Origin of the sequence: Streptomyces sp. NPDC026092 (assembly GCF_040638605.1) — a bacterium.
Taxonomy (GTDB): domain Bacteria; phylum Actinomycetota; class Actinomycetes; order Streptomycetales; family Streptomycetaceae; genus Streptomyces.
This window is the reverse complement of the sequence record NZ_JBEZYN010000009.1, coordinates 269,035-325,365: the sequence shown is the minus strand read 5'-3', so window position 1 is coordinate 325,365 and position 56,331 is coordinate 269,035. Positions and strand designations below refer to the sequence as shown.

The 56,331-nt window shown below is 71.7% G+C and carries 52 protein-coding genes and 1 pseudogene (2 of these 53 cut by a window edge); 27 read left to right on the top strand and 26 right to left on the bottom strand.

The features are described from left to right. From AB0F56_RS17995 to AB0F56_RS17980, 4 genes are all read right to left on the bottom strand, one after another. Positions 1-391: the beginning of a low specificity L-threonine aldolase gene (locus AB0F56_RS17995; protein ID WP_362010257.1), read on the bottom strand. It extends 719 nt beyond the left edge of the window; the window shows 391 of its 1,110 coding nt (coding positions 1-391); it begins with the start codon at positions 389-391; the stop codon falls past the left edge of the window. Continuing rightward, positions 370-1,128 carry an SDR family oxidoreductase gene (locus tag AB0F56_RS17990; protein WP_362010255.1) on the bottom strand — a complete coding sequence of 253 codons (759 nt, stop codon included), beginning with the start codon at positions 1,126-1,128 and terminating at the stop codon, positions 370-372. The genes AB0F56_RS17995 and AB0F56_RS17990 overlap by 22 nt, the downstream gene beginning before the upstream one ends. A 29-nt stretch (positions 1,129-1,157) precedes the next feature. Then, complete coding sequence (locus AB0F56_RS17985) at positions 1,158-2,564, bottom strand: DUF6421 family protein (protein ID WP_362010252.1); 1,407 nt, start codon at positions 2,562-2,564, stop codon at positions 1,158-1,160. Between the two features lie 80 nt (positions 2,565-2,644). Next, positions 2,645-3,847 carry an LLM class flavin-dependent oxidoreductase gene (locus AB0F56_RS17980; RefSeq protein ID WP_362010249.1) on the bottom strand — a complete coding sequence of 401 codons (1,203 nt, stop codon included), beginning with the start codon at positions 3,845-3,847 and terminating at the stop codon, positions 2,645-2,647. Between the two features lie 52 nt (positions 3,848-3,899). On the opposite strand from AB0F56_RS17980, the gene AB0F56_RS17975 reads away from it, so the two are divergent. Both AB0F56_RS17975 and AB0F56_RS17970 read left to right on the top strand, forming a co-directional pair. After that, positions 3,900-4,505 (top strand): PadR family transcriptional regulator, encoded by a 606-nt coding sequence (locus tag AB0F56_RS17975; RefSeq protein ID WP_362010246.1) that lies wholly within the window; start codon positions 3,900-3,902, stop codon positions 4,503-4,505. Between the two features lie 148 nt (positions 4,506-4,653). Continuing rightward, positions 4,654-5,337, top strand: a complete 684-nt coding sequence (locus tag AB0F56_RS17970; RefSeq protein ID WP_362010243.1) for a glycerophosphodiester phosphodiesterase family protein — start codon at positions 4,654-4,656, stop codon at positions 5,335-5,337. Between the two features lie 22 nt (positions 5,338-5,359). Here AB0F56_RS17970 and AB0F56_RS17965 read toward each other — a convergent pair whose 3' ends face one another. After that, positions 5,360-5,911 carry a GNAT family N-acetyltransferase gene (locus AB0F56_RS17965; protein WP_362010240.1) on the bottom strand — a complete coding sequence of 184 codons (552 nt, stop codon included), beginning with the start codon at positions 5,909-5,911 and terminating at the stop codon, positions 5,360-5,362. A gap of 146 nt (positions 5,912-6,057) precedes the next feature. On the opposite strand from AB0F56_RS17965, the gene AB0F56_RS17960 reads away from it, so the two are divergent. The 4 genes from AB0F56_RS17960 (at position 6,058) to AB0F56_RS17945 (ending at position 9,245) form a co-directional block, all read left to right on the top strand. Next, positions 6,058-6,648 (top strand): DUF5134 domain-containing protein, encoded by a 591-nt coding sequence (locus AB0F56_RS17960; RefSeq protein ID WP_362010237.1) that lies wholly within the window; start codon positions 6,058-6,060, stop codon positions 6,646-6,648. A gap of 92 nt (positions 6,649-6,740) precedes the next feature. Continuing rightward, entirely contained in the window at positions 6,741-7,676 is a 936-nt protein-coding gene (locus AB0F56_RS17955; RefSeq protein ID WP_362010234.1) for a M56 family metallopeptidase, read from the top strand. Positions 7,677-7,730: 54 nt separating this feature from the next. Further along, entirely contained in the window at positions 7,731-8,417 is a 687-nt protein-coding gene (locus tag AB0F56_RS17950) for a phosphatase PAP2 family protein (protein ID WP_362010232.1), read from the top strand. 129 nt (positions 8,418-8,546) lie between these two features. Further along, positions 8,547-9,245, top strand: a complete 699-nt coding sequence (locus tag AB0F56_RS17945; protein WP_362010230.1) for a helix-turn-helix domain-containing protein — start codon at positions 8,547-8,549, stop codon at positions 9,243-9,245. On the opposite strand, the gene AB0F56_RS17940 is transcribed toward AB0F56_RS17945, so the two are convergent. Then, positions 9,197-10,750, bottom strand: a complete 1,554-nt coding sequence (locus AB0F56_RS17940) for a hypothetical protein (RefSeq protein ID WP_362010227.1) — start codon at positions 10,748-10,750, stop codon at positions 9,197-9,199. The genes AB0F56_RS17945 and AB0F56_RS17940 overlap by 49 nt on opposite strands. A gap of 185 nt (positions 10,751-10,935) precedes the next feature. Between AB0F56_RS17940 and AB0F56_RS17935 the strand changes: the two genes are divergently transcribed. Beyond that, positions 10,936-11,589 (top strand): DUF305 domain-containing protein, encoded by a 654-nt coding sequence (locus AB0F56_RS17935; protein ID WP_362010225.1) that lies wholly within the window; start codon positions 10,936-10,938, stop codon positions 11,587-11,589. A gap of 197 nt (positions 11,590-11,786) precedes the next feature. Next, positions 11,787-13,154 (top strand): FAD-dependent oxidoreductase, encoded by a 1,368-nt coding sequence (locus AB0F56_RS17930; protein WP_362010222.1) that lies wholly within the window; start codon positions 11,787-11,789, stop codon positions 13,152-13,154. 219 nt (positions 13,155-13,373) lie between these two features. On the opposite strand, the gene AB0F56_RS17925 is transcribed toward AB0F56_RS17930, so the two are convergent. After that, positions 13,374-13,727 (bottom strand): helix-turn-helix transcriptional regulator, encoded by a 354-nt coding sequence (locus AB0F56_RS17925; protein WP_362010219.1) that lies wholly within the window; start codon positions 13,725-13,727, stop codon positions 13,374-13,376. Positions 13,728-13,859: 132 nt separating this feature from the next. Between AB0F56_RS17925 and AB0F56_RS17920 the strand changes: the two genes are divergently transcribed. The 7 genes from AB0F56_RS17920 to AB0F56_RS17890 all read left to right on the top strand — a co-directional run bounded on the left by AB0F56_RS17920 (position 13,860) and on the right by AB0F56_RS17890 (position 19,140). After that, the gene (locus AB0F56_RS17920) at positions 13,860-14,942 is read left to right on the top strand and encodes an NADH:flavin oxidoreductase/NADH oxidase (protein WP_362010216.1); all 1,083 of its coding nucleotides are present in this window, start codon (positions 13,860-13,862) and stop codon (positions 14,940-14,942) included. 169 nt (positions 14,943-15,111) lie between these two features. Further along, a complete protein-coding gene (locus AB0F56_RS17915; protein WP_362010214.1) occupies positions 15,112-16,197 on the top strand; it encodes an exo-alpha-sialidase in 1,086 nt (361 codons plus the stop codon). Positions 16,198-16,291: 94 nt separating this feature from the next. Continuing rightward, positions 16,292-16,618, top strand: coding sequence for a PadR family transcriptional regulator (locus AB0F56_RS17910; RefSeq protein WP_362010211.1), 327 nt, complete (start codon positions 16,292-16,294; stop codon positions 16,616-16,618). Then, on the top strand, positions 16,615-16,971 hold the full coding sequence (locus AB0F56_RS17905) for a DUF1048 domain-containing protein (protein WP_362010208.1): 357 nt from the start codon (positions 16,615-16,617) through the stop codon (positions 16,969-16,971). The genes AB0F56_RS17910 and AB0F56_RS17905 overlap by 4 nt, the downstream gene beginning before the upstream one ends. Position 16,972: 1 nt before the next feature. After that, a complete protein-coding gene (locus AB0F56_RS17900; RefSeq protein WP_362010205.1) occupies positions 16,973-17,299 on the top strand; it encodes a DUF1048 domain-containing protein in 327 nt (108 codons plus the stop codon). Between the two features lie 48 nt (positions 17,300-17,347). Continuing rightward, positions 17,348-18,352 (top strand): ATP-binding cassette domain-containing protein, encoded by a 1,005-nt coding sequence (locus AB0F56_RS17895; RefSeq protein ID WP_362010203.1) that lies wholly within the window; start codon positions 17,348-17,350, stop codon positions 18,350-18,352. Then, positions 18,349-19,140, top strand: coding sequence for an ABC transporter permease (locus AB0F56_RS17890; protein ID WP_362010201.1), 792 nt, complete (start codon positions 18,349-18,351; stop codon positions 19,138-19,140). Before AB0F56_RS17895 ends, AB0F56_RS17890 begins: the two co-directional genes overlap by 4 nt. Positions 19,141-19,167: 27 nt before the next feature. Here the strand turns inward: AB0F56_RS17890 and AB0F56_RS17885 are convergent, their stop codons facing one another. Next, positions 19,168-19,731 (bottom strand): dihydrofolate reductase family protein, encoded by a 564-nt coding sequence (locus tag AB0F56_RS17885; RefSeq protein WP_362010199.1) that lies wholly within the window; start codon positions 19,729-19,731, stop codon positions 19,168-19,170. Between the two features lie 276 nt (positions 19,732-20,007). Next, complete coding sequence (locus AB0F56_RS17880) at positions 20,008-20,685, bottom strand: uracil-DNA glycosylase (protein ID WP_362010196.1); 678 nt, start codon at positions 20,683-20,685, stop codon at positions 20,008-20,010. Between the two features lie 192 nt (positions 20,686-20,877). Between AB0F56_RS17880 and AB0F56_RS17875 the strand changes: the two genes are divergently transcribed. Both AB0F56_RS17875 and AB0F56_RS17870 read left to right on the top strand, forming a co-directional pair. Then, positions 20,878-21,855, top strand: a complete 978-nt coding sequence (locus AB0F56_RS17875) for a BadF/BadG/BcrA/BcrD ATPase family protein (protein ID WP_362010193.1) — start codon at positions 20,878-20,880, stop codon at positions 21,853-21,855. An 87-nt stretch (positions 21,856-21,942) separates the two neighbouring features. Beyond that, complete coding sequence (locus AB0F56_RS17870; RefSeq protein ID WP_362010190.1) at positions 21,943-22,866, top strand: hypothetical protein; 924 nt, start codon at positions 21,943-21,945, stop codon at positions 22,864-22,866. Positions 22,867-22,970: 104 nt separating this feature from the next. Here the strand turns inward: AB0F56_RS17870 and AB0F56_RS17865 are convergent, their stop codons facing one another. Further along, positions 22,971-24,047, bottom strand: a complete 1,077-nt coding sequence (locus tag AB0F56_RS17865; RefSeq protein WP_362010187.1) for a lactonase family protein — start codon at positions 24,045-24,047, stop codon at positions 22,971-22,973. Between the two features lie 126 nt (positions 24,048-24,173). Then, a complete protein-coding gene (locus AB0F56_RS17860; protein ID WP_362010317.1) occupies positions 24,174-25,682 on the bottom strand; it encodes an FUSC family protein in 1,509 nt (502 codons plus the stop codon). 308 nt (positions 25,683-25,990) lie between these two features. Between AB0F56_RS17860 and AB0F56_RS17855 the strand changes: the two genes are divergently transcribed. Together AB0F56_RS17855 and AB0F56_RS17850 are read left to right on the top strand one after the other, a co-directional pair. Next, complete coding sequence (locus AB0F56_RS17855) at positions 25,991-26,473, top strand: Lrp/AsnC family transcriptional regulator (protein WP_362010184.1); 483 nt, start codon at positions 25,991-25,993, stop codon at positions 26,471-26,473. Positions 26,474-26,547: 74 nt separating this feature from the next. Then, the gene (locus tag AB0F56_RS17850; protein WP_362010181.1) at positions 26,548-27,246 is read left to right on the top strand and encodes an HAD family phosphatase; all 699 of its coding nucleotides are present in this window, start codon (positions 26,548-26,550) and stop codon (positions 27,244-27,246) included. Positions 27,247-27,265: 19 nt separating this feature from the next. Here AB0F56_RS17850 and AB0F56_RS17845 read toward each other — a convergent pair whose 3' ends face one another. From AB0F56_RS17845 to AB0F56_RS17835, 3 genes are all read right to left on the bottom strand, one after another. After that, positions 27,266-28,045 (bottom strand): hypothetical protein, encoded by a 780-nt coding sequence (locus AB0F56_RS17845; protein WP_362010178.1) that lies wholly within the window; start codon positions 28,043-28,045, stop codon positions 27,266-27,268. A 158-nt stretch (positions 28,046-28,203) separates the two neighbouring features. Beyond that, a complete protein-coding gene (locus AB0F56_RS17840) occupies positions 28,204-30,669 on the bottom strand; it encodes a discoidin domain-containing protein (protein ID WP_362010175.1) in 2,466 nt (821 codons plus the stop codon). A 110-nt stretch (positions 30,670-30,779) separates the two neighbouring features. Next, positions 30,780-31,799, bottom strand: a complete 1,020-nt coding sequence (locus AB0F56_RS17835; protein ID WP_362010172.1) for a LacI family DNA-binding transcriptional regulator — start codon at positions 31,797-31,799, stop codon at positions 30,780-30,782. A 169-nt stretch (positions 31,800-31,968) separates the two neighbouring features. Here AB0F56_RS17835 and AB0F56_RS17830 point away from each other — a divergent pair, with 169 nt between their 5' ends. The 5 genes from AB0F56_RS17830 to AB0F56_RS17810 all read left to right on the top strand — a co-directional run bounded on the left by AB0F56_RS17830 (position 31,969) and on the right by AB0F56_RS17810 (position 39,434). After that, the gene (locus AB0F56_RS17830) at positions 31,969-33,255 is read left to right on the top strand and encodes a sugar ABC transporter substrate-binding protein (RefSeq protein ID WP_362010170.1); all 1,287 of its coding nucleotides are present in this window, start codon (positions 31,969-31,971) and stop codon (positions 33,253-33,255) included. 85 nt (positions 33,256-33,340) lie between these two features. Beyond that, positions 33,341-34,213 (top strand): sugar ABC transporter permease, encoded by an 873-nt coding sequence (locus tag AB0F56_RS17825; RefSeq protein ID WP_362010168.1) that lies wholly within the window; start codon positions 33,341-33,343, stop codon positions 34,211-34,213. Between the two features lie 2 nt (positions 34,214-34,215). Then, positions 34,216-35,070 (top strand): carbohydrate ABC transporter permease, encoded by an 855-nt coding sequence (locus AB0F56_RS17820; protein WP_362010165.1) that lies wholly within the window; start codon positions 34,216-34,218, stop codon positions 35,068-35,070. A 17-nt stretch (positions 35,071-35,087) separates the two neighbouring features. Continuing rightward, the gene (locus tag AB0F56_RS17815) at positions 35,088-36,359 is read left to right on the top strand and encodes a glycosyl hydrolase (protein WP_362010162.1); all 1,272 of its coding nucleotides are present in this window, start codon (positions 35,088-35,090) and stop codon (positions 36,357-36,359) included. A 39-nt stretch (positions 36,360-36,398) separates the two neighbouring features. Beyond that, a complete protein-coding gene (locus AB0F56_RS17810) occupies positions 36,399-39,434 on the top strand; it encodes a glycoside hydrolase family 38 C-terminal domain-containing protein (protein WP_362010159.1) in 3,036 nt (1,011 codons plus the stop codon). 41 nt (positions 39,435-39,475) lie between these two features. On the opposite strand, the pseudogene AB0F56_RS17805 reads toward AB0F56_RS17810, so the two are convergent. The 11 genes and pseudogenes from AB0F56_RS17805 to AB0F56_RS17755 all read right to left on the bottom strand — a co-directional run. Further along, positions 39,476-40,750, bottom strand: a pseudogene (locus AB0F56_RS17805) (MFS transporter); the annotation flags it as partial. An 87-nt stretch (positions 40,751-40,837) separates the two neighbouring features. After that, positions 40,838-41,197: a metalloregulator ArsR/SmtB family transcription factor gene (locus tag AB0F56_RS17800; protein ID WP_362010157.1), complete on the bottom strand. Its 360-nt coding sequence runs from the start codon at positions 41,195-41,197 to the stop codon at positions 40,838-40,840. 94 nt (positions 41,198-41,291) lie between these two features. Continuing rightward, entirely contained in the window at positions 41,292-41,513 is a 222-nt protein-coding gene (locus AB0F56_RS17795) for a hypothetical protein (protein ID WP_362010155.1), read from the bottom strand. A gap of 129 nt (positions 41,514-41,642) precedes the next feature. Continuing rightward, positions 41,643-44,183, bottom strand: coding sequence for a sensor histidine kinase KdpD (locus AB0F56_RS17790; protein ID WP_362010154.1), 2,541 nt, complete (start codon positions 44,181-44,183; stop codon positions 41,643-41,645). Between the two features lie 40 nt (positions 44,184-44,223). Further along, complete coding sequence (locus AB0F56_RS17785; protein WP_362010151.1) at positions 44,224-44,910, bottom strand: response regulator; 687 nt, start codon at positions 44,908-44,910, stop codon at positions 44,224-44,226. Between the two features lie 101 nt (positions 44,911-45,011). Further along, positions 45,012-45,752 (bottom strand): potassium-transporting ATPase subunit C, encoded by a 741-nt coding sequence (locus tag AB0F56_RS17780; RefSeq protein ID WP_362010149.1) that lies wholly within the window; start codon positions 45,750-45,752, stop codon positions 45,012-45,014. A 2-nt stretch (positions 45,753-45,754) separates the two neighbouring features. Continuing rightward, on the bottom strand, positions 45,755-47,890 hold the full coding sequence (gene kdpB, locus AB0F56_RS17775) for a potassium-transporting ATPase subunit KdpB (RefSeq protein ID WP_362010147.1): 2,136 nt from the start codon (positions 47,888-47,890) through the stop codon (positions 45,755-45,757). Continuing rightward, the gene (kdpA, locus tag AB0F56_RS17770; RefSeq protein WP_362010144.1) at positions 47,887-49,551 is read right to left on the bottom strand and encodes a potassium-transporting ATPase subunit KdpA; all 1,665 of its coding nucleotides are present in this window, start codon (positions 49,549-49,551) and stop codon (positions 47,887-47,889) included. Before kdpA ends, kdpB (AB0F56_RS17775) begins: the two co-directional genes overlap by 4 nt. Before the next feature lie 8 nt (positions 49,552-49,559). Beyond that, positions 49,560-49,649, bottom strand: coding sequence for a K(+)-transporting ATPase subunit F (gene kdpF, locus AB0F56_RS17765; RefSeq protein WP_329853613.1), 90 nt, complete (start codon positions 49,647-49,649; stop codon positions 49,560-49,562). Beyond that, complete coding sequence (locus tag AB0F56_RS17760; protein ID WP_362010141.1) at positions 49,646-49,828, bottom strand: hypothetical protein; 183 nt, start codon at positions 49,826-49,828, stop codon at positions 49,646-49,648. The genes kdpF and AB0F56_RS17760 overlap by 4 nt, the downstream gene beginning before the upstream one ends. 101 nt (positions 49,829-49,929) lie before the next feature. Further along, entirely contained in the window at positions 49,930-51,546 is a 1,617-nt protein-coding gene (locus AB0F56_RS17755) for a hypothetical protein (protein ID WP_362010138.1), read from the bottom strand. Between the two features lie 466 nt (positions 51,547-52,012). Here AB0F56_RS17755 and kdpB (AB0F56_RS17750) point away from each other — a divergent pair, with 466 nt between their 5' ends. The 3 genes from kdpB (AB0F56_RS17750) (at position 52,013) to AB0F56_RS17740 (ending at position 56,252) form a co-directional block, all read left to right on the top strand. After that, the gene (gene kdpB / locus AB0F56_RS17750) at positions 52,013-54,172 is read left to right on the top strand and encodes a potassium-transporting ATPase subunit KdpB (protein WP_362010135.1); all 2,160 of its coding nucleotides are present in this window, start codon (positions 52,013-52,015) and stop codon (positions 54,170-54,172) included. 285 nt (positions 54,173-54,457) lie between these two features. Next, on the top strand, positions 54,458-55,267 hold the full coding sequence (locus AB0F56_RS17745) for an SDR family NAD(P)-dependent oxidoreductase (protein ID WP_362010132.1): 810 nt from the start codon (positions 54,458-54,460) through the stop codon (positions 55,265-55,267). 205 nt (positions 55,268-55,472) lie between these two features. Further along, positions 55,473-56,252, top strand: coding sequence for a GNAT family N-acetyltransferase (locus AB0F56_RS17740; RefSeq protein WP_362010129.1), 780 nt, complete (start codon positions 55,473-55,475; stop codon positions 56,250-56,252). Positions 56,253-56,267: 15 nt separating this feature from the next. Here AB0F56_RS17740 and AB0F56_RS17735 read toward each other — a convergent pair whose 3' ends face one another. Continuing rightward, positions 56,268-56,331, bottom strand: the 3' end of a protein-coding gene (locus tag AB0F56_RS17735; protein ID WP_362010126.1) for a DUF4118 domain-containing protein. Its footprint extends 689 nt past the window's final position; only the last 64 of its 753 coding nucleotides appear in the window; its start codon lies off the right edge, out of view — the gene reads right to left on this strand; its stop codon occupies positions 56,268-56,270.

The window sequence follows — 56,331 nt, the reverse complement described above, 5'->3', positions numbered from 1 at the left end:
GCAGCTTGAGGCCGCCCATCCGCTCCGGCGCACCGCCCTCGTCCACGTTGATGTGCGCGGACTCGGCGCAGATCACCGCGCCCCAGCGGTCGGTCAGCGCCTGGAGGGCGGTGACGTTCGCGCCGGTGCCGTTGAAGACCGGGAAGGCCTCGGCGCTCGGCCCGAAGTGGCTGTGCATGATCCGCTGGAGGTGATCGGTGTACTCGTCCTCGCCGTACGCGATCTGGTGCCCGCCGTTGGCCAGCGCGACGGCCGCGAGCACCTCCGGGTGGACACCCGCGTAGTTGTCGCTGGCGAAGCCCCGGACCGACGGGTCGTGGTGACGACGGGCATCGGTCTTCGCGGGCAGGCCGGCGGCGGTGGCCGGGTTCACGGCTTGGGGGTCAGCCACAGACGCTGTCCATTCACTTCCTGTGCGGGCCGCTCCCAGACGGAGGCGATCTCGTCGGCCAGATCCTTGACGTCGGTGAAGCCCGCGAACTTCGCATTCGGGCGCTCGGCGCGCATGGCGTCGTGCACCAGTGCCTTGACCACCAGGATCGCAGCCGCCGCCTTGGGCCCTTCGTCGCCCCCCGCCTTGCGGAAGTCGTCGCCCATGGCGAGCGTCCAGGCCTCGGCCGCGGCCTTGGCCGAGGCGTAGGCCGCGTTGCCCGCGGTCGGCTTCGAGGCGCCGGCGGCGCTGATCAGCACATAGCGGCCGCGGTCGCTGCGGAGCAGCGGCTCGTGGAAGGCGAGCGAGGTGGACTGGACGGTACGGATGAGGAGCTTCTCCAGGAAGTTCCAGTCCGCCAGGTCGGTCTCGCCGAAGGAGGCGCCGCCGCGCCAGCCGCCGACGAGGTGGACCAGACCGTCGATCCGGCCGAACTCCTTCTCGGTCTTGTCGGCCCACTCCCGGGCGGCGCCCAGGTCGAAGAGGTCGACCGTGTCGCCGATGACCGTGGCACCGCCGTGGGCGTACCGCGCGGCGTCGACCGCCTCGGCGAGGCGGGCCGGGTCGGCGTCCGCACCGACGACGATGGCGCCGGCTTCGGCGAGGCGCATCAGCGTCGCCCGGCCGGCCGGACCGGCCGCGCCCGCGACCGCGATGACGGCACCTTCCAGCGACCCGCCGTTCCCGTTGCCGTTCATGGTCGTCCCCTCCTCCTCCGTGACTGGGTTCACGCGGCAGCCTGCTCGGCCCGCGAAGCGTTGGCGGCGGTGATGCCCTTGGTGGAGGCGATCACGCCCTTCAGCTTCTTGGAGAGGGCCTCATAGAACATGCTGAGCGGAAACTCGTCCGGAAGCACGTCGTCGACGAGCTTGCGGGGCGGGAGCGTCAGGTCCAGGGCGTCGGGACCCTTGGCCCAGCGCGATCCGGGGTGCGGGGCGAGGTAGGTGGAGACGAGGTCGTACGCCTTGAACCAGTGGACCAGCTTCGGGCGGTCGATGCCGTCGCGGTACAGCTTCTCGATCTCGGCGCAGAGCTGGTTGGTGACCTCGGGGGCACGCTGCCAGTCGATCTTGAGCTTGTTGTCCGTCCAGCGCACCACGTCGTGCTTGTGGAGGTACGCGAAGAGGAGCTGGCCGCCCAGACCGTCGTAGTTGCGGGTGCGGTCACCGGTGACCGGGAAGCGGAACATCCGGTCGAAGAGCACCGCGTACTGCACGTCGCGGCCGTGCGTGTTGCCCTCCGACTCCAGCTTCACGGCCTCCTTGAAGGCGGTGAGGTCGCAGCGCAGCTCCTCCAGGCCGTACATCCAGAACGGCTGGCGCTGCTTGATCATGAAGGGGTCGAACGGTAGGTCGCCGTGGCTGTGGGTGCGGTCGTGAACCATGTCCCAGAGCACGAAGGCGGCCTCGCAGCGCTTCTGGTCCTCGATCATGGCCGCGATGTCCTCGGGCAGCTCGATGCCCAGGGTGTCGACGGCGGCCTCGGTGACCTTGCGGAAGCGGGCGGCCTCGCGGTCGCAGAAGATGCCGCCCCAGCTGAAGCGCTCGGGGGCCTCGCGCACGGCGATGGTCTCGGGGAAGAGGACGGCCGAGTTGGTGTCGTAACCGGCGGTGAAGTCCTCGAAGGTGATGCCGCAGAACAGCGGGTTGTCGTAGCGGGTGCGCTCCAGCTCGGAGAGCCACTCCGGCCAGACCATGCGCAGCACGACCGCTTCGAGGTTGCGGTCCGGGTTGCCGTTCTGGGTGTACATCGGGAAGAGCACCAGGTGCTGGAGCCCGTCCTGACGGTCGGCGGCCGGCTGGAAGGCCAGCAGGGAGTCCAGGAAGTCCGGGACCTCGAAGCCGCCCTCGGCCCACTTGCGCAGGTCGGCGATGAGCGCGCGGTGGTACGCGGCGTCGTGCGGGAGCAGCGGGGAGAGCTGCTCGACCGCGGCCGCGATGCGCTCGACGGTGGCCTCGACGAGGGCGCGGGACGGCGCGCCCTCGCCCTCGAGGTCGATGGAGCCGTCCTTGCTCTGCCACGGACGGATCTCCTCCACGGCATTCTTGAGCTCGGGCCAGCCAGGGTGCTCGACCACCGGAGCAGCGGTTGCTATCCCCCCACTGGTCACGTCAGCCACAAGAATTTCCGTCATTTCACTTCCTCCACAGGAGAACCTCGCGTCAAGACACCGTATCCGTCCGCGGTTCCCCCGGACAAGGGGGGTAAGAGAAATTATCCTGCGGCACCCCCATGGTCACCGTGAATTTTCCTGCCGGACGGCGCCGAGGCGCTCGCATCCGCACCTGCGGGGCGGGCCCGGCTCGTGAAGTGCGGGATGACCTTGTCGCCCCATTGACGCAAGGTCTCCAGACAGGCCTCCTGCGGCACGGTCCCCATCTGCATCAGACACATGACCTCGTCGGCGCCCGCGTCCCGGAGCCGCTCCACGTACGCGATCGCGTCCTCGGCGGTGCCGTAGGCGTGGTCGGCGTTGAAGGTGGCCGTGGCGGTGGGGCGGACCGGGATGCTCTGCTCGTGCAGCCGCGCCTCGACCTGCTCGGCGGCGCGGCGCATCTCCGCCGCCTCGTCGGCGCCGTCCACCACCGCCTCGTCGGGGACGCCCGCGCCCCCGTACCAGTGGCCGATCGACTGCGCGAAGAACCGCTGGCCCCGGATGCCGATCCGGCGCGCCTCGGCCCGGTCGTCGAGGACGATCGTGGGGCAGAGCACGGAGAAGTGGTCGTTGACGACGGTGGAGACGAACCGCTCCCCGGTGCGCTCGGCGCGCGCGGTGTCGTAGACACGGCGCATCCCGGCGATCGACTCGGGCCCGGCGAAGCCCATGACCAGCGCGCCGATGCCGAGCTCGGCGGCCTGGACGAGGGTCTCGGTACGGCTGCAGGCGAGGAAGAGGGGCGGGTGCGGGGTCTGCCGCGGGCGGGGCAGGATCGGATGCGGATCGATCCTGATCAGCTCGGAGCGGTACTCCAGCTCGTCCTTCTGCCAGGCCCGGCCGATGATGCGCAGGGCGTCCTCGACCTCCTGGGTCGTACGGTCCCGGTCGACCCCGCACAGCGAGGTCTCCTGCGCGGTACCGCCGCGCCCGGCCCCCAGGTCGAGCCGGCCGCCGGAGAGGAGGTCGAGCATGGCGGCGCGTTCGGCGACGCGGGCGGGGTGGTTGAAGTTGAACGGCATGCAGACGACACCGTGGCCGACCCGGATCCGGCTCGTGCGCGCGGCGACGTAGCTGAGGAAGACCTCCGGGGCGGACATGTGGGCGTACCACTTCAGGGAGTGGTGCTCGACGGCCCAGATCCGGTCGAAGCCCATCTCCTCGGCCAGGACGGCCTGCTCGACGCAGTCGTGGATGACCTGATGCTCGTGTTCTACGGTGGGGTCGGCCAGCTGTGCCTCGAAGATCACGGAGAACTGCACGTGCCCTCCAGGGGGTTGTCTCGGGGTGCTGCCCTCTCTTTCAATTCGTCATATGACTAGTCGTCAGTCCAAGAAGAGGCAAGAGCCGGAGCGGGGATTGCCGCAGACGGCGTGGGCGGTGCTCGGACTGCTCTCGTTCCCCGGCGAGCGCACCGGCTACGAGCTGAAGAAGTGGGCGGACGCGTCGCTGCGCTTCTTCTACTGGTCGCCGGCGATCAGCCAGATCTACGCGGAGCTGCGCCGGCTCGAGACGTGCGGGTACGTGACGTCCGCGCGCTCGGGCCCCGAGGAGCTCCGGGCCAAGCGGCGGTACGCGATCACCGAGGCGGGCCGGGCCGCGCTCGCGGAGTGGGCCGGCGGCGACGGCGGTGCGGTCGTGCTGAAGCACCCGCTGGTGCTGCGGGTCTGGCTGGGGCACCTCGCCGAGCCGGACCGGCTGCGGGCGCTGGTGGAGGAGCACATCGACCGGACGCGCGCCGAACTGAAGGAGGCCCGGGACGCCCTGGCCCACGCCGAGGCCGTACCGGAGTGGCGCCATCCGGCGGTCGCGCTGCGCTGGAGCGTACGGCAGCACCTGGCGGAGCTGGAGCTCGCGGAGGCGATGCTGGCGGACCTGGCGGACCTGCGGGCTCCCGGGAGTCCCCCGCCCGGCCCCTAGGACGCTGGGCGGGTACGTCGGAGGGGTGGGTTCCGACGCCCCGCGCGCATGCGCTTCCTTCTTCCGGTGAAGTCATTAGGCTGCGCCCCGAGCCGCACCGGGAGCCCGGAGGGACCTGGGCCCGGACATCGACGGAAGCGAGAAGATCTTGAGTTTCCTCACCATCGGTCACCGCGGAGTCATGGGCGTCGAGCCCGAGAACACCCTGCGTTCCTTCGTCCGCGCCGAACAGTCCGGCATGGACGTCATCGAACTGGACCTGCATCTGAGCAAGGACGGCGCCCTCGTCGTCATGCACGACGCGGACGTCGGCCGGACGACCGACGGCAGCGGCCCGATCGCCGAGAAGACCCTCGCGGAGCTGCGCGAGCTCGACGCGGGGGCCGGGGAGCGCGTCCCCGTCTTCGAGGAGGTCCTGGACGCGGTGCGGTCCCCGCTCCAGGCGGAGATCAAGGACGCGGCCGCGGCCCGGGCGCTCGCCGAGGTGATGCTCCGGCGCGACCTGGTCGGCCGGGTGGAGGTGCTCTCCTTCCACGACGAGGCCCTCGCCGAGGTCGCGCGCCTGGTCCCCGGTGTCCGTACGGCCCTTGTCGCCGAGGAGTGGGGCCCGGACCTCGTGGACCGGGCGAAGGCCGTCGGCGCCGGGGCGCTCGTCCTGAGCATCCGCAACCTCACCCTGGAGACGGTCGAGCACGCCCACGCGGAGGGGCTGCGGGTGATCGGCTGGGTGGTCAACACCCAGGACCACCTGCGGCTGGTCCGCGCCCTGGAGCTGGACGGCGCGACGACCGACTACCCGGAGATCCGCCGCACCGGCCGCTTCACGGCCTGAGCCGGGAGCGGCTCGGACCGACTCAGATCAGCGGCTTGACCAGGAGCTCGAACTGCAGGTCGTCCCGCTGCGGGAAGCCGTGGCGCTCGTCGCCGTACGGGAACGGGGTCATCCGGCCCGTACGGCGGTAGCCGCGCCGCTCGTACCAGGCGATGAGCTCCTCGCGCACCGAGATCACGGTCATGTGCATCTCGGTCACGTCCCACATCTCGCGGACCCGGCGCTCCGCCTCCTCGATGATCCGGCGGCCGAGGCCCGCGCCCTGGAGCTCGGGGCGCACGGCGAACATGCCGAAGTAGGCGGCCTCGTCCCGGTGTTCGAGCTGGCAGCAGGCGACGATCTCGCCGCCGCGCTCGACCACCATCAGCCGGCTGCCGGGCGTGGTGATGACGGCCCGGACGCCCTCCTCGTCGGTCCGCCGCCCCTGGATGATGTCCGCCTCCGTGGTCCAGCCGCCGAGGCTGGAATCGCCGCGGTAGGCCGACTCGACGAGGGGGACGAGGACCGGGATGTCGGCCTCCACCGCGTCGCGGTAGGCGATCCGGTCGGTGTCCTGGGGCGTGACGGTGTCCATGCTGTTCGGGTCTCCCCTCGGGGGCGCTGACGATCCCCCCGAGGGTAACGCGCTCGGGGTGTGCTCCCCCACGTACTCCTGTGCGCTCGCGTACGCCGGTCCCGCCGCGGGCATCGACTCGGAGGGGAGACCACGGGAGGTGTGTCGTGCACGGACCGGCCACGACGGCCTGGCTGTTGCTGACGCTGTGCGGGGCGAGCGCGGTCTACTGCCTGCTGCGGGCGCGCCGCTGCGTGGGAGAGGAGCGCAGGACGGCCGCGGGCGAGGCGGTGATGGGGTTCGGGATGGCGGCGATGGCGCTGCCCGCGACGGTCGTGACGCCGCCGACGTGGGCGTGGGCGGTGTACGCGGCGGTGTTCGGGGCGGCGGCGCTGCACGCGCTCGCCTCGGTCCGGCGCGGCGGTCACCATCTGCACCACCTGGTGGGTTCGCTGGCGATGGTCCACATGGCGTGGCCCGGCGCGGCGCAGGGCGTGGCGCACGGCGGTCACGGGGGCGGCGGTGGCCTGCCGCTGGTGACGGGCGCGCTGCTCGTCTACTTCGTGGCGTACGTGCTCCGCTCGGGCGCGCGGCTCGTCCCGGTGGCGGGTCCCGCGGTGGCGGGGTCCGCGGCGGCCGTCGTGGTGGCGGGGCCCGGGGGCGGTCCGGCGCCGATGTGGGTCGTACGGCCGGAGTTCACGCTCGTGTGCCGGCTGTCGATGGCCCTCGCGATGCTGGCGATGCTCGTCACGCTGTGAGCCGCCTGCCATCGGAACGCGAGACCGTGGCGTACGTCACTTGGCGCGCCAGGCCGTTACCTCCGCGTTGCACGGCCTCATAGGCTGACGCCATGTTGGTCTCCCTCGCGTTGCTCGCGCTCGGCGTCCTGACCGCCGTCGCGGCCCCTCGACTGCTCTCGCGGTCCGACTGGGCGGAACGCGAGCCCGTGGTGGCGCTCTGGATGTGGCAGTGCGTGGTGGCGGCCGTACTCCTGTGCTTCGCGCTCTCGATGACGTTCAGCGCGGCCGCCGCCTGGCACGTCGTGCGCGGCCAGGTCTTCGCCCCCGCCCCGCGCCAGGTGATCGAGGCGTACGAATTCGGCGCCCACCAGCCCTGGTCGGCGGCGCTCGCCGTGGTCCTCGCCTGCGGCGGCCTGTGGACCGGCGCGATGCTGACGCGGGAGATCCGCGGGGCGCGGGCCCGCCGCCGCCGGCGGCGCTGCGAACTCCTCGTCCGCTCCCCGCTGTTGCCGGGCGAGGAGCCGGGCAGTGAGCCGCTCGTGGTCCTGGAGGGCGAGCGGCCGGACGCCTGGTGGCTGCCGGGCACCACGCCCCAGTTGGTCATCACGACGGCGGCGCTGCGCCGGCTGAAGGGCCGCCAGCTCGACGCCGTCCTCGCCCACGAGCAGGGACACGCGCGGGCACGCCACGACTGGCTGCTGCACTGCTCGGGCGCGCTGGCGAGCGGCTTCCCCGGCATCCCGGTCTTCGCGGCCTTCCGCGACCAGATGCACCGGCTGGTGGAGCTGGCGGCCGACGACGTGGCCTCGCGGCGGTTCGGGCGGCTGACGATCGCGCTCGCCCTGGTCGAACTCAACGAGGAGCGTGGGGTGTTCGGCCCCGGCACGACCTCCGGCGCGGACCTCCCCCGGCGGGTCAACCGGCTCCTGACGGCCGCGCCCCGGCTCACTCCGGTGCGGCGGCTGCGGCTGACGGCCGCCGCCGCCCTCGTGCCGGTGGTGCCCGTCCTCGTGGCGTTCGTCCCCGCGCTGCGGGCGCTCGGATAGCCCGGACAGGGGGCACGGCGCGGCTTCGGCGCGCGGGTCGGGGAAGATCGACCCATGCGCTCCTCCGCCGTGGTCTCCGGTGCTCTGCTCGTGGTGCTGCTCGTGCTGGTGGGGATCGGGTGGTCGCCGCTGCTCTCCCTGGACCGGTCGGTCGCGGAGTCGCTGCACCGCAGCGCCGTCGCCGAGCCCGGGCTCACCCGGCTCAACCGGATCCTGAGCGACTGGGCCTGGGATCCCTGGACGATGCGCCTTCTGGTCGTCGTCGCGGCGCTGGTCCTGTGGTGGCGGCGCGAACGGTGGCTCGCCCTCTGGCTGGCCGGCTCGCTCCTGGTGGCGGCGGGCGTGCAGCAGGGGCTGAAGGCGGCGGTCGGCCGGGAGCGGCCCGTGTGGCCGGATCCGGTCGACTCGGCGCAGTACGCGGCCTTCCCCTCCGGGCACGCGACGACGGCCACGGTGGGCTGCGGGCTGCTGCTCTGGGTGCTCGCCCTGCACTGGCGCGATTCCTGGCGCGGCTGGAGCGTGCTCGCGGTGACGGCCCTGGTCTCCGTGGCCGGCGCGGGGTGGACCCGGCTCTATCTGGGCGTGCACTGGCCGTCGGACGTCGTCGCGGGCTGGCTGCTGGGCTGGTGTGTGGTGGTTGTGGCGATCGTCACGTACCGCCGCTACGGCCCGGACGGCCGAAAAAGAGGGCGGCCGGAATCATCGGGCCCGAACCGGAGCAGAATGGGAGAAACGACGTGAAGCCGCCTGTTCTGGACGATCCCCCGCGTCGCCCAGAACAGACGGCCAACCCGCTGACCAGCCACGAAGGCGCGACAGCAGGCTGCGCTGAGTATATTGGCTGCGAGCCAGTCAACGCAGGAGTCAAGCATGTCCCCGCGTAGCCCATCGGTCAATGAAGAGCTTCGGCGACGTTCTCGGGAGCGACTGCTCCAGGCCACCGTCGAGGTCGTGTCGGAGCGCGGCTACGAGGCGACGACGCTGGGTGACATCGCCGAGCGCGCGGGTTCGGCCCGGGGGCTGATCTCGTACTACTTCCCTGGCAAGCGCCAGCTGCTGCAGTCGGCGGTGCACCGGCTGATGCACCTCACGCTGGAGGAGGCGCTGGAGCGGGAGCCGCGCACGGAGGACGGGCGGGAGCGGATGGCGCGGGCCATCGACGCGATCCTGGGGCTCGCCGTGGACCGCCCGGTGCTGATGCGGACGCACATGGCGGGGATCCTGCAGGCCGAGGGGTTCGTGCAGTGTCCGGAGCAGCAGCGGCTCGCGTTCCTGCTGCGCGACACGGTGACCCGGTACGGCTCGGCGAACGTGGACGCGGACTATCCGCTGCTGCGGGCGCTGCTGATGGGCGCGGTGGTGGCGGTACTGCTGCCGGGGGCGCCGATGCCGGTGGCGCGGCTGCGGGCGGAGCTGTTCCAGCGGTACGGGCTCGACTGGGAGCAGGGCATGCCGCCGGACGGGGGTCCGCCCGACGGCATGCCGTTCGCCGCCCCGGTGTCACCGGAGCGGGTGCCGCGTCAGTCCCTGTCCCCGTGCCCCCAGCCGCCGTCGAAGTCGTCGAAGTAGTCCGGCTGCGTCTGGACGTTGAGCTCGTCCATCCGGATCCGCTTCGCCTCGTCCGTGCGACGGTCGTCGAGCTTCAGCACGTCGAAGCCCTTGACCAGGTCGTTCGAGTAGATGTAGCCGTTGTAGTAGTACGCCGACCAGGAGCCGCCGCCGACCAGCGTGTCCGCGGAGATCGGGCCGCGCTCGAAGTACGCGATCTCCTTGGGCTTGCGGGAGTCGGTGAAGTCCCAGACGGAGACGCCGCCCTGGTACCAGGCCTGGACCATGATGTCCTTGCCCTTGACCGGGATCAGCGAGCCGTTGTGGGCGACGCAGTTCTCGGTGTCGGCCTGGTGGCGGGGGATCTTGAAGTAGCTGCGGAAGACGAGCTTGCTCTTCTTGCCCTTGCCGACGATGTCGTAGATGCCGTCGGCACCCCGGTTCGGGCCCACGGCCTCGTTGCAGGTGGCCGCGCCGCCGCCGCCGAGCTCGTCGGTGAAGACGACCTTGTTGGCCTTCTGGTTGAAGGTCGCGGAGTGCCAGAACGCGAAGTTGACGTTGTCCTGGACCTGGTCGATGACCTTCGGCCGCTCGGGGTCCTTGATGTCGAAGATGATGCCGTCGCCCATGCAGGCGCCGGCCGCGATGTCCTTGCCGGGCAGCACGGTGATGTCGTGGCAGCCGGTGGTCTTGGAGACGCCCGGGTTGGTCGGACCACCCGGGTTGCCGCCGCCGTCCGGACCCTCACCGGGGAACAGGACGGGGAAGGAGACGATCGCCGACTTCTCCGGCGCCTTGCGGGGCACCTTGATGACCGTGATGCCGTCGTGCGGCGGCTGGCAGTCGGGGAAGGCGGAGTTGGGCGAGTACGAGGAGACGTAGACGTACACGTCCCTCTTCTTGGGCACGAGCGTGTGGGTGTGCGAGCCGCACGCGGTCTCGACGGCCGCGACGTACTTCGGGTTGCGGATGTCGCTGATGTCGAAGATCTTCATGCCCTCCCAGGAGGACTTCTCCGTGGCCGGCTGGCTGACGCTGGCACAGGAGTTGTCGCTGCGGGAGGAGTCGGTGGACAGGAAGACGAGGTTGCCGGAGACGGAGATGTCGTTCTGCGATCCGGGACACAGGACCTGGGCGACCGTCTTCGGGGCGCGCGGGTTGCTGATGTCGAAGATCCGGAAGCCGTCGTAGTTGCCCGCGAAGGCGTACTTGCCCTGGAACGCGAGGTCGGAGCCGGTGCCCTTGAGCGCGTCCTTGGGGATGTTCACGAGGTGCTGGATGTTGGCGCTGTGGACGATCTCGTCCACGCCGGGTATCTCGCCGCTCTGGATGGCCGACCGCGCCTCGGCCGCGGTCTCCGAGGAGACCGTGGACCGCGCGGTGGCGTCACCCGGGTCGGGCGTGGCGGCCGCGGGGCCGGCCGCGAGCAGGCTGACCAGCAGTCCGGCCGCGGCGGTCGCCACACCCAGACCTCTGATCCGAGCGCGCGGGGTACGCGTGATGCGCGTCGTACGCAACGAAGTCACTCCGTCCTCCCTTGTGTCCGTTCGCAGTTGAACGGTTGATGGACCCCGGCAGTATCGTCCTTAGCGTGCACATCTCAACAGATGGCAACACACATGTAATGAAGGTTTTTGATCAACGACCCGTGGAAGCGTGCTAGGAACGGTCCCCCCGGCCCTCTCCCCCGGAACCACCTCTGGAGGTCGTCTTGTTGAACCGCCGCCGCATCCGCGGAGCCGTCGCCGTGGCGCTGAGCGCCGTCGCCGTGCTCGCCCTGGCCGCCTGCGACTCGGAGCCCGGCGGGGACACGCCGCAGAGCAAGGGCTCCTCGGAGCCGGCGGTCGTGGCACCGGGGAAGCCCGGTGAGCCGGCGCGACGGATATCCCCCGCCGAGGCCTCCAAGCTGCTGCCCGACGACAAGCCCAACGCGGCGGACTTCAGTTACGCGCAGATGATGATCGTCCACCACCGGCAGGCGCTGACGATGACCGCGCTCGTCCCGGAGCGGGCGGCGTCGGACCAGGTCAAGAAGTTGGCAGAGCGGATCACGGCGGCGCAGCAGCCGGAGATCGGCGCGATGGAAGGCTGGCTGAAGAACAACGGCGGCCCGCGCGACCAGGGCGGTCACGACCACCACACGATGCCGGGGATGGCGACCGAGGCTCAGCTGGCGCAGTTGAAGAAGGCGAAGGGCGCGGCCTTCGACGAGCTGTTCCTGAAGCTGATGATGACCCACCACGAGGGCGCGGTGACGATGGCCGCGGAGGTGCTCGGCAACGGGAACAACGTGCTCGTGGAGGAGATGGCGAACGACGTGATCGCGCAGCAGTCGGCCGAGATCAACCGGATGCGGAAGATGTAGCTCGGCGCGGCGCGGGTCCACAGAGGCCCGGGTTGGGTCCGCAGAGGGGCGGCTCAAGTCCGCCGAGGCCCGCCTTGGGCCGACCCGAGGCCCCGTTCCGGGCCTCGGGTCCCGTCGCGCACCTCCCCTCCGGGGGCTTCCGGTGGGATGCTGGAAGCCTCTCGGCGGGCATCCCCGCGGCGGGAAGGAGTACGGACGTGCTTCGAGTCGCTGTCGTCGGTTCCGGGCCCAGCGGGGTCTACACGGCCCAGTCGCTGGTCCAGCAGTCGGTGGTGCCCGGGGTACGGGTCGACGTCCTGGACCGGCTGCCCTGCCCGTACGGCCTGGTCCGCTACGGGGTCGCGCCCGACCACGAGAAGATCAAGTCGCTCCAGCAGAACCTGCGCGCGGTCCTGGAGGACGAGCGGATCGCCTTCGTCGGGGACGTCGAGGTCGGCGCGCGGGGGCTGACCCCGGCCCGGCTCCTGGAGCTGTACCACGCGGTCGTGTACTGCGTGGGCGCGGCGCGGGACCGCCGGCTCGGCGTGCCGGGCGAGGACCTGGCGGGCAGCTGGTCGGCGACGGACTTCGTCTCCTGGTACAGCGCGCATCCCGACGCGGTGACCGACGGCTTCGCCGGGGCCGGAAGCGGTCTGGACGGCCGCTCGGCGGTCGTGATCGGGGTCGGCAACGTGGCCGTGGACGTCACCCGGATCCTGGCGCGCGGAGCGGACGAGCTGCGGCTCACGGACGTGCCCGAGGGCGCGCTGCGGGCGCTGGAGGCGAGCCGGGTGCGCGAGGTGCACATGGTGGGCCGACGCGGCCCCGGGCAGGCCAAGTTCACGACGAAAGAGTTGCGGGAGCTGGGCGGGCTGCCGGGCGCGCGGGTGCGGGTGGATCCGGCGGACCTGGCCCTGGACCCCGCGTACGCCGACCCGGCGGGGCTGCCCGCCGTGAACCGGCGGAACGTGGAGGTCGTCCGCGGCTGGGCGGCCGACGGCGCGGGGCCCGACGCGCCGCGAGGCATCCATCTGAGGTTCTTCCTGCGGCCGGTGGAACTGCTCGGCGAGAACGGGCGGGTGGCCGCGGTCCGCTTCGAGCGGACCGAACCGGACGGCGCCGGGGGCGTGCGGGGCACGGGCGCGTACGAGGAGATCGAGGCGCAGTTGGTGCTGCGGGCCGTCGGGTACAAGGGGGTCCCGTTGTCCGGGCTGCCCTTCGACGAGTCCCGGGGCACGGTCCCGAACGAGGCGGGCCGGGTGCTGCGCGACGGCGTCCCGTCGCTCGGGGAGTACGTGGCCGGCTGGATCAAGCGGGGGCCGACGGGCGTCATCGGTACGAACCGCCCCTGCGCGAAGGGGACGGTGGCCTCGCTGCTCGCCGACGCGGCGGCCCTGACCGACCGGCGGCTCGCGGGCGACCCGCTCGACGCGCTGCGGGCGCTGGGCCACGAGCCGGTGGCCTGGCGGGGCTGGCTCTCCATCGAACGCGCGGAATCCGCCCTGGGCCGGTCGCTCGGCCGCGGCCGGGTCAAGATCCCCGACTGGGCGGGGCTGCGGGAGGCGGCGGGCGGGGACGGCTCCTAGGGCCTTTCGTTTGGATCAGGCCGGATCAGGGAGCGGGGTCTGGTGCCGTGCATCGCAAGGCGGAGGAGGGCGTCAACGCGGTGGGGGCACCTCCCGTGCCCGAAGGGCTACGGGGGAGTTGGCGACCGACGACAACGCGGCTGGGGGTACCCCCTGCTCGAAGAGCTTGGGGGAGCGGTGCCAGGGCCCGCGAGCCCGGCATGATCCAAACGAAAGGCCCTAGGTCCTGGGCTCCCGGGCGGTCTGGGCGTCCGCTGCGCGCAGGACGCTGTCGAGGAGGCCGGGGAAGAGCGTGTCGAGGTCGTCCCGGCGCAGGGCGTTCAGCTTGGCGGTGCCCCGGTAGACCTGCTCGATGACGCCGGCCTCGCGCAGCACCCGGAAGTGGTGCGTACGCGTCGACTTGGTGACCGGGAGTTCGAAGAACGAGCAGCTCACCTCGGCGCCGTCCGCCTGCGCCATGTCGCTGACGATCCGCAGCCGTACCGCGTCCGAGAGCGCGTGCAGCACACCCTCCAGGCGTATCTCGTCCCGCGTGGGGTGGTCCAGGACCCGGGGCTTGGTCGCGGTCGTCACGGCGGCTCCACTTCATCCGGAAGCCGCCATTGTACGATAATCCTCGTAGTTTGACAGTCGCCGTACTACGACGGCTATCGTACGAAGACCCCCGGGAGGCCATCCGCAAGGCCCCCGCCAGAGGAGTCCGTCATGAGCGTCGCCCTGTTCGAGCCCTACACCCTGCGGTCGCTGACCATCCCGAACCGGGTGTGGATGGCCCCCATGGACCAGTACTCGGCGGAGGCGTCGGGCCCGAACGCAGGCGTGCCGAACGACTGGCACTTCGCCCACTACGCCTCCCGCGCCACCGGCGGAACGGGCCTGATCCTCGTCGAGGCGACGGCCGTCTCCCCCGAGGGCCGGATCAGCCCCGCCGACCTCGGCATCTGGAACGACACCCAGGCGGAGGCGCTGGGCCGGATCGCCCGCTTCCTCAAGGAGCACGGCACGGTGCCCGGCATCCAGCTCGGGCACGGCGGCCGCAAGGCGTCCACCAAGCGCCCCTGGGAGGGCCGCGGACCGGTCGGCCCCGGCGAGCACGGCTGGCAGCCGGTCGGCCCGAGCCCGCTCCCGTTCGCCGAGGACCACCCCGTACCGACCGAGCTGACGGCGGAGCGGATCGCGGAGATCCCGGGGCAGTTCGCGGAGGCGGCGCGCCGCGCACGCGGCGCAGGCTTCGAGGTCGTCGAGGTGCACGGCGCCCACGGCTACCTGATCAGCAGCTTCCTCTCCCCGTACGCCAACCGCCGCACCGACGCCTACGGCGGCTCCTTCGAGAACCGCACCCGCCTCGCCCTCGAGGTCGTGGACGCCATCCGGGGCGCGTGGCCCGAGGAGCTGCCGGTCTTCTTCAAGATCTCGGCCACCGACTGGCTGGAGGAGCAGGGCTGGACCGGAGACGACACCGTCCGCTTCGCGCGCCTGCTGCACGAGCACGGGGTCGACCTCCTGGACGTCTCCAGCGGCGGCAACGGAGGCCCGGCGAGCATCCCCGTCGGCCCCGGCTACCAGGTGCCCTTCGCCGCCCGGGTGAAGGCCGAGACGGGTCTTCCGGTCGCCGCCGTGGGGCTCATCACGGAGAGCGGGCAGGCGGAGAAGATCGTCGCCAACGGCGAGGCGGACGCCGTCCTGCTCGGGCGGGAGCTGCTGCGCGACGCGTCCTGGGCCCGCAGGGCGGCGCGCGAGCTGGGCGCGAGCACGCACGCGCCGACGCAGTACGCCTGGGCGATCTGAGACCGGGCCTCAGCAGGGACCGAAGCAGGGGCAGGGACACCGAAGCAGGGTCCCGCCGGTTCCCGGAACACGCCTCCCACCTGGGGAGACGCCGCCGCGGGCGCCACTGTCGGTGGTCGGGTGCAGACTGGCCCGTATCCGCGACAACGGCGTCCTGGAGGTGTCGGCCATGCCCGACGTAGTCCTGACCGTAGGTACCCGCAAAGGCCTGTTCATCGGCCGACGACGCGCCGGCCGGTGGGAGTTCGACGATCCCCACTTCAACGCGCAGGCGATCTACTCGGTCGCCATCGACACCCGCCGCTCCACGCCCCGGCTGCTCGTGGGCGGCGACAGCGCGCACTGGGGTCCGTCCGTCTTCCACTCCGACGACCTCGGCTCCACCTGGACCGAGCCGGCGAAACCGGCGGTCAAGTTCCCCCAGGACACGGGCGCTTCCCTGGAGCGCGTCTGGCAGTTGCACCCCGCGCCCGCGCACTCCCCTGACGTCGTCTACGCCGGGACGGAGCCCGCCGCCCTGTTCAGGTCCGAGGACGGCGGGGAGTCGTTCGAGCTGGTCCGCCCGCTCTGGGAGCACCCCACCCGGCCCCACTGGGTCCCCGGCGGAGGCGGCGAGGCCGTGCACACCGTCGTGACCGACCGGCGCGATCCGGCGGCCGTGACGGTCGCGGTGTCGACGGCCGGGGTGTTCCGGTCCCGGGACGGCGGCGCGAGCTGGGACCCTGCCAACCACGGGGTGTCCGCGGTCTTCCTGCCCGACCCCGACCCGGAGTTCGGGCAGTGCGTGCACAAGATCGCGCAGGACGCGGGCGACCTGGACCGGCTCTATCTGCAGAACCACTGGGGGGTGTTCCGCAGCGACGACGCGGGTGGCAAGTGGACCGACATCGGCTCCGGACTGCCCTCCGACTTCGGCTTCACCGTCGCCGCGCACCCCCATCGGGCCGATGTGGCCTATGTGTTCCCCATCAACGCCGACTCCGACCGCGTGCCCGCCGACCACCGCTGCCGCGTCTACCGTACGAGCGACGCCGGCGCGACCTGGGAGCCGCTCAGCACCGGCCTTCCCGAGGGCGACCACTACGGCACGGTCCTGCGCGACGCGATGTGCACGGACGACGGAGACCCCGCGGGCGTCTACTTCGGCAACCGCAACGGCGAGCTGTACGCGAGCGCGGACGACGGAGACACCTGGCAGCTCCTCGCCGAGCACCTGCCGGACGTCCTCTGCGTACGGGCGGCGGTCATCGACTGAGGGGCCGCTGAGCCCTGGCAGCCTCCACTACTCGGTGATACCGTATAGTGGTACTCGGTGGTACGCAGTACTGATGCGACCGAGGAGGTTCGCCATGGACGACCTGACGGAGATGCTCAAGGGCACGCTCGAAGGGTGCGTGCTCGAAATCGTCAACACCGAAGAAACCTACGGGTACGCCATCACCCGCCGCCTGAACGAGCTCGGCTTCACCGATGTCGTCGAGGGGACGGTCTACACCATCCTGCTGCGACTGGAGCGGAACGGGCTCGTCCAGGTGACGAAGCGACCGTCCGGGGTCGGTCCGCCGCGCAAGTTCTACGCGCTCAACGACGCCGGACGCGAGGAACTCGCGAAGTTCTGGACGAAGTGGAGTTACGTCTCATCACGCATCGACAGGCTCAAGGAGGGCGACCGATGAACTTCTGGGAGACCATCACAGGCAGCGACCTCACCCGGGAATGGAAGGCGTTCGAGGCCCGGGCCGAGGCCCTGCCGGACGACTACCGGGCGGCATGGGGAGAGATCAAGGGCCATCTCCTCCCCCACGGGAGCTTCACCGGCCGCAACCTGATGCCGATCCTCGACGCGGCCCTGGGGCTGCTCGAAGAGACCGCGGCGGAGGGGCAGAACGTCCACGAGGTCCTCGGCGACGACATCCGAGGCTTCTCCGCGGCGCTGGCCGGCGGAGAAGGGGCGCGCACCTACCGCGACCGGTGGCGCGAGCAGTTGAACAGGAACGTCGCAAGGAAACTGAGCCGGCTGGGAGGCTGACATGGGCATCCAGGACATCATCGAAGGCAAGAAGCAGTGGCGGGCGCACATGGCTCGGGTCAAGGCGCTGCCGCCGGACTACCAGATCGTCTACAAGGAGATGCAGAAGTACTTCTTCAAGGTCGGACCGGTCGACCTGCCCGACGGGCCCCTGCTCCCCGGGATCGTCGACTTCTTCGAGGAGGGCGCCGCCTCGGGCAAGGGCGTCCTGGAACTCATCGGCACGGACGTCGCCGCCTTCTGTGACGGCCTGGTCGCGGACTCGCGCACCAACGCGGACGTCTACCAGGAGTCCCTCGGCGAGGAATCCGGCACGGCCGGCAAGTAGCACCCGCCACCTCCCCCCTTGTTCTTCAGCTTCTGAAAGGAAGTCACCATGCCTTCATTTGGCATGCCCATGTCCAGGCTGGGGGACGACGGTCGCCCGTCGTCGACCGCCGTCTCCGCCGTCGGGCTCCGTAAGTCGTACGGCGACAAGCTCGTCCTCGACGGAATCGATCTGCGCATCCCCACAGGGTCCGTGTTCGCGCTGCTCGGCCCGAACGGCGCCGGCAAGACGACCGTCGTGAAGATCCTCTCCACACTCATCACCGCCGACGCCGGCGAGCTGCACGTCGGCGGGTACGACCTGGCCGCAGAGCCGCAGGCCGTGCGCGCCGCGATCGGTGTCACCGGGCAGTTCTCCGCCGTCGACGGTCTGATCACCGGCGAGGAGAACATGCTCCTCATGGCGGACCTGAACCACCTCTCCAAGCGCGAGGGACGGCGCGTGGCCGCCGAACTCCTGGAGCGCTTCGACCTCGTGGAGGCCGCGAAGAAGCCCGCCTCCACCTACTCCGGCGGCATGAAGCGCCGGCTCGACCTCGCGATGACGCTGGTCGGCGACCCGCGGATCATCTTCCTCGACGAACCGACCACCGGCCTCGACCCGCGCTCCCGCCACAACATGTGGGGCATCATCCGCGGCCTCGTCGCCGACGGTGTGACGGTCTTCCTCACCACCCAGTACCTGGAGGAGGCCGACGAACTCGCGGACCGCATTGCCGTGTTGAACGACGGCAGGATCGCCGCCGAGGGCACCGCCGAGGAGCTCAAGCGGATCGTCCCCGGCGGGCACATCCGGCTCCGCTTCACCGACCCGGCCGCGTACCAGTCCGCCGCCGACACCCTGCGCGAGGTGACCCGGAACGACGAGGCGCTGTCGCTGTCCCTCCCCAGCGACGGCAGCCAGCGCGAACTGCGCTCCCTTCTCGACTGGCTGGACTCCACCGGCATCGAGGCGGACGAGCTGACCGTCCACACCCCCGACCTCGACGACGTGTTCTTCGCCCTGACCGGCCCGGCCGACGTCCCCCACCAGTCCCAGGAGAACGCCCGATGAGCTCCCTCACGCTCGCTGTACGCGACTCGAACACGATGCTGCGCCGCAATCTGCTGCACGCCCGGCGCTATCCGTCGGGGACGCTGAACCTGCTGCTCACACCGATCATGATGCTGCTGCTCTTCGTCTACATCTTCGGCGACGTGATGAGCGCGGGCATCGGCGGCGGTGGCGCCGACCGCTCCGACTACATCGCCTACATCGTCCCGGGCCTGCTCCTGATGACCGTCGGCAGCACCGTGATCGGGGCCGCGGTGTACGTCTCCATGGACATGACCGAGGGCCTCATCGCCCGCTTCCGCACGATGGCGGTCTACCGTCCTTCGGTCCTCATCGGGCACGTCGTCGGCGGCGTGCTGCAGTCCGTCATGAGCGTGGTCCTCGTCGGCGCCGTCGGCGTGGCCATCGGCTTCCGCTCCACGGACGCCACCGTCCTGGAGTGGCTTGCGGCGTTCGGGCTCGTCACGCTCTTCGCCCTGGCGCTGACCTGGATCGCGGTCGGCATGGGCCTGGCGAGCCCGAACCCCGAGGCGGCGAGCAACATGGCCATGCCGCTGATCCTGCTCCCCCTCATCTCCAGCGCCTTCATCCCGGCCGCCACCATGCCGGGCTGGTTCCAGCCGATCGCCGAGTACCAGCCCTTCACGCCCGCGATCGAGACCCTGCGCGGCCTGCTGCTCGGCACCGGGATCGGGAACAACGGCTGGATCGCCGTCGCCTGGTGCCTCGGCCTGACCGCGCTCGGCTACCGCTGGTCGACGGCGCAGTTCAACCGCGACCCGAAGTAGGCCCGGCGCGCTCGGTGGACGAGCCGGCTAACGCACCACGCGGTAGCGGAGGTAGACGAACTTCTCGTTGAACGTGCGTGTCTCGACGAGTTCGAGATCCACCCGGCGTTCGTGCCGGGGAAAGAACGGAATGCCGCCGCCGACCAGCACCGGGTGGACGATGACCCGGTACTCGTCGATCAGATCCGCCGCGGCCGCGTCGACGGCGAGCGTCGCGCCGCCGATCGCGATCTCACCCTCGCCCGGTTCGGCCCGCAACCGCTCGATCTCCTCCGCCAGGCCGCCGGAGGCGAGGCGGGCCTGGCCCTGCACCTCCGTCAGCGTCCTGGAGAACACCACCTTCGGGAGCGGGTTCCAGATCTCGATCCACTCGCGCTCCGCCTCGCCGAGTGAGGGGTCCTCGGCGGCGGTCTCCCAGTACAGCATCGTCTCGTACAGCCGGCGCCCCAACAGGTGGACGCCGACCTTGCGCGTCTCGTCGATCCAGAAGCGGAAGACTTCCGCGTCGGGGGCCGTCCAGTCGAAGCCGCCGTCCGGCCCGACGATGTAGCCGTCGAGCGAGACGCCCATGGCATAGGTCACGCTGCGCATCAGAAGCCCTCCTCGGAACCGGTTTCGCAGTATGACCGCCGGACACCGCGGGACTCATCGCGACGCGCGGGCGGACACGACCTAGGGGGTGTCTCGTCGATCAGGCCGGATCAGGGAGCGGCGTCTGGTGCCGTGCATCGCAAGGCGGAGGAGGGCGTCAACACGGTGGGGGCACCTCCCGTGCCCGAAGGGCTACGGGGGAGTTGGCAACCGACGACAACGCGGCGAGGCACGGTGCCAGGCGACGCGAGCCCGGCATGATCGACGAGACACCCCCTACGGCAGGCGCCAGTCCACCGGCTGGGCGCCCATCCGCTCCAGGTGCTCGTTGGTGCGGCTGAACGGGCGCGAGCCGAAGAAGCCGCGGTCCGCCGACATCGGCGACGGGTGAGCGGACTCGATCGCCGGCAGATCGTTCAGCAGAGGCCGCAGGTTGCGCGCGTCGCGTCCCCACAGGATCGAGACCATCGGCTTACCGCGGGCGACGAGCGCCTTGATGGCCTGCTCCGTGACCGCCTCCCAGCCCTTGCCGCGGTGGGCCGCCGGCTTGCGGGGCGCCGTCGTCAGCGCCCTGTTGAGCAGCAGGACGCCCTGCCGGGTCCACGGCGTCAGATCGCCGTTGGACGGGCGGGGCAGGCCCAGGTCGGTGTGCAGCTCCCGGTAGATGTTCTCCAGGCTTCCCGGCAGCGACCGCACGTCGGGCGAGACGGCGAAGCTGTGCCCGATCGCCATTCCCGGTGTCGGGTAGGGGTCCTGGCCGACGATGAGCACCCGCACCTCGTCGAAGGGCTGCTGGAACGCGCGCAGGATGTGCGGGCCGGCCGGGAGGTAGGTGCGGCCGGCCGCGATCTCCGCGCGCAGGAAGTCGCCCATGGCGGCGATCTGCCCTGCCACCGGCTTCAGCGCGTCGGCCCAGCCGGGCTCCACAAGTTCGTTCAATGTCTGAGCTGCCACAACAGGTCACTCTAGTGGCGCACACCGACATCTCCCGAACCCGGCAACGACCGCCCGCACCCTCCGCGTTCTCGTGCGAAGCGCGCTCCCCGAACGCGCCCTCCCGGGATAGCCTGCCGTCGTCATTCCCCCCTCTTCCCGGAGCCGGTCCATGAAGTCACGCAGGCGTTCGTCCGTCGACCGGCGGCTCCCGTGACGGCCGGGCACGAAGGCCTGGTCGTCGGGGTCGACTCGGGCGGCTCCGGGCTGCGGATCGCCCTCGCGCGCGCCTCGGACGGGCGGGCCGTGGAGACCGTCACGTCCCGTGAGCCGGTGCGGACCGGCCCCGGCGGGATCGAGGCGGCCCATCTGCTCGGGCAGCTGCTGCCCGCCGTCGCGTCGCTGCGCGAGCGCGCCGGGTCCGGGCCCGTCGTCGCCGTGGCCGTCGGCGCCGCCGGGATGGCGACGCTCGGCGAGGAGCTGCGGGCCGTTCTGCCCGGCGCGCTGCGGGAGGCCCTGGGCGTACGGTCCCTCGCACTCGCCGCCGACGCCGTCACCGCCTACGCCGGGGCGCTCGGGCAGCGGCCCGGTGCGGTCGTCGCGGGCGGCACCGGCCTCATCGCCCTCGGTACGGACCTCAAGACCTGGCGCCGGGCCGACGGCTGGGGCCACCTCCTCGGCGACTGCGGCAGCGGCGCCTGGATCGGCAGGGAAGGCCTGGAGGCGGCGATGCGCGCGTACGACGGGCGGCGGGGCGGCTCGTCCGCGCTGCTCGCCCGCGCCGAGGCCCGGTTCGGCCCGGCCGCCGGGCTGCCGGCCGCGCTCTACCCGCGGACCGACCGGCCTGCCGTGCTCGCCTCGTTCGCCCCGGACGTGGCCGGCTGCGCCACCGAAGGCGACCCGGTCGCGGCCGACGTCCTGCGGCGGGCCGCCGCGCACGTGGCCGAGGCGGCGGCCGCCGTGTGCCCGGCCCCGGGTACGTACGAAGTGGCCCTGACCGGTGGCCTGTTCAAGCTTGGCGACCCTCTCCTCGTACCGCTCCGGGCCGAGCTGGCCGGACAACTGCCGCACGCCCGGCAGACGTCGGCGGCCGGGGATCCGCTCGACGGCGCCCTCGCGCTGGCGGCGGCGCTGGCCACGGACGCGCTACGGCTGCCCGTGGAGCCGAAGTTGTTGCATGTGACTACGTAAGTCACGCTTCGGACAAAGGGGGACAGATAACGCTCAGCCGCACCTCACCGCACTGCGCGGCGGGCAAAACCAGTAGCATGCGGCCGCATGAGCTCCCCCACTGGGCCCGCTTCCGGCCTGCCTGTACGAATGCCGCGACCCCGCCAGCCTGGACGGCACCGTCGCCCCGAACCCGCGGCGGCGCCCGAGGGCGCTCCCACCCTGGTCCTCGCCGTCCCCGGCGCCCCGTCGGCCGCCATACGCTCGCTGGCCGAAGAGGTCGTGAGCATCGCCCGTTCCGAGCTGCCCGGCCTGGAGGCCGCGATCGGCTACCTGGACGGTGACGACGCCGAGTACCCCACTCTCGGAAGCGTCCTCGCGCGCGCCGAGACCGTGCGCACCGAGCGGTACCAGCTGGCCGTGGCCGCCGGCCGTGAGGTCAGCGCCCCCGAGGGCGCGGCCGCCGTCGTCGTGCCGCTGCTCGCCGGTCCCGACAGCGCCCTGATGCGCCGGATCCGCCAGGCCGTGATGGACAGCGGCAACGTCGCCGAGCTGACGGACGTCCTCGGTCCGCACCCGCTGCTCGCCGAGGCCCTGCACGTGCGCCTGTCGGAGGCCGGTCTGGCCCGCGCCGACCGCGCGCGGCTCTTCACGGTCGCCACGGCCGCCGACGGCATCGTGCTCGCCACGGTCGGCGGCGAGGAGGCCGTCCAGGCCGCCGGCATCACCGGCATGCTCCTTGCCGCGCGCCTGGCCGTCCCGGTGATGGCCGCCGCGCTCGACCAGGAGGGTTCGATCACCGCGATCGCCGAGCAGCTGCGCGGCTCCGGCTCGGAGCAGCTCGCCCTCGCCCCGTACCTGATCGGCCCCGAGCTGGCCGAGGGCCTGCTCGACGCGGCCGCCAAGGAGGCGGGCTGCGCCGCCGCCGAGCCGCTGGGCGCGTACCCGGCGATCGGCAAGCTGGTGCTCTCGCAGTACACGGCCGCGCTGGGCATCGCCCCGCAGCAGCCGCAGGGCGCCCCCACGCACTGAACGGCGGCACACGCAGGAATGGCCGAGGGCCCGCACCGGACGCGTTCCGGCGCGGGCCCTCGGCCGTCGTACGGCCCGGTCGGGCTACGGGTCGGGCGGCCGGGTCAGGCGAAGACCACGCAGGAGGCCGCGGGGGCCTCGACGGAGCCCGCGCGGTGCGGGATGCCGGTCTCCGGGTCGACGTCGAACCAGGTCACGTCGCCGGAGCGCTCGTTGGCCGCGTAGAGCCGCCGCCCCGTGGGGTCGAGGGCCAGGTCGCGCGGCCAGCGTCCGCCGCAGTCCACGGCGGTACGGAATTCGGCCCGCTCTCCGCTCGGGTCGAGGGCGAGGACGGCGAGGGTGTCGTCGCCGCGCACGGCGGCCCAGAGGAAGCGGCCGTCGGGGGCGACGACGACCTCGGAGGGGTAGCTCGGCCCGGGAGTCCCGGCGGGGACGACGGGGGCCTCCCCGAGCGGCTCCAGGGTGCCCGCCTGCCCGTCCCAGCGGCAGATCGTGACGGTGGGCTCCAGCTCGTTCAGGACGTAGGCGTGGGTGCCCGCCGGGTGGAAGGCCAGGTGGCGCGGGCCTGCGCCCGGCTTGAGTGCGGTCTCGCCGTGCGGCCGCAGCGCGCCGGAGACGGGGTCGAGGGCGTAGATCCGTACGGAGTCGGTGCCGAGGTCCACCGCGATCGCCCAGCGCCCGCCGGGGGCCGCCAGGACCTGGTGGGCGTGCGGGCCGCCCTGGCGGTCGACGACGGGCCCCGAGCCCTCGTGCCGTACGACGTCGGTGGCGGCACCCAGGGAGCCGTCCGCCGCGATCGGCAGGGCCGTGACGCTGCCGGAGGTGTAGTTGGCGGTGAGGACGTGGCCCCGGGTGACGGCGAGGTGCGTGGGGGCGGCGCCGCGCACGGGCGCGGGCGCGCCGAGCGGCCGGGGTACGGCCCCGGAGACGTCGAAGGCGGCCGCGGCGCCCTCCTCGGCCTCGGAGACGGCGTAGAGGACGAGACCCTGGCCCTGGTCCTGGCCCCGGTCCGCGAGGGCGAGGTAGGACGGGTCGGGGAGCGCGTCCGTCGCGCCGGTGACGGTCAGGGCGCCGGTCTCCGGGTCCACGTCGGCGGCGAGGATGCCCCGGCCCCCCGCCGAGGTGAACGACCCGATGAAGGCCCGTCCCCGTACCGGTTCACGCGCGTCCGTACCGCCCATGGCGTCTCCCCTCTCCACGGGGGCGGTCGGCCGACGGCCCCGTCGTCGGGGCTGACGTTAGCAGGCGGTCTAGACCAACTTGGATCAAGAGGGTTGGGTCAAGGGGCTTGAGACCGGGGGCTTCGGTCAGGCGGCCGGGACGAGTGGGGCGCTCGGCGCCGTGCGCAGGGGTGCGGCCAGTTCGACCAGGGCCCGCTCCAGGCCGTGGAGGTGGCCGAGGGCGGCTTCGGCGCCCGGGTGGTCGGCCATCGGCGGGGCCGTGGGCTCCTCGGGGCTGGCACGGCGCGCGGGGTGGGCCGGGGGGACGAGGGCGTGGACGGCCGCCTCGACGCGCCAGGAGGCGGCGGCGAGCCGGGCGTCGTGCGAGGCGTCCGGGTCGGCGGCGACCGCCGAGAGGCCCCGGATCTCGCGAGCGCAGTCGTCGAGCAGGTCCAGGACCCGGCGGGCGCGGGCCTTGCGGGCCCGCAGCGGGCTCAGCGGGTGGACCAGCGGCGCGAGCGACAGCCGGACCCGGCCGATCAGCACCTCGAGCTGGGCGGCGTGCGGCGCGGGGTCGGCCTCCGGGTCGCCGGCGAGGCGGCGCGCGGCGGCCGTGGTGCAGGCGTGCACGCAGGTCACGGCCCGCTCGATCCAGGCGTTGGTGGCGGCGTGCGTGGTCACCGGCAGCAGGGCCACGCCGACGGCCGCGCCCAGCGCGCCGACCGCGGTCTCCTCGAAGCGCAGGACCAGCAGGCCCGGGTGGAGCACACCGAGCAGCCCGTAGAGGAGACCGGCCATGACGGTCACGAAGAACATCATCCAGCTGTACGAGAGCGCGGCCGTGTAGAAGATCCCGAAGACGCAGACGGCCACCAGGGCGGCGGTCGGGGCGGGCGCGCCGGCCAGCGGGATCGCGATCAGGAAGCCGGCGGCGATGCCGGTGACCGTACCGACGACCCGGCGGAAGCCGCGGACCAGGGTCTCGCCGCGCGAGGCGGTGTTGACGAAGATCCACCAGGCGGTGCCGACGGCCCAGTACCAGCGCTCGTGCGAGATGAACTGGCCGGCCGCGAGCGCGACCGCGCAGGCGGCGGTCGCCTGGAACGCCTGCCGGGTGGTGGGCCGGGCGAGCCCCCTGCCGGGCAGCGGGGCGGGCGCGGCGGGCGGCGGGACGCGCCGCTCGATGCACCAGGCCACGAACCGGACCGCGCCCGCGGCCGCGAGGGCCAGGCCCACGGCCGCGTACAGCTCCGGCAGCTGCGCGGGCAGCGCGTGCAGGAACTGGGTGACGAAGAACATCATGAACGCGAAGATCCCGAGCGCGTGCCCGCGCGGGCCCCAGCGGCGCGCGTACACGCCGGCGAAGACCACGAGCAGCCAGGACGCGTCGCGCAGCAGCGGAGTGCTGTGCAGGGCGGTCGCGAGGGCGAGCACGGGGAAGCCGACGGCGGGGAGCAGCGCGGTCGTCACGGCCTGGCGGCGCACGGTGGGGTCGCCGACGGTGAAGAGCGCGAGCAGGGCGGCGAGGCCGCCCGTGATCGAAGCCGTGAGGGAGAGCCCGCAGAGTTCGGCGGCGGCGACCGCGAGGGCGATGCCGAGGACGGCGCGCGAGGAGACGCGCAGCCGGACGCGGCCCGGATCGGGGGCCACGAACATGAGCCTGACCAGCCGGTGGCCGACGGCCCGGCCCTTCTTCACGACGGTCGTTCCGCCCCCGCTGCCGTACACACACCCTCTTCGCGTCATCTCGTGCCCCGGCCTGCTTGTGGCGGCCCCTGGACATGGGAAAGGCGCCGCGGTCCGGTTCCGGCCTCGTCGCCGGTCCGGCGCGTGCGGCGCCATCAGTTCACTCTGTACCCCGAGGAAAACACCTGGTCACCCACTGGCTCAACCGGCGCGCCGAACACTGGGCCATTGGTACAGTCGACGGGCGTAGACATCGGCCAGAAGGGAGCCAACGGACCATGGCGGTGGACGAGCTCGACACCCGGATCCTGCGGCTGCTGATCGAGCAGCCGCGCACCAGTGTGCGCGAGTACGCCCGGATCCTCGGGGTGGCCCGGGGCACGGTGCAGGCCCGGATCGACCGGCTCGAGCGGGACGGCGTGATCACGGCGACCGGCCCCGTCCTCTCCCCCGCCGCGCTCGGCCACCCCGTGCTCGCGTTCGTCCACATCGAGGTGACCCAGGGTCATCTGGACGAGGTCGGGGACGCGCTCGCCGCCGTGCCGGAGATCGTCGAGGCGTTCTCGATCACCGGCGGCGGGGATCTGCTGACCCGGGTGGTGGCCCGGGACAACGGGCACCTGGAGGACGTGATCCAGCGGCTGATCCAGCTGCCGGGCGTCGTCAGAACCCGTACGGAGATGGCGCTGCGCGAGCGAGTGGCGCACCGGCTGCTTCCGCTGGTGGAGTCGGTCGGGCGGGGGTCGGCCCGGAAGGGCTGACGGGGGTTGCCGGGTCGGGGACCAGGGACTTTCGGTCCTGGGGGCGGTGTGCGCGGGTTGAGATGCTTGACCGTATGAGCACCTCTCCGACTGCGGTCGTCTTCGATCTCGACGGAACGCTGGTGGACAGCGAGCCGAACTACTACGAGGCCACCCGGCGGACGCTCACGGCCTTCGCCGGCGACACGGACTTCGACTGGGAGCGGCACACCGCCTTCATCGGGATCGGGACGCTGGAGTCGCTGGAGATCCTGGGCGCCCACTACGGCATCGAGGCGCCGGTCGAGGAGCTGCTCGACGCCACGAACCGGTCCTATCTCGAGCTGGCGCGCGCCTCGACCCCGGTCTACCCGGAAATGCGGACGCTCGTGGAACGGCTGTACGCGACGGGGACACCGATGGCGGTGGCCTCCGGTTCGTCCCGTGCCGCGATCGAGGCGGTCCTGACGGGGACCGGCCTGGACGCGTTCCTGACGACGCTGGTCTCGGCGGAGGAGGTCGAGCGCGGGAAGCCGGAGCCCGATGTCTTCCTGGAGGCGGCGCGACGGCTCGGCGTGGCACCGGAGCGGTGCGTGGTGTTCGAGGACGCGGCGCCGGGTGCGCTCGCGGCGCGGGCGGCGGGCATGCGGTGCGTGGCGCTGCCGTACGTGGCGGCGACGGCGGACGACCCCGCGTTCCTGGCGGCCGATCTGCTCTTCCGGGGCGGTCAGGCGGAGTTCACGGCGGGGGCGGCGCTGCGCCTGCTCAAGCTGGAATCGGTCGAGCCCGCCTGACGGCGGGAAGCCTCCCGCCTCAGCCGCCGGGCCGGCCCTGCGCCGGGAGGCCCGGCTCGTCCGCGGTGGACCGCAGGAGCCGGAGGAACGCCTTCAGCCCGGCGATGATCTCCTCGTTGTCGGTGAGGCGGTTGACCGTGGCCTCGAACTCCCGCGCCAGTGCGGCGATCCTGCGGTCGGTGTCGTCGGCCCGCCGGTGCGCGGAGAGGCCCGACGCGTCGACCGTGCGCCGCAGTTCGGCCAGGGCGCGGTACTGCTCCTCCGCCTTGCCCTCCAGGACCTGGGCACCATTCTCGAGACGGTCCACCCGCGCGCGCAGCTCGACCACGTCGTCGCGGGGGTACGTGACGTCCCGGAGCAGCACCCCGAGGCGGCGGCGCAGCTGCGCGAACCAGGCGCCCGTCGGCCGGAGGAAGGTGCTCAGGACGAAGAGGCCGGCGAACCACCAGCCCGCCGCGCGTCCGGTCGCGAGCGTGCCGAGGACCACGGCGACGGCGCTCAGGAGATGGCCGGCGACCGCGACCCGCAGCATGAGCCGGGCGATCCGGGAGGCCTCGGCGTCCCGTTCCTTGGAGACCGTGAGGCCCTTCTCGCGGCTGAGCGCGATCTCGGCCCGGACGGCGTGGGCCCGGAAGTACAGGTTCCAGGGGGCGGTGAGGAGCAGCAGGAGCCACAGCAGCCCGAGGACGCCCGCTCCGACCCCCAGGACCAGGCCGGGCGGCGCTCCGACCGCGTAGGCCACGACCAGCGCGAGGACGGCCGCCCCCGCGACCACGAACGCGCCCACGACCTTGCTCATGCCGCCCCCACTCCGACGCTCACCGAGTTCCGGTCATCGTCCCGCTCCGGTCGGCGGTGGGCATGAGTACGGGTACTCAGCTCCGCGCCGTGCCGGACGTGGCCTTGCCCCGGTACGCGCGGCGGCGCACCGGGGCAAGGAACACGTCGGAGCGCCCGTCAGGACCCCCAGGCCTCCAGCTCGTAGATCCGTGCGGCGGGGTCCGTGCTCTGGGTGGGGCGGGTGATGTCCAGGCGTACGTAGCGTGCCGTCCTGCCCGCCGGGTGCGTGGTGGTGGCCGCCGTGTTGCCGGTGACGTTCGCGACGGTCGTCCAGGGGTCGGCGGTGGAGCCGCGGACCTGGAGGGTGAAGTCCCGGGTGTTCCAGGCCGCGTTCTCGCCGCCGGCCGCCGCGTGCTTCACCGTGAGGCGGTCGAGCGTGCGGACGGCGCCGAGGTCGACCTCCAGCCACTTCGCGGAGGTGGTCGTGCACCACTTGTCGGTGGTGCCTCCGGAGACGGTGCCGTTGACCGCCTTGGACGGGGTCTCGTTGCCGTTGCACTGGCCGGACGCGGTCGCCGGGCGGCCGAGGGCGAGGTTGGACTCCGTACCGCCCGCCGACCAGGCGACCGTGGTCGTGGCGGCGGGTGAGCGGCCGTACTCCGTGGAGACGGCCTCCACGTCGAGGGTCGTCGACGTCTCCGTACCGGCGCGGTCGAGCCGGGGGACGAAGAGGGCGTCGTTGGGGGTGGCGCCGAGGTACGTACGGGTGGAGTCGGCGTTGCGCCGGTAGACCTCGTAGTGGTGGACGGAGCCCGAGGCGGAGGGCGTCCAGGCCAGGCGGAGGGACTTGGCGGTGGCGTTCAGGTCGGTGGCGCCGAGCACGGTGACGCCGGTCGGGGCGGCGGCGGAGTCCACGGCACCGTCGTGGACCGCGAGTTGGCCGACGCGGATGTCGTACGAGGGGACGGAGCCGGCGGCCTCCAGGCCGATCTGGGCGATGGTCCGGCCGGCGAAGGCGGAGAGGTCGAGGGTCTTGCGCTCCCAGCCGGTGGTGGTGGTCGAGCCGAGGTCGAGGGTGGTGAAGGTGGTCGGCGCGTCGGTGAAGGAGACGGCCGCCTTCAGCCGGGTGGGGCCGGCCGCCGGGGTCTTCAGGACCACGGACAACTTGGTGTCGGCGGCGACCGGCAGCCTCGTCTGGTAGAGCCGCACGGTGTTCACCGCGTCGAGGGTGCCCGTGAGCCGCAGCGAGGAGCCGCCCTCGTAGGCGTCGGCGAAGTCGATGGACGGGGTGAGCTTCGAGCCGGTGGAGGTGACCAGCCAGCGGTAGGTGGGCGGCACGTCCTGGAGGGAGAGGTTGTTCCAGCCCGTGGAGGAGACGCGGACGCCACCGGAGTTGTAGAAGTCGCCCTGGCCCGCGCCGAAGGAGGTGACGAACGGCTTGGCGGTGACGGCCGAGGACTCGGGGATGTAGTGCGCGAGCCCCTTCCAGGCCGAGGTCGTGGTCGTGTTCGACGGGTCGCCGTTGGCGCCGTCCCAGTAACGGGCCTCGCGGGCATGGGAGTCGGCCCGGCCGCTGGACGAGGTGAAGGTCCATTCGGGGCGGTAGATGCCGAGCGACGTCACGTGCGGCTGTCCGGCGGGGAAGACCGAGGCCCACGGGACGGAGGTGTTGGAACCGTTCGCCTCGGTGTCGATGCCCGAGTACAGCTCGTACTCGCTGCGGCCCAGACTGCGCGCGAGCGTACGGGAGTTGCTCAGGCCCGAGGCGCTCCAGCCGAAGTCGAGGAACATCGAGTCGGAGGTCCGCTGCGAACCCTCCTGCAGGAACGAGTCATTGGCGGAGGTGAGCGCGTCCTGCCAGCTCACCGCGCCCGACTCGGTCATCGCGTCGTACCACATGAACTCGACGGGGCCGAGGGAACGGGCGTACCGCATCTCGTTGCGGAGCTCGGTGGCGAGGGCCGCGTCGCCGCCCGCCGTCTCCTGGTTGATGAACCAGCCGTCGAAGCCGTAGTGCTGGGCGACTTGGGCCAGCTTGTCGGCGACGGGGTAGGTGGAGCCGGACTTCTGGGCGAAGTCGCGGACCCACTGGATCTGGCCGCCATAGGCGGTGGGCGGGAAGAAGACGGTGCCGTAGACCTTGACGCCGTTGCGGTGGGCGGCGTCGATGACCGTCGCGTTCGGGGCGAGGATCAGGCCCTCGCTCGCGGAGCCGCCCCAGAAGACCAGCTTGTCGATGTACTGCCAGTGCCCGAATGCGTAGTAGTGCGGGTTGGTGGAGCCCTGTGAGGGGTTGTTCGAGGTCGGGCCGAAGGAGACCAGCGAGGCGATCTTCCCCTCTCCCGCGCGGGCGTTGGCGTTGGCCTTCAGCGCCGGGTCGGAGACGCGGGGCTTCAGCGGGACGCGGGAGCGGTTGAACCGCGCGTCGGGGTCGGTGGCGGGGTCCCAGTTCAGGATCGTGTCGGGGTGCCAGTACGAGGCGTAGGGCTGGTCGCCGGCGGCGGCCGGGGCGGCCTCGGAGGCAGGCGTGGGAGCGGGCGCGGGGGTAGGCGCGGCGTGTGCTGCGGGCGGTGCGAGGGGCGCGAGGCCGAGCAGGGCGGCGAAGAGCGCCGCGGCCGTCAGCAGGGGCAGGTGTCGTCTCATCCGGTTCTCCGGTCCAGCGGGAGGGGTGGGGGTGCTGGGCGTACGGAAGTGCGGCGGTACGAGCGTGCGGTGCTTCGAGGCCGGAGGCTAAACGGCTTTAGTCGAACGGGTCAAGGGGCGGGCGGTGCCGTGGACTCACGGACGGTGAGGCGCGGTGTCGGGTTCTTGACGTCCCGCGCCGAGGCCGGGTCGTCGACGACCGCGAGGAGTTCCCGCGCGACCTGCTCGCCGAGGGCGAAGGTGTCGCGGGAGAGCGCGGTGAGGGAGGGGTGGACGATGCGGGCGAGGGCGGAGTCGTCGAAGGAGACGAGGGAGAGCTCGCCGGGGACGGCCACACCCATCTCGGTGGCCACGCCGAGCCCGGCGACGGCCATCACGTCGCTGTCGTAGATGATCGCCGTCGGCCGCTGCGGCCGGGCGAGCAGGGCCCGGGTGGCGGCGGCGCCCTCGGCGTCGCTGAAGTCCGTCGGCAGCGAGACGGCCTCGGTGAGGCCGAGCCGCCGGGCGCTGTCCCGCACGGCCCGGATGCGGCGCTGGGTGTGCTGGAAGGCGGGGAGCCCGGCCAGGTGCGCGATGCGGCGGTGGCCGAGGGCGGCGAGGTAGTCGACGATCGACACCATGGCTTCGCGGTCGTCGGCCCAGACGCTGGGCAGGCTGCCGTGCCGGCCGGGGCCGCCGAGGACGGTCGTGGGCACGCCGAGCTCTTCGAGGACGGGGATCCGGGGGTCGCGGACCTGGAGGTCGACCAGGACGAAGCCGTCGACGCGGTGCTCGGAGGTCCAGCGCCGGTAGACCTCGATCTCGGCGGCCGTGTCCTCGACGACCAGCAGGTTGAGCGCCGTGCCGCGGGTGGAGAGTCCGGCCTGCAGTCCGCTGAGCAGCTGGCTGAAAAAGGGTTCGAGGCCGATGGTCCGCGCGGGGCGGGCCAGGACGAGGCCGACCGCGCCGGCCCGCGCTCCGCCGAGGGCGCGCGCGGCGCTGTGCGGGCGCCAGTTCATCTCCTCCGCGACCCGCAGGATGCGGGCGCGGGTGTTGTCGCTCACCCCCGGGCGGCCGTTGAGCGCGAAGGACACGGCGCCCTTGGACACCCCGGCCCGGCGGGCGATGTCGGCGATCGTCGGTCTGGCCACGCGGCGCCCCCTCGGTCTCGCGCACGGCCGGTCTCACCCGATTCCGATGCGCGCGCAGTGTCTTGACAGCGGAGTGTAGCGGGAGCATAGTCCCCCATCGCTAGACCGGTTTAGTAATGCGTTCCGTACGTCCGCACAGTCCGCCAGCACAGACCGGGAGACCCCTCATATGCGAACAAGCAGCCACTGGATACGGCTGGCCGTGGCCGCGGTCGCCGCGGTGACCCTCGCCGGTTGCGGCCTCGGCGACCCGAGCGGCTCGGACGATGCCGGCGGGGGCGGCGGAACCGAGGTCAAGGGCAAGGTCTCCCTCCAGACCTGGGCCCTGAAGCCGAAGTTCACCGCGTACGTGGAGGGCGTGATCGACGCCTTCGAGAAGCAGCACCCGGGCGTCGAGGTCGAGTGGCTCGACCAGCCGGGCGACGGCTACTCCGAGAAGGTGCTCAGCCAGGCGGCCGGCGGCACCCTGCCCGATGTCGTCAACCTGCCGCCGGACTTCGCGCTGCCGCTGGTGAAGCAGAACATGCTGCTCGACGTGGCGGGCGCCGACCCGAAGTTGGGCGCCGACTACGTCGAGGGCGGCACCGCCGCGTACACCTTCGCCGGCCACCAGGGGACGTACGGCTATCCCTGGTACCTCAACACCGACGTCAACTACTGGAACTCCACGCTGCTCACCCGCTACGGCCTGGACCCGAAGAAGCCGCCGGCCTCCCTGGACGAGCTGATCGCGGCGGCCAGGACGGTCAAGGAGAAGTCGAAGGGCTCGGTCTATCTGATGAGCCGCAAGCCGGGGCTGATGGACTTCGCCAACGCCGGGGTGAAGCTGATGTCCGAGGACGGGAAGAGCTTCACCTTCAACACCCCCGAGGCCGCCGCCCTCCTGGACACCTACCGCGCCGCGTTCAAGGAGGGGCTGCTGCCCAAGGACGTGCTGACGGAGACGTACGCGGGCAACACCAAGCTGTTCTCCTCCGGCACCGCCGCCTGGACCACGGCGGGCGGCAACTACATCACCTCGCTGGCCACGGACAACCCGAGCCTCGCGCCGCAGGTGGTCTCCTCCCCCGCGATGGGCACCCCGCCGCTGTACGTCCAGGGCCTGTCGGTCTCGAAGGCGACCAAGAACCGGGCCACCGCGCTCGCGCTCGCGCGCTGGGTCACCAACGCCGAGAACCAGGCCGCGTTCGCCCACCTCACCAGCATCTTCCCGTCCACCAAGGCCTCCGCCTCGGACCCCTTCTTCAGCAAGAGCGACGGGACGAACGCCGGGGACGCCAAGGTCACCGCGTTCGGCTCGCTGGCGAAGGCCACGATGCTGGAGCCCGTCCAGGCCAACGACGCGATCAAGACGGTGGTCAACCAGCAGATCGCGCTGGCCCTCAACGGCCAGGCCGGTTCGAAGGAGGCCCTGGACACCGCGGTCGAACGCGCCAACCAGCTCCTCAAGGACTGACCACCGGACCGATCACGGAACGAACACCGGACCGCGAGCGGCGCCGACTTCCCCCGGCGCCGCTCCCCCACCCGGAAGGCACCCCATGACCCACCGGCGCTGGTTCACGCCGTGGCTGCTCGCCGCGCCGGCCGTCGTCTGGCTCCTCGTCTTCAACCTGTGGCCCGCCCTCAACACGGTGATCCTGTCGTTCACCAACGCCAAGCCGCTGGGCGGCGGCCGGTTCACCGGTCTCGAGAACTACGAACGCGCCCTGAACGACGAGCAGTTGACCGACGCGCTGATCAACAGCATCGTCTATCTGCTGATCTGCCTGCCCCTGCTGACCCTGCTTCCGCTGCTGCTCGCGCTGCTCGTGGAGAAGAAGCTGCCGGGCATCACCTTCTTCCGTACCGCCTTCTACACCCCGGTGGTCGCCTCCGCCGTCGTGGTCGCCCTGATCTGGGGCTGGCTCCTGGACGACCGGGGGCTCCTCAACGGGATGCTCGGCCAACTCGGCCTCGCGGACCGGCCGGTGGACTTCCTCACCGACCGCTGGCTGCTGCTCTTCAGCGCCATCGCCCTGACCGTGTGGAAGGGCCTCGGCTATTACATGGTCATCTACCTCTCCGCGCTCGGGAACGTCGGCCGTGAGCTGCACGAGGCCGCCGCCGTCGACGGCGCGTCCGCCGTGCGCCGCTTCTGGCACGTCACCCTGCCCGGGGTGCGGACCACGATGATGCTCGTCTCCGTCCTCATCTCGGTCTCCGCCCTGCGGGTCTTCTCCGAGCTGTACGTCCTCTCCCACGGCACCGGCGGTCCTGGCGGCCGGGACATGTCGGTGGTCATGCTCATCCAGATGTACAGCCGCGGCTTCTCCGGGCACATCGGCTACGCCTCCGCCCTGAGCCTGCTGCTCTTCGTGATCACCGTCGGCCCGATGCTGCTCCTCGCCCGGCTGAACCGGAAGGCGTCCTGACCATGCCCGTACGAGCCTCACGGGGTTTCGGCACACCCGGCCCGGCCGCGCGGGCGGCCCGCTACGCGCTGCTCCTCCTGGTCCTGCTGCTCACGGTCGGCCCGTTCCTCTGGCAGCTGTCCACCTCGCTCAAGGGACCGGGCGAGGACGTGTACTCCCGTACACCGGACTTCCTGCCGAGCGACCCGACGTTCTCCAACTACGCGCAGGTCGCCGACACCATCCCGGTCTGGACGTACGCCCTCAACTCGCTGACGGTCGCGGCGATCGCGGTCCTCGGCAACGTGGTCGGGGCCACCCTCGCCGGCTACGCGCTCTCCCGGCTGCGCTTCCGGGGCGCGCGGCTCGTGCTCGGCCTGTTCCTGGCCACGCTGGTGCTGCCCGGAGAGGTCACGATCGTCTCCCAGTACGTGACCGTACGGAGCATGGGCCTGACGGACACGCTGCTCGGGGTGGCGCTACCGGGGGCGATCGCCATGCTGAACGTCCTGCTGATGTACACGGCCTTCCAGGCCGTCCCACCCGAGCTGGACGCCGCCGCGCTCGTGGACGGCGCGAACGTGTGGCAGCGCCTGGTCCATGTGGGAGTTCCCAACGTCCGGGGCATGCTGAGCGTCGTGGTGATCTTCACCTTCATCGGGGCGTGGGACGACTTCCTGTGGCCGCTGATCGTGCTCAACGACCCCGAGCGGTACACGCTCACCGTGGGACTGCAGTACCTCGACGGCACGTTCACCGCCAATCCGCGGCTCATAGCGGCCGGGACCATGATCGCCTTCCTGCCGATCGTGGCCGTCTTCGCCGCGCTCCAGCGGTTCTTCTTCAAGGGCGTCGAGGAAGGCGCCATCAAGGGATGACCTGGGGAAAGGAACCCATGCCGAGCACGCCCGCTGCACGCGACACCCCTCGCTTCGGCGTCAACTACACCCCGAGCCAAGGCTGGTTCCACCACTGGCTGGACTTCGACCTCGACCCGGTCCGCGCCGATCTGGACTCGATCGCCGGCCTCGGCCTGGACCACGTCCGGGTCTTCCCGCTGTGGCCCGTCTTCCAGCCGAACCGCACCCTGATCCGCCCGCGCGCGGTCGAGCAGCTGGTGGCGCTCGTGGACGCGGCGGCCGAGCGGGGCCTGGACGTGGCCGTCGACGGGCTGCAGGGCCATCTGTCCAGCTTCGACTTCCGGCCCTCCTGGACGCTCACCTGGCACCGGCGCAACATGTTCACCGACCCGGAGGTCCTCGACGGTCAGGCCGCCTATCTGCACACCCTGGCCTCGGCCCTCGCGGACCGGCCGAACTTCCTGGGCATGACGCTCGGCAACGAGATCAACCAGTTCTCGGGCGACCCGCACCCCGATCCGGACCGGATCACGCCGGCCGAGGCCGAGAGGTGGCTGCGGCGCATGCTCGGGGCGTGCGAGCGGGGCGCGCCCGGACGGCTGCATCTGCACGCGGAGTACGACGCCGCCTGGTACCTGGACGACCACCCCTTCACCCCGGCCCAGGCGGCCCGGCTCGGCGCGGTCACGGCCGTCCACTCCTGGGTCTTCAACGGCACCGCCCAGCGCCACGGCGCCGACTCCGTCGCGACCGGGCAGCACGCCGCCTATCTGATCGAGCTGTCGAAGGCCTGGGCCGACGACCCGGCGCGCCCGGTGTGGCTCCAGGAGGTGGGGGCGCCCGCCCCGCTCATCGCGCCCGACCGGGCCGCCGCCTTCACCCGTACGACGGTGGCGGCGGCTCTCGACTGCCCGGACCTCTGGGGCGTGACCTGGTGGTGCTCCCACGACGTCGACCGGTCACTCGCCGACTTCCCCGAACTGGAGTACAGCCTGGGCCTGTTGACCAGCGGGCGGGAGGTGAAACCGGCCGGGCGTGCGCTCTCCGAGGCCGTCGCCGAGGTCCGCGCCCGGGCACACCACCGGCCTCTTCCACGGGCCACGGCGCTCGTCCTCGACCTGCCCGACGAGGCGCCGAAACGCTCGACGTGCGCGCCGGGCGGGGCCTTCTTCGAGGCCTTCATGCGGCTCGCGGCGGACGGCGCGCGGCCTGCGGTCGTACTGGCGTCGCGCGCCTCGGACCGCGATCATCTCAGCGCACGCGGGATCACCGAGACGGTCTCCGTCGACGACGTCGACCTGACCTGACGACGACCACGTTCTCTCTCACGTGATGGAGCGACTTGCATGCATGACGACCGCACCCTGACCGAGTCCCGTCTCAAGCGCGTCCTGGAGGAGCGGATCCGCCCCGCGATCCACCCGGAGTCCGTACCCCTGGAGGTGGGGATCTGGACCGCGCCCGACGAACCCGTGCCGGTGGCCGAGGGCATCGCCGCCCCGCGCACACCGATCGCCGCAGGTGACCCCTGGGGCGCGCCCTGGGGTACGAGCTGGCTGACCGTCTCCGGGGTGGTGCCGGAGGCGTGGGCGGGCCGGACGGTGGAGGCGCTGATCGACCTGGGCTTCGACGCGAACATGCCCGGCTTCCAGTGCGAGGGTCTTGTCTACCGGCCGGACGGCTCGCCGGTGAAGGGACTCAATCCGCGCAACCAGTGGGTGCGGATCGCCGAGCGGGCGGTCGGTGGCGAGGAGGTGCTGCTGCATGTGGAGGCCGCGTCCAATCCGGTGATCCTGGACTACCACCCCTTCCTGCCGACCGAGTTGGGTGAGAAGGAGACGGCGGGCGACACCCCGCAGTACCGGTTCGCGCGGATGGATCTGGCGGTCTTCGACGAGACCGTGTGGCAGCTGGTGATCGATCTGGAGGTGCTCGGCGAGCTGATGGCGGAGCTGCCGGTGGACGGCGCCCGCCGCTGGGAGATCCTGCGGGCCGTGGAGAGCGCCCTGGACACGGTCGACCTCCAGGACGTGAACGGGACGGCGGCCGCGGCCCGTTCACGTCTCGCGGAGGTGCTGGCCTCGCCCGCCGAGCCGTCGGCGCACCGGATCAGCGCGGTGGGCCACGCCCATATCGACTCGGCCTGGCTGTGGCCGCTGCGCGAGACCGTCCGCAAGGTCGCGCGGACCACGGCGAACATGACGGCGCTCCTGGAGGACGAGCCGGACTTCATCTACACGATGTCGCAGGCACAGCAGTACGCCTGGATCAAGGAGCACCGTCCCGAGGTGTACGCGCGGGTCAAGAAGGCGGTCTCGGAGGGCAGGTTCGTGCCGGCCGGGGGCATGTGGGTGGAGTCGGACACGAACATGCCGTCGTCGGAGGCGATGGCCCGTCAGTTCGTGCACGGCAAGCGGTTCTTCCTGGAGGAGTTCGGTGTCGAGAACGAGGAGGCGTGGCTGCCGGACACCTTCGGATTCGCGGGCGGACTGCCCCAGATCATCAAGGCGGCCGGGTCGAAGTGGCTGCTGACGCAGAAGATCTCGTGGAGCCAGGTCAACTCCTTCCCGCACCACACCTTCTGGTGGGAGGGCATCGACGGGACCCGGATCTTCACGCACTTCCCGCCGATCGACACGTACAACTGCTCGATGAAGGGCAAGGAGATCGCGCACGCGGTCCGCAACTTCAAGGACAAGGGGCGGGCCCGGCACTCGATCGCGCCGACCGGCTGGGGCGACGGCGGTGGCGGCACAACGCGCGAGATGGTCGCGAAGGCGGCCCGGCTGCGGGACCTGGAGGGTTCGGCGCGGGTGCGCTGGGAGCAGCCCGCGGAGTTCTTCGCGAAGGCGGAGGCGGAGTATCCGCACGCGCCCGTCTGGGTGGGCGAGTTGTACCTGGAGCTGCACCGGGCGACGCTGACGAGTCAGGCGCGGACCAAGCAGGGCAACCGGGCGAGCGAGAACCTCCTTCGGGAGGCCGAGCTGTGGGCGGCCACCGCGTCCGTACGGTCCGGAGTGCCTTATCCGTACGAGGAGTTGGACCGGATCTGGAAGACGGTGCTGCTGCACCAGTTCCACGACATCCTGCCCGGCTCCTCGATCGCGTGGGTGCACCGGGAGGCGGAGCGGACGTACGCGGCGGTCGCCGAGGAGCTGAACGGCATCGTCGACCGGGCGCAGCGGGTCCTCGCCGGCGACCCGGTGGCGGGCGGCGAGCTGGTCTTCAACGCGGCCCCGCACGCGCGCGCGGGCGTCCCGGCGGGCGGGGCGGGGGCCGTCGTGGCGGCTTCGGCCGACGCCACGGCGGAAGCGCGGCCCGGCGGCGGGTTCGTCCTCGACAACGGGCTGCTGCGGGTGACGGTGGACGGGCGGGGCCTGGTGGTGTCGGTGGTCGACCTGGCGACCGGCCGGGAGACGCTGGCCCCGGGCGCGGCGGCGAACCTGCTGCAGATCCACCCCGACTTCCCGAACATGTGGGACGCCTGGGACGTCGACCAGTTCTACCGGAACACCGTCACGGACCTGACGGAGGCGGACGAGGTGGTGCTCGCCGAGGAGGGCCCGCGGGCTGTCTCCGTACGGGTGACGCGGACGTTCGGCGCCTCGCGTGCGGTGCAGACGCTGAGGCTCGCGGCGGGGGCGAAGCGGCTCGACCTGGACACGGAGGTGGACTGGCACGAGACGGAGAAGTTCCTCAAGGCGGCGTTCCCGCTCGACCTGCACACCGATCGGTACGCGGCGGAGACCCAGTTCGGCCACCTGTTCCGGCCCACGCACACCAACACCAGCTGGGAGGCGGCCAAGTTCGAGGCCTGCAACCACCGGTTCGTCCACTTCGAGGAGCCCGGCTGGGGCGTCGCCCTGGTGACGGCCTCGACGTACGGGCACGACGTGACCCGTACCGTACGGCCCGAGGACGGCGGCACGACGACGACCGTACGGATGTCCCTGCTGCGCGCCCCGCGCTTCCCCGACCCGCACACCGACCAGGGGGTGCACCGGTTCCGGCACGCCCTGGTGCCGGGCGCCTCCGTCGGCGACGCCGTGCGCGAGGGGTACCGGATCAACCTTCCGGAGCGTGTGGTTCCGGGGGTCGCGGAGGTCCTGCCGCTGGCCGTCGTGGACGACGACGCCGTCGTGGTCAGCGCCGTGAAGCTGGCCGACGACCGGAGCGGCGACGTGGTGGTCCGGCTCTACGAGTCCCGGGGCGGGCGGGCCCGGACCCGCCTGACCACCGACTTCGGCTGGGACGCCGTGACGGTGTGCGATCTCCTGGAGCGCCCCCTCACCGAGCTGGCGCCCGACGGGGACGTGGAGCTGTCCCTGCGCCCCTTCGAGCTGGTCACACTGCGCTTCGCGCGGTCGGGCCAGCGCGGGTGAAGGGCGTCGATACGGAAGTCGTGCACGTGACAGGGGCCGTCCGCGCCGGCCAGGTGCGGATGGTCGACGGCCAGCTCGGGATGGCGGTGCTCCAGGGCCTCCGGGTCCTCGCGCGGCCAGAGCCGTAGGGCGGAGAAGGCCGCGCCGAGGGCGAGGAGGCCGAGCGCGCCGGCGGCGACCGCGAGGCCGGCGCGCGCGGCCGTCCACCCCGCGAGGGGGTAGGTCAGCAGCCAGCAGCCGTGGGCGAGGGAGAACCGGGCGGCGAAGACGGCGGGCAGGTCCGCGCTGCCCGCCGAGCGCCGCAGCAGCCGCCCTCCGGGCGTGAGGACGGCCGAGGAGGCGGCCCCGAGCAGCAGCCAGGCGGTGAGCAGGCCGGGCCATGCCCACGGGCCGAGGAGACCTGGGGAGGCCGCCCCGGCCGCCGGGAGGAGGAGCAGGACTCCGGCCGTCACGAAGGCGGCGGGGAGCATCACGCTGCGGTCGCCGACCCGTTCCAGGGCGCGGGGCAGCAGCAGGGCGACGGCCATGGAGCCCGCTCCGTACGCGCCGAGGGCGAGCGTGACGTCGCCGGCCGGGCGGCCGAGGACCTCGCGGACCAGGACGACGGTGGTGACGAGGACCATCGCGCCGCCGGCGGCGACGACCAGGTCGAGCGCGAGGAGGGCGCGCAGGCGCGGGGTGGCGAGGACGAGCCGGATGCCACCGGTCCGCCCGGCCGGGGCGGAGTCGGAGGCGGACACGGGTACCGGGGCGGGCAGGAGGACGGAGGCGACGAGGGCGGCGGAGGCGAGGAAGCCGACGGCGGTGCCGGTGAAGAGCAGGCCGGCCGGGAGGACCGTGAGCAGCGCGGCCGCGAGCGCGGGGCTGAAGAGGTTCTCCAGGTCGTACGCGAGGCGGGAGAGGGCGAGGGCGCGGGTGTAGTCGCGCTCGTCGGGCAGGACGTCGGGGACGGTCGCCTGGAAGGTCGGGGTGAAGGCGGCGGAGGCGGCCTGGAGCAGCACGATCAGGACGTAGATCTGCCAGACCTCGGTGACGAAGGGCAGGGCGAGGGCGGCCGCGGCCCGCGTGAGGTCCATGGCGACGAGCAGCGCCCGGCGGGGTATCCGGCCCGCGAGGGCGCCGGCCAGGGGCGCGACGGTGACGTAGGCGACCATCTTGACCGCGAGCGCGGTCCCGAGGACGGCGGTGGCGTCGGCGCCCGCGAGGTCGTACGCGAGGAGGGCTAGGGCGACGGTCGCGAGCCCGGTGCCGGCCAGGGCGACGAGCTGCGCGGTGAAGAGGCGACGGTAGGTGCGGTGACGCAGCACGGACAGCATGGGGCCCGCCCTCGTTCGGCTCCGGGGGTCGTGACCACCGTAGCGAACATGTGCATGCTTGCGCACACGTGGACGAGAAGCCGTGGTTCAGTCGTGCCAGGGCTCTCCGGTCACCTGGTGGTCGGCGTGGCTGATCGCCTCGACCACGAGGCGCCGCATATGGCCGTCGGGCAGCGTGTAGACGACGCGGCGGCCGTCCTTCCGGTGCTGGACCAGCCCGCTGAGCCGCAGCTTGGCCAGGTGCTGGCTCACGGCCGGGCGGGCCGCGCCGCAGGCCTCCGCGAGGGCGGTGACGTCAGACTCCCCGCGCGACAGGAGCCAGACAAGGTGCAGCCGGGTCGGGTCCGCGAGGAGCGCGAACACCCCCGCCGCCGCCGCGAGCTCGGGGGCGCCCGGTGTGCGCTGGTGCACCACGCTCGCAGCTGGGGAGGGTTCGCGTTGCGACATGGGCCCATCGTATGCACGGGAACGAAAGCCGCCCCGGTGCTCGGGGCACCGGGGCGGTCTCTCGTCAGGCTGTCGGGGGCCGTAGAGGGGGCCGTCAGAGCTTGTGCATGCCCTTGTAGGGGCTGAGGACTCGGACCTGGCTGGCTCCGAAGTCGACGAGCAGCGCACCCGTCGGCTCCTGGCCGATGACCTTCCCGAGGCCGTGGCGATCGTGGGAGACGCGGTCACCGACGGCGAAGTCCTTGATCACGGGATCGGTGGGAGCCGCGAAGGGGCTGGTGGACAGGTGGCGCCGGGGCGCGGATCGGTTCGTCATCGTCCTGCCAGTATGCCCCGCGTAAGCGCGGGGGCACAGGCCCTGCGGTGAGGCCTGTGAGGCCGTTACGCCAACACACCGGCGCCGCACGGGCGTTGCCCCGCACATTCGCCGCCTCCGGACAGGTCCCTACGTGGTCGTCGCCGCCGGGAGTTCCGCGCGGGACAGCGGCAGGCCCTCGGCCATGCGGAGGCTGACGGCCATCGTCAGTCCGCCGCCCGGGGTGTCCTCGGCGGCGACCGTGCCGCCCATGGCCTCGATGAAGCCGCGGGCCACAGCCAGGCCCAGGCCGACGCCGGCGCCGCGCGGGGCGTCGCCGTAGCGCTGGAAGGCGCCGAAGATCCGGTCCTTGGCCTCGTCGGGGACGCCCGGGCCACGGTCCACCACACGCAGTTCGACGCGGTCGGCGATGGCGCTGGCGGCCACCAGGACCGGCTCGTCCGTCGGGCTGTACTTGACGGCGTTCTCGACGATGTTGGCGACGGCCCGTTCCAGGAGGCCCCGGTCGACGGCGACCATCGGCAGCGTCTCGGGGATGTCGAGCTCCACGCTGCCCTCCGGCACCCCGACGAGCGCCATGGGGACGACCTCGTCGAGGTCGGTCTCGCGGATGACGGCGGTGACGGTGCCGGTCTCCAGGCGGGAGACGTCCAGCAGGTTGCCGACGAGGTGGTCGAGGCGGTCGGCGCCGTCCTCGATGCCTTCGAGGAGCTCCGCGCGGTCCTCCTCGGACCACTCGATGTCGTCGGCGCGCAGCGAGGTGACCGAGGCCTTGATGCCGGCCAGCGGGGTACGCAGGTCATGGCTGACGGCCGCGAGGAGCGAGGTGCGGATCTTGTTGCCCTCGGCCATCTTGCGGGCCTCCTCGGCCTCGCCGACGAGCCGCTGGCGGTCCAGGACGGTCGCGGCCTGGGCAGCGAAGGCGCCGAGCACGCGCCGGTCCTCGGCGGGCAGGACCCGGCCGGTCAGGGCGAGCGCCAGGTGGTCACCGATGGGCATGTCCACATCCGCGTCCTCGGGCCGTTCGCACTGCCGGGTGCCCACGGAGGCGACGCAGGACCAGGGGTCGGACTCCTCACGGCGTTCGAGGAGGGCGACCGACTCCATGGCGAACGTCTCCCTGACCCGTTCGAGGAGCGAATCCAGGCTGGTCTCGCCGCGCAGCACGCTCCCGGCCAGGAAGGACAGTGTCTGGGCCTCGGCCCGCGAGCGTGCGGCCTGCTGGGTGCGGCGGGCCGCCAGGTCCACCACGGAGGCCACGGAGATCGCCACGCCCAGGAAGACCACGAGGGCGACGATGTTCTTCGGGTCGGCGATCGTGAGTTCGCCGATGGGCGGCGTGAAGTAGTAGTTCAGGAGCAGGGACCCGACCGTCGCCGAGGCGAGGGCCGGCTTGAGTCCGCCGAGCAGGGCGGCGGCGACGGTGAGGGTGAGGAAGAGCAGGACGTCGTTGGCGAGCCCGATGTCCGGGGCGATCCCGAGGAGCAGGGTGAGCAGGGCGGGGCCCACGATGCCGGTGCACCAGCCCCAGAGGGTCCGGGAGCGGCCGAGCTGCGCGCCGCGGGCGGAAGGCAGGCCACGCCCCTTCGCCATCTCGTCGTGGGTGACGATGTGGACGTCGAGGTCGGGGCCCGACTCGCGGGCCACCGTGCCGCTGACGCCGGGCCCGAACACGTACTGCCAGGAGCGTCTGCGGCTGACGCCGAGGACGATCTGGGTGGCGTTGACGCCCCGGGCGAACTCCAGGAGTCCGGAGGAGACGTGGTCGCCTATGACGTGGTGAAAGGTGCCGCCGAGGTCCTCGACCAGCGTGCGCTGGACGGCGAGTTCCTTGGGCGAGGCGGCCGTGAGGCCGTCGCTGCGGGCGATGTAGACGGCGAGCACCTCGCCGCCGGCGCCCTTCTCGGCCAGCCGCGCGGCACGGCGGATGAGCGTACGCCCCTCGGGGCCGCCGGTGAGGCCGACGACGATCCGCTCGCGGGAGCCCCAGATCTTCGAGACCCGGTGCTCGGTGCGGTACTCCTGGAGGTACTCGTCGACCCGGTCGGCGGTCCACAGCAGGGCCAGCTCACGCAGCGCCGTGAGGTTGCCGGGGCGGAAGTAGTTGGACAGGGCCGCGTCGACCTTGTCGGACTTGTAGATGTTGCCGTGGGCCATGCGTCGCCGCAGGGCCTGGGGCGACATGTCGACCAGTTCTATCTGGTCCGCCCGCCGCACGACCTCGTCGGGGACGGTCTCCTTCTGCCGTACGCCGGTGATCGACTCGACGACGTCGCCCAGCGATTCGAGGTGCTGGATGTTGACGGTCGAGATGACGTCGATACCAGCGGCGAGCAGCTCCTCGATGTCCTGCCAGCGCTTGGAGTTGCGCGAGCCGGGCACGTTGGTGTGCGGCAGTTCGTCGACGAGCGCGACGGCGGGCTTCCTCGCCAGGACGGCGTCGACGTCCATCTCGGTGAAGGTGGTGTCGCGGTAGGCGATCGTGCGGCGCGGGATCTGTTCGAGTCCGTGCAGCATCACCTCCGTACGCGGCCGGTCGTGGTGCTCGACGAAGGCGACGACGCAGTCCGTGCCGCGTTCGACCCGCCGGTGCCCCTCGGAGAGCATCGAGTACGTCTTGCCGACGCCCGGTGCCGCGCCGAGGTAGATACGGAGCTTTCCGCGTCCCATGGTGGTGTGATGCCGTTTCTTCGATGGAGGACGGACCGGGTCACGCCTCGAAGCGGTAGCCCATGCCTGGCTCGGTGATCAGATAGCGGGGGTGGGAGGGGTCTCGTTCCAGTTTGCGTCGCAACTGGGCCATGTAGACCCGGAGGTAGTTGGTCTTTCCCCCGTAACTGGGTCCCCAGACCTCCTGGAGCAGCCGGCGCTGGCTGACGAGGACCCCGGGGTTGCAGATCAGTATCTCCAGCAGGTGCCATTCGGTCGGGGTGAGCCGTACGTCACGGTCGCCACGGCGGACCTTCTTCGCCACCAGGTCGACGGTGAACTCGTCGGTGGCGACCAGGTGCGTGGTGTTCGGCTGGGCCGGGGCCTCCTCCGTACGGCGGGTGGCCGCCCGCAGCCGGGCGAGCAGCTCGTCCATGCTGAAGGGTTTGGTCATGTAGTCGTCCGCGCCCGCGTCGAGCGCGCGGATCTTGTCCTCGGAGCCGCTGCGGGCGGAGAGGACCAGGACCGGTGCCCGGCTCCAGCCGCGGAGGGCTCTGATGACGTCGACGCCGTCCATGTCGGGCAGTCCGAGGTCCAGCAGGATCATGTCCGGCTGTCCCGAGGCCACCAGCCGGAGGGCGGTGGCACCGTCGGGTGCCGCGTCCACCAGGTACTGACGGGCCTGGAGATTGATCACCAAGGCTCGTGCGAGCTGCGCGTCGTCCTCCACGACAAGCACCCGGGTCATCGGCGTGCTGCCTTCCTCTTGTCGTCCACGTGCGACGGGAGCCGGCGGGTCCGGGATCGTCCCGGGGACCCGCCGACTCCCACTCTGTTGCGATAAGGCCATCAGCCCTTGGTCAGTTCCTTGAGCGCGATGTTGAGCTTCAGGACGTTGACGCGGGGCTCACCCATGAAGCCGAGGATCCGGCCGTCGGTGTTGTCCGCGACGAGCTTCTCGACCTGCTTGACGTCCAGGCCGTTCTTCTCGGCGACCCGGTGGACCTGCAGCTCCGCGTACTCCGGGGAGATGTGCGGGTCCAGGCCGGAGCCGGAGGAGGTGACGGCGTCCGCGGGGATGTCCGTGGGCGTGAAGCCGGCGGCCGTGTTGTCCTTGACGACGGCTTCCTTGGCGGAGAGCACCTGGTAGCACAGCGACGACTGCTCGTCCTCGGTGTACTGGTCGATCGGCTTGCAGGACGCCTTGCCGGTCTTCTTGTCGTGCTCGGCGCCGTCCTCACCGGAACGGTTGGTCGCGCCCGACAGGATCAGCGAGTACTGGGTGTTGACGCTGTTGGAGCCCAGGCCGTTGGACGGACGCGGCTGGAACCACTTGAGGTCCGCGACCGGGGCCTCCTCGGCGTCGTCCGGGTTCTTCTTCGGCAGGTAGTAGCTCTGACCGATGAGTTCCGAACCGACGACCTTGCCGTCGCTCTTGATCTCGGAGCCGTTGGCCTTGTTGTTGAACGCCACCTGAGCCAGGCCCGTGACGACCAGCGGGTAGAGCACACCCGTCACCACGGTCAGGACGAGCAGGGCGCGGAGACCGGCCCAGAGCAGCCGCCCTGCGTTTCCTACGGAGTTGTTCATGATCAGCCGATTCCGGGGATGAGGGAGATGAGGAGGTCGATGATCTTGATGCCGATGAACGGGGCGATCAGGCCGCCGAGGCCGTAGATCCCGAGGTTCCGGCGGAGCATCTTGTCCGCGCTCGTCGGCCGGTACTGCACGCCCTTGAGGGCGAGCGGGACCAGCGCGATGATGATCAGCGCGTTGAAGATGACGGCGGAGAGGATCGCGGACTGCGGCGAGTGCAGATCCATGATGTTCAGCTTGTCGAGCGACGGGTAGGCCACGGCGAACATCGCGGGGATGATCGCGAAGTACTTGGCCACGTCGTTGGCGATCGAGAAGGTGGTGAGCGCGCCTCGGGTGATGAGGAGCTGCTTGCCGATCTCGACGATCTCGATGAGCTTCGTCGGGTTGGAGTCCAGGTCCACCATGTTCCCGGCCTCCTTGGCGGCCGAGGTACCGGTGTTCATGGCCACGCCGACATCCGCCTGAGCGAGGGCCGGAGCGTCGTTCGTACCGTCGCCGGTCATCGCCACGAGCTTGCCACCGGCCTGCTCGCGCTTGATCAGCGCCATCTTGTCCTCGGGGGTCGCCTCGGCGAGGAAGTCGTCGACTCCCGCCTCCTCGGCGATGGCCTTGGCGGTCAGCGGGTTGTCACCCGTGATCATGACCGTCTTGATGCCCATGCGGCGCAGCTCGTCGAACCGCTCCCGCATGCCCTCCTTGACGACGTCCTTGAGGTGGATGACGCCGAGGACGCGGGCGCCCTTGTCGTCCTCCACCGCGACCAGCAGCGGCGTGCCGCCGGCCTGCGAGATCGTGTCGTTGAGCTTCTGGGCGTCGTCGGAGACGCTGCCGCCCCGCTCCTTCACCCAGGCCAGGACCGAACCGGTCGCGCCCTTGCGGATCTTGCGGCCGTCGACGTCCACGCCCGACATACGGGTCTGGGCGGTGAAGGCGATCCACTCGGCGCCGTCGAGCTCGCCCTGGTGGCGCTCGCGCAGGCCGTACTTCTCCTTGGCGAGGACCACGATGGAGCGACCCTCGGGGGTCTCGTCGGCCAGCGAGGAGAGCTGCGCGGCGTCCGCGACCTCGGCCTCGGTCGTGCCCTTGACCGGGACGAACTCGGAAGCCTGGCGGTTGCCGAGCGTGATGGTGCCGGTCTTGTCCAGGAGCAGCGTGGAGACGTCACCGGCGGCCTCGACCGCGCGGCCCGACATGGCGAGGACGTTGCGCTGCACCAGGCGGTCCATACCGGCGATGCCGATGGCCGAGAGCAGTGCGCCGATCGTGGTCGGGATGAGGCAGACCAGGAGCGCGGTGAGGACGATCATCGACGTCTGGTCGTCGGCGCCCGCGTAGATCGCGAACGGCTTCAGCGTGACGACGGCGAGCAGGAAGACGATGGTGAGGGACGCCAGCAGGATGTTGAGGGCGATCTCGTTGGGGGTCTTCTGGCGCGCCGCGCCCTCGACCAGGTTGATCATCCGGTCGATGAAGGTCTCGCCCGGCTTCGTCGTGATCTTGATGACGATGCGGTCGGACAGCACCTTCGTACCGCCGGTGACGGCCGAGCGGTCGCCGCCGGACTCGCGGATGACCGGGGCCGACTCGCCGGTGATGGCGGACTCGTCGACGCTCGCGACACCTTCGACGACGTCACCGTCGCCGGGGATGATGTCGCCGGCCTCGCAGACCACCAGGTCACCGATCTTGAGCTCGGTGCCGGGGACGCGCTCCTCGTTCTTGCCGATCAGGCGGCGGGCCACCGTGTCGGTCTTCGCCTTGCGGAGCGTGTCGGCCTGCGCCTTGCCGCGGCCCTCGGCCACGGCCTCCGCCAGGTTGGCGAAGATGGTGGTCAGCCAGAGCCAGGCGGCGATCGCCCAGCCGAACCAGTCGCCCGGGTCCTTGACGGCGAGCACGGTGGTGACCACCGAGCCGACCAGGACCACGAACATCACGGGCGACTTGATCATCACGCGCGGGTCGAGCTTCTTGACCGCGTCCGGGAAGGACTTGATCAGCTGCTTGGGGTCGAACAGACCCCCGCCGACACGTCCGGCCGGCTTGTGTCCGCCGGACAGGTCGCCGTGCGGCGCCTTCGTCGGGGTTGCGGTGGACATGGCGTCCTCTTGCTTCTTCACATCGATGTTCATGCCGCGAGCCCCTCTGCGAGCGGGCCAAGGGCCAGGGCCGGGAAGTAGGTCAGACCGGTGATGATCATGATCGTGCCGACCAGAAGACCGGTGAACAGCGGCTTCTCGGTCCGCAGGGTGCCGGCCGTCGCGGGGACGGGCTTCTGCTCGGCGAGCGAGCCGGCCAGGGCCAGCACGAACACCATGGGCAGGAACCGGCCGAGCAGCATCGCGATGCCGATCGTCGAGTTGAACCACTGGGTGTCGGCGTTCAGACCCGCGAACGCGGAGCCGTTGTTGTTGGCACCCGAGGTGTACGCGTAGAGGATCTCGGAGAATCCGTGCGATCCGCTGTTGGTCATCGAGTTGGCCGGGGTGTCCAGGGCCATCGCCGCGGCGGTGAAGCAGAGCACCAGCGCCGGGGTGACGAGGATGTAGCAGGCCGCGAACTTGATCTCGCGGGTGCCGATCTTCTTGCCCAGGTACTCGGGCGTGCGACCGACCATCAGACCGGCGATGAACACCGCGATGATCGCCATGATCAGCATGCCGTAGAGGCCGGAGCCGACACCACCGGGGGCGATCTCGCCGAGCTGCATGCCCAGCATGGTGATGCCGCCGCCGAAGCCGGTGAAGGAGGAGTGGAAGGAGTTGACCGCACCCGTGGAGGTGAGGGTCGTGGCCACGGCGAAGATCGACGAGCCGCCGATGCCGAACCGGGTCTCCTTGCCCTCCATCGCGCCGCCGGCGATGTCGTACACCGGAGCGCCGTGGTGGAACTCGGTCCACATCATGAGCGCGGTGAAGCCGAGCCAGATCGTGGCCATCGTCGCCAGGATCGCGTAGCCCTGCTTGAGCGAGCCGACCATGCGGCCGAACGTGCGGGTCAGCGCGAAGGGGATGACCAGGATCAGGAAGATCTCGAAGAGGTTCGAGAGCGGGTTCGGGTTCTCGAAGGGGTGGGCCGAGTTGGCGTTGAAGTAACCGCCACCGTTGGTGCCCAGCTCCTTGATGACCTCCTGGGAGGCGACGGCGCCGCCGTTCCACTGCTGCGTGCCGCCCGTGAACTGGCCGACCTCGTGGATGCCGGAGAAGTTCTGGATGGCGCCGGTGGCGACCAGGATGAGCGCGCCCACGATGGAGATCGGGAGCAGGATGCGGATGGTGCCACGGACCAGGTCGGCCCAGAAGTTGCCGAGTTCACCGGTACGCGAGCGGGCGAAGCCGCGCACGAGGGCGACGGCGACGGCGATGCCGACCGCGGCCGAGACGAAGTTCTGCACCGCGAGGCCGCCGGTCTGGACGACGTGGCCCATGGCCTGCTCGCCGTAGTACGACTGCCAGTTGGTGTTGGCGACGAAGGACGCGGCGGTGTTGAACGCCTGGTCCGGGTCGATGGAGGCGAAGCCGAGCGAGCCGGGGAGCGAACCCTGCACCCGCTGGAGCAGGTAGAGGAAGAGGACGCTCACCGCGGAGAAGGCGAGGACACCGCGCAGGTAGGCGGGCCAGCGCATCTCCGTGTTCGGGTTGGCACCGATGCCCTTGTAGATCCACTTCTCGACCCGCAGGTGCTTGTCGGAGGAGTAGACCCGGGCCATGTAGTCACCGAGCGGCTTGTAGGCCAGGCCGAGGGCGACGATCAGCGCGAGGAGCTGGAGGACACCAGCAAGAACGGGGCTCATATCCGTACTCAGAACCTCTCCGGCTTGACGAGGGCGAGGACGAGATAGACCAGCAGGGCGACGGCCACGATCAGACCGACGATGTTCTCGGCAGTCACAGCTTTGCCACCCCCTTGGCGATGAAGGCCACCAGCGCGAAGATCGCGATCGTGGTGACGACGAAGGCCACGTCGGCCATCGTGAGCTCCTGAGTGAAGAACGGATTCTCGGACTGGATGAGCAAAGCGCTTTTCGGCCACGTCAAGGCCGCCGTTAACGCGTCCCTGACGACCGGCACCGCGCTCTTTACGCATCCTCTACGTGGCCGGGCCCTGAGCTGGGACATCACCTCCGCCCGGCGGGCCGTCGGGCCCTTGACGGGGCCCGACGGCGGCGGGGTCAGCGGAACTCGGAGAGGCGCGGTCGCAGGCCCAGAACGGTCAGCGCGGCGGCGGCGAGCAGGGCCAGGCCGGCCCAGGGCAGGGTGGTGGCGAGGGCGCCCCGGCCGTCCGAGGCGGCCTGGGCGAAGGCGGTGCGGTTGATGCCGGTGACGTCGTCGAGGGCCGCCATCCACTCGCCGAAGTGGGCGTTGGACTCCCCCGGGTCCCAGCTGATGCAGAAGGCCACCGCTTCGGCCTCGTGGCCGGCGGCGACGAGGGAGCGGATGGTGCGGTCGTCGCGCTGGTAGACGAGGTACGCGTCGACGGTCCGCTCGGCGGCGGCGCGCTCGCCGGCGAAGGTGATGTTGTCCAGCTCACGGCGGAACTCGCCGGTGAACCGTTTGTCCGCGGGGTCCTGGCCGTAAGCCTGCCAGGTCTCGGTGAGCACGGGCTCGTACCCGCCGACGGTGCTGACGCCCTCGACGCCGTAAAGGCTCTGCGACTTCGCCAGGAAGGCCGCCTCGTGGACCGCGCGGTTCTCCTTGTCCAGGAGGTAGCGGCTCTCGTCGGCGTTGGCGTCGTACGCGATGGCGCGGGCGCGCGAGAGGGCGACGACGGAGTCGAAGGCGTCCCGGCGGGCGACCCTCAGCTCCTCGGAGGTCGTGGTGAGCGCCTGGGCGCCGAGGACGAGCGCGGTCAGGACGCAGACGGTGGCGCCGACGATGCCCGGGTTGAGGACCCGGTGGAAGCGTCGGGCCAGGTACCACTGGAGCGCGACGAGTACGGTGAGCAGCGCGACGCCCACGCCCAGTAACAGCGCGGTGTCCGTCCGCAGGTCCTCGCGTTCGGCGCCGTAGGCGTCCTCGAACTGCGTGTTGTTGGCGTCGACGAGGTCGCGGGACTCGGGCAGCAGCCGCTCGGTCAGCAGGCCGTAGGCGGTGCGGTAGTCGTCGACGGCGGCCGCCTTGCCGCCGGCGCGGGTGTCGTTCTCCAGGGCGCGCCCGACAAACTCCTGGTAGCGGGCGAAGTCCTGGGTGAGCAGCTCGACGGTCCGCTGGGCCCGCTCGTCGCCTTCCGCCGCGACGGCGAGGGTGCGCAGCTCCTTGCTGACGGACTCGCGTGCCTCGTCGTAGAGCTGCAGCGCCTTGTCGTAGGACTCGGTCAGCCGGCCCTTCCCTGCGTCACCGTTGGACAGCAGGATGTTGACGGCCTGGGCGTCCATGTCGTTGAGCGCGAGGTTCAGATCGGCGGCGCTGACCGTGCGCGGGGCGTGCCGGCCGGCGACGGCGTCCCAGGTGCCGGCGGCGGAGAGGCCCGCGGCGAGGAGGATCCCGGCGCAGGCGGCCGTGAGCAGCAGGACGGCCCCGCGCAGCAGGCGCACCCGGGCGGGCAGGTTGTCGACGTAGCGGCGGCGCAGGGCGCGCAGGCGCCGCGCGACCCGGTCCGCGGCCCGGTCGAGGAGCCGGGCGGGCGGGGCGCCGGGGTCTCCGGGTACGCCGGTGGGGCCGTCCGGACCGCGGCCCCCTCGTGGCCGCGGACCTGGACGGCCCGCCGGTCGTCCGGCTGTCCCTGTCGGTGCGGTGGCGGTCCGGGCCGTCGAGTCCGGACCTTGCGTGATACCTGTCGTGGTAGCCACGCACCCTCCCACCTCACATGATCGGACAGCCGTCCGATCCCCCGTGCCGACGAGTCTGCGTCCCCTCCTGGCGCGGAATGACCTTCCTTGACGGCCTCCTGACGGTCCGTCGGCCCGCCTTGACGTGCCCTTGTCGCGGCTGCGGAGCGGCCGTCAGAGCACCGTCAATTCCGGTGCCCGAACGCGTACGCAGCGTTGCCGTGCGACTAGATTCCCGTCTCGGTCGCTCACCGACCGGGACGTCAGTGGCCTGACCGTCTCCGGCTCGCGAGGGCACGCGCCACCCGACCCCATCCGGTGGCCCGTGCCCTCACGGAGCGACCGACGCCGCACGTCCGCGGCCGTGACCATGGGAGCCGGGGTGACCCCGCGCCGCCCAGGCCGTGGGCGACGGCGCTCCCTGCCGTCTTCCCCCGGGCGTCCGCCGCGCGGGCTGCTCCGGGGCCCATCAGAAGGTCCTCCCGCGATGCATCCCGCGTCCCCGCACGCGCCTTCGGCACCGTCCGCCCCCTCGGCCCCGCCTCGCAACCCGGTCCCTCGGCCGGGGCGGCGGCGCTCGGCGGGGAGCGGGCTGCTCGACCCCGTCATGCTGATCAAGTGCTTCCCCGAGGCGGTGCGCAAGCTGCACCCCCGGGCCCTGGTGCGCAACCCGGTGCTCTTCGTGGTCGGCGCCGGATCGGTCCTGACCACCCTCTCCGCGCTCTTCGACCCCTCGGTCTTCACCTGGGTCATCAGCGTCTGGCTCTGGCTGACGGTGATCTTCGCGAACCTCGCCGAGGCGGTGGCGGAGGGACGGGGGAAGGCGCAGGCCGAGTCGCTCCGCAAGGCGCGCACGGACACCGTGGCGCTGCGGCTGCGGCACTGGCGGTACGGGGAGGACCTCGACCGGACCGAGACGGAGGCCGTCGCCGCGAGCGACCTGAAGCTCTTCGACTTCGTCCTCGTCGAGGCCGGCGAGATGATCCCGGCCGACGGCGAGGTGGTCGACGGGGTCGCCGCCGTCGACGAGTCGGCCGTCACCGGTGAGTCCGCCCCGGTGATCCGGGAGTCCGGCGGCGACCGGTCCGGCGTGACCGGCGGCACCACGGTGCTCTCGGACCGGATCCTGGTCCGGGTCACCTCCCGCCCCGGCCACTCCTTCATGGACCGGATGATCGCCCTGGTCGAAGGTGCCTCGCGGCAGAAGACCCCGAACGAGATCGCGCTCAACATCCTGCTCGCCGCGCTGACCATGGTCTTCATCCTGGTCGTCGTGGCCCTGCGGCCGATGGCCGCGTACGCCGAGGCCGCCCCGTCCACGACCGTCCTCGTGGCGCTGCTCGTGACGCTGATCCCGACGACGATCGGGGCGCTGCTCTCCGCGATCGGCATCGCCGGCATGGACCGGCTCGTGCAGCGCAACGTCATCGCCATGTCCGGCCGCGCGGTCGAGGCGGCCGGTGACGTCAACACGCTGCTCCTCGACAAGACGGGGACGATCACGCTCGGGAACCGGGAGGCCGCCGCCTTCGTACCGCTGCCCGGGGTCGAGGAGGCGAAGCTCGCGGACGCCGCCCAGCTGTCGTCGCTCGCCGACGAGACGCCCGAGGGGCGGTCGGTGGTGATCCTCGCCAAGGAGCGGTACGGGCTGCGGGCGCCGGCCGAGGGCGAGCTCGCGAACGCCCGCTTCGTGGACTTCAGCGCGCAGACCCGGATGAGCGGCATCGACCTGCGCTGGGACAACGGCGCCGCGTGCCACATCCGCAAGGGCGCGGCCGCGCAGGTGATCGCCTGGGTGGAGATGTACGGCGGCAGGGTGCCGGACGAGGCGCGCACCTGGAGCGACGCGATCGCGGACGCGGGCGGCACGCCCCTGCTGGTGGCCGTGCACGACTGGGACGGGCCGCGGGTCCTGGGGATCGTCCACCTCAAGGACGTCGTCAAGGACGGGATCAGGGAGCGGTTCGCCGAGCTGCGGCGCATGGGCATCCGTACGGTCATGATCACCGGCGACAATCCGCTGACCGCGCGCGCCATCGCGCAGGAGGCCGGCGTCGACGACTATCTCGCGGAGGCCACCCCCGAGGACAAGCTCGCCCTCATCAAGAAGGAGCAGGAGGGCGGCAAGCTCGTGGCGATGACCGGCGACGGTACGAACGACGCTCCGGCCCTCGCGCAGGCGGATGTCGGCGTGGCCATGAACACCGGTACCTCGGCCGCCAAGGAGGCCGGGAACATGGTGGACCTGGACTCCAACCCGACGAAGCTCATCGAGATCGTCGAGATCGGCAAGCAGCTCCTCATCACCCGAGGCGCGTTGACGACCTTCTCCATCACCAACGACGTGGCCAAGTACTTCGCGATCATTCCCGCGATGTTCGCCGGCGCGTACCCGGGCCTGGAGGCGCTGAACATCATGGGGCTGCACAGCCCCACCTCGGCGATCACCTCGGCCATCATCTTCAACGCCCTCATCATCGTGGCGCTGATCCCGCTCGCCCTGCGGGGCGTCCGTTACCGCCCCTCCTCCGCCCACGACCTGCTGAAGCGCAACCTCACCGTGTACGGCCTCGGCGGCCTCGTCCTGCCCTTCCTGGGCATCAAGGTCATCGATCTCCTGGTCTCCACCATCCCCGGCCTGGGGTGAACTTCCGTCAGGAGGGCGTCAGGGAAACGGGGTCGTGCTTGCCCCCGGACTCCGGCGCGGGTTCGATGGACACCATGAACAGCGCATGGCTCCTGCTCGACCGGCCGCCTCATCAGGCGCCCCGTCGTGAGCCCCGCTGTCCGCAGACCGCAGCCTTCGGCTGTCCGGAGACCGCAGCCTTCCGCTGACCGTCTCCACATCTGCCTCGGGGCGTCGTGACTTCACAGTCCGGCGCCCCTTCTTCGTACCCGAACACTCTTCACCCTTGAGGGACTGAGACCAGTCATGTCCGTTTCCGACCTTTCCTCCCGCACCGTTCTGGTGACCGGTGCCACTTCCGGCATCGGTTACCAGACCGCGCGGCTGCTCGCCGAGCGCGGTGCGACCGTGCTCGTCCACGGCCGCACGGCCGAGGAGGCCCACGCCGCCACCGACCGGCTCGTCACGCTGGCCAACGTCGACGGGTCCCGACTGTGCGCGTTCTCCGCGGACTTCACGCGGCTGGAGGAGGTGGAACAGCTCGCCGCCCGCGTGCTGGCCGAGCACCCGCACCTCGACGTCCTGGTCAACAACGCCGGCATGGCGGCCCCCGAGCGGCACACCGTGACCCCCGACGGCAACGAGATCGCGTTCCAGGTCAACTTCCTGGCGCACTACCTGCTCACGCACCTGCTCGAGCCGGCCCTGACGACCGACCCGGGCGGCCGGGTCGTGAACGTCTCCTCCTCGCTGCACCGCACGGGCTCCATCCAGTGGAACGACCCCAACCGCACCCGTCGTTACTCCCGCCTGGCCGCGTACGCGCAGTCCCAGCTGGCGCTGACGGTCTTCGCGGCCGACGCGCGCGTCACCGCCGTCTCCGTCCACCCGGGCATCTGCACCACCAGCCTGCTGCCGCTCTACGCCCACGAAGGCGTGTCCCCGGCCGAGGGCGCCGCGCACGTCGTGCGGCTCTGCGACCCGGCCGTCGAAATCGTCAACGGCGCCTACTACGACCGCGAGCACCGCGTCGAGCCCGCTGCGGGCGCGTCCGAGGAGCGCACGGTCAAGCGCCTCAACAAGCTCGCCGACCTGCTCGTCGGCCAGCCCGCCTGACGACTCCAGGACCAGCTTCACCCCCCGTACCACCGAAAGGAACACCCTCCATGTCCAAGCGCGCCCGCAAGAAGAAGGCACGCCGCAAGAAGAAGGCGAACCACGGCTCCAGGGCCGGTCAGCGCTGAAGTGCCAGGGGGCGGCCCGTCCATTACACGGGCCGCCCCCGTCCCGTCCCCAGGTCCCGTTCCCGAAGGAGGTCTCCGTGTTCCCGCACCCGTCCCACCAGCCCCCCGCCCCCGCCCGGGCGTTCCCCACCGGTGCCCCCGGGACGGCCGCGCTCGCGGAGCACGTCCTCGCCACCGGCCACGGCCGCTGGTGGACCGACCGCGCCGAGCGACCGCGCGCGGTCGCCGTCTCCTGCGGGGACCACGCCCTCCTGGCGGGCGACCCGACGGCCCTGACACCGGCCGACCTCGCTCCGCTCGCCGACCACTACGTCGAGGCCGCGGACCGCTTCCTGCCGCTGCTCGGCGGCGCGTTCGACCGCGTCACGCCCTGGGAGCGGATGCTCTACATCCACCGCGTGCCCGTCGCCGCCTCCCCGGTGCCGCGCGGGGTGCGGGTGCGCCGGCTCTCCGCCGACGACGCCCCGGCCCTCGCCGCGCTCGACACCTCCATGGCCTGGATCCACGACACCTGGGACGGCCCTGCCGGGCTCGCCTCCTCCGGTCTTGCCTGGGCCGCGTTCCACAAGGGCCGTATCGTCACCGTGGCGTGCACGCGCTTCCTGGGCAGCCGCTACGAGGACCTGGCCTGCGCGACCGCGCCAGACGCGCGCCGCGAGGGGCTGGCCCTCGCGTGCGTCACCCGGCTCGTCGCCGATGTGGCGGAGCGCGGCCGCACCGCGAGCTGGTGCTGCTCCCGCGACAACCGCCCGAGCCGGCTGCTGGCCTGGACGGCCGGATTCCGGCTCGACCACGAGTACGTCCACCATGTCGCGGGCTCCGCGGGGCGCGTGCCGCAGATCGCCGCGGCGGCCTGACGCACGCGCCGGCGGTCACACCGGTGTCGCGGTCCTGCCGTCCTCGGCGAGGGCCGCGGCCGCCTGGGCCGCGAGGTCG

Excerpts from the sequence above, each read along its gene's own strand:
- AB0F56_RS17825 (WP_362010168.1), top strand. The coding sequence starts at position 33,341 with ATGACCCACCGGCGCTGGTTCACGCCGTGGCTGCTCGCCGCGCCGGCC.
- AB0F56_RS17870 (WP_362010190.1), top strand. The coding sequence starts at position 21,943 with ATGAGCTCCCCCACTGGGCCCGCTTCCGGCCTGCCTGTACGAATGCCG.
- AB0F56_RS17840 (WP_362010175.1), bottom strand. The coding sequence starts at position 30,669 with ATGAGACGACACCTGCCCCTGCTGACGGCCGCGGCGCTCTTCGCCGCC.
- AB0F56_RS17895 (WP_362010203.1), top strand. The coding sequence starts at position 17,348 with ATGCCTTCATTTGGCATGCCCATGTCCAGGCTGGGGGACGACGGTCGC.
- AB0F56_RS17950 (WP_362010232.1), top strand. The coding sequence starts at position 7,731 with ATGCGCTCCTCCGCCGTGGTCTCCGGTGCTCTGCTCGTGGTGCTGCTC.
- AB0F56_RS17745 (WP_362010132.1), top strand. The coding sequence starts at position 54,458 with ATGTCCGTTTCCGACCTTTCCTCCCGCACCGTTCTGGTGACCGGTGCC.
- AB0F56_RS17965 (WP_362010240.1), bottom strand. The coding sequence starts at position 5,911 with ATGGACACCGTCACGCCCCAGGACACCGACCGGATCGCCTACCGCGAC.
- AB0F56_RS17810 (WP_362010159.1), top strand. The coding sequence starts at position 36,399 with ATGCATGACGACCGCACCCTGACCGAGTCCCGTCTCAAGCGCGTCCTG.
- AB0F56_RS17790 (WP_362010154.1), bottom strand. The coding sequence starts at position 44,183 with ATGGGACGCGGAAAGCTCCGTATCTACCTCGGCGCGGCACCGGGCGTC.
- AB0F56_RS17910 (WP_362010211.1), top strand. The coding sequence starts at position 16,292 with ATGGACGACCTGACGGAGATGCTCAAGGGCACGCTCGAAGGGTGCGTG.
- AB0F56_RS17845 (WP_362010178.1), bottom strand. The coding sequence starts at position 28,045 with ATGAGCAAGGTCGTGGGCGCGTTCGTGGTCGCGGGGGCGGCCGTCCTC.
- AB0F56_RS17945 (WP_362010230.1), top strand. The coding sequence starts at position 8,547 with ATGTCCCCGCGTAGCCCATCGGTCAATGAAGAGCTTCGGCGACGTTCT.
- AB0F56_RS17860 (WP_362010317.1), bottom strand. The coding sequence starts at position 25,682 with ATGTTCGTGGCCCCCGATCCGGGCCGCGTCCGGCTGCGCGTCTCCTCG.
- AB0F56_RS17780 (WP_362010149.1), bottom strand. The coding sequence starts at position 45,752 with ATGAACAACTCCGTAGGAAACGCAGGGCGGCTGCTCTGGGCCGGTCTC.
- AB0F56_RS17830 (WP_362010170.1), top strand. The coding sequence starts at position 31,969 with ATGCGAACAAGCAGCCACTGGATACGGCTGGCCGTGGCCGCGGTCGCC.
- AB0F56_RS17890 (WP_362010201.1), top strand. The coding sequence starts at position 18,349 with ATGAGCTCCCTCACGCTCGCTGTACGCGACTCGAACACGATGCTGCGC.
- AB0F56_RS17915 (WP_362010214.1), top strand. The coding sequence starts at position 15,112 with ATGCCCGACGTAGTCCTGACCGTAGGTACCCGCAAAGGCCTGTTCATC.
- AB0F56_RS17885 (WP_362010199.1), bottom strand. The coding sequence starts at position 19,731 with ATGCGCAGCGTGACCTATGCCATGGGCGTCTCGCTCGACGGCTACATC.
- AB0F56_RS17800 (WP_362010157.1), bottom strand. The coding sequence starts at position 41,197 with ATGTCGCAACGCGAACCCTCCCCAGCTGCGAGCGTGGTGCACCAGCGC.
- kdpA (WP_362010144.1), bottom strand. The coding sequence starts at position 49,551 with ATGAGCCCCGTTCTTGCTGGTGTCCTCCAGCTCCTCGCGCTGATCGTC.
- kdpB (WP_362010135.1), top strand. The coding sequence starts at position 52,013 with ATGCATCCCGCGTCCCCGCACGCGCCTTCGGCACCGTCCGCCCCCTCG.
- AB0F56_RS17955 (WP_362010234.1), top strand. The coding sequence starts at position 6,741 with ATGTTGGTCTCCCTCGCGTTGCTCGCGCTCGGCGTCCTGACCGCCGTC.
- AB0F56_RS17900 (WP_362010205.1), top strand. The coding sequence starts at position 16,973 with ATGGGCATCCAGGACATCATCGAAGGCAAGAAGCAGTGGCGGGCGCAC.
- kdpB (WP_362010147.1), bottom strand. The coding sequence starts at position 47,890 with ATGAACATCGATGTGAAGAAGCAAGAGGACGCCATGTCCACCGCAACC.
- AB0F56_RS17815 (WP_362010162.1), top strand. The coding sequence starts at position 35,088 with ATGCCGAGCACGCCCGCTGCACGCGACACCCCTCGCTTCGGCGTCAAC.
- AB0F56_RS17990 (WP_362010255.1), bottom strand. The coding sequence starts at position 1,128 with ATGAACGGCAACGGGAACGGCGGGTCGCTGGAAGGTGCCGTCATCGCG.
- AB0F56_RS17850 (WP_362010181.1), top strand. The coding sequence starts at position 26,548 with ATGAGCACCTCTCCGACTGCGGTCGTCTTCGATCTCGACGGAACGCTG.
- AB0F56_RS17905 (WP_362010208.1), top strand. The coding sequence starts at position 16,615 with ATGAACTTCTGGGAGACCATCACAGGCAGCGACCTCACCCGGGAATGG.
- AB0F56_RS17975 (WP_362010246.1), top strand. The coding sequence starts at position 3,900 with ATGACTAGTCGTCAGTCCAAGAAGAGGCAAGAGCCGGAGCGGGGATTG.
- AB0F56_RS17820 (WP_362010165.1), top strand. The coding sequence starts at position 34,216 with ATGCCCGTACGAGCCTCACGGGGTTTCGGCACACCCGGCCCGGCCGCG.
- AB0F56_RS17985 (WP_362010252.1), bottom strand. The coding sequence starts at position 2,564 with ATGACGGAAATTCTTGTGGCTGACGTGACCAGTGGGGGGATAGCAACC.
- AB0F56_RS17920 (WP_362010216.1), top strand. The coding sequence starts at position 13,860 with ATGAGCGTCGCCCTGTTCGAGCCCTACACCCTGCGGTCGCTGACCATC.
- AB0F56_RS17795 (WP_362010155.1), bottom strand. The coding sequence starts at position 41,513 with ATGACGAACCGATCCGCGCCCCGGCGCCACCTGTCCACCAGCCCCTTC.
- AB0F56_RS17855 (WP_362010184.1), top strand. The coding sequence starts at position 25,991 with ATGGCGGTGGACGAGCTCGACACCCGGATCCTGCGGCTGCTGATCGAG.
- AB0F56_RS17785 (WP_362010151.1), bottom strand. The coding sequence starts at position 44,910 with ATGACCCGGGTGCTTGTCGTGGAGGACGACGCGCAGCTCGCACGAGCC.
- AB0F56_RS17865 (WP_362010187.1), bottom strand. The coding sequence starts at position 24,047 with ATGGGCGGTACGGACGCGCGTGAACCGGTACGGGGACGGGCCTTCATC.